At 71.7% G+C, this 55,291-nt stretch carries 53 protein-coding genes, 2 pseudogenes and 1 riboswitch (1 of these 56 cut by a window edge); of the genes and pseudogenes, 29 read left to right on the forward strand and 26 right to left on the reverse strand.

The window, feature by feature from the left end:
• Nucleotides 1–180: 180 nt before the first annotated feature.
• Nucleotides 181–1,107 (reverse strand): DUF3027 domain-containing protein, encoded by a 927-nt coding sequence (locus tag ACH45E_RS42055; protein ID WP_361455041.1) that lies wholly within the window; start codon nt 1,105–1,107, stop codon nt 181–183.
• 290 nt (nt 1,108–1,397) lie between these two features.
• On the opposite strand from ACH45E_RS42055, the gene ACH45E_RS42060 reads away from it, so the two are divergent.
• The 4 genes from ACH45E_RS42060 (at nt 1,398) to ACH45E_RS42075 (ending at nt 4,889) form a co-directional block, all read left to right on the forward strand.
• Nucleotides 1,398–2,825 (forward strand): MFS transporter, encoded by a 1,428-nt coding sequence (locus ACH45E_RS42060; RefSeq protein ID WP_361455044.1) that lies wholly within the window; start codon nt 1,398–1,400, stop codon nt 2,823–2,825.
• Between the two features lie 62 nt (nt 2,826–2,887).
• A complete protein-coding gene (locus ACH45E_RS42065) occupies nt 2,888–3,364 on the forward strand; it encodes a DUF2771 domain-containing protein (protein WP_361455047.1) in 477 nt (158 codons plus the stop codon).
• Nucleotides 3,334–4,032, forward strand: coding sequence for a futalosine hydrolase (locus tag ACH45E_RS42070; protein WP_361455050.1), 699 nt, complete (start codon nt 3,334–3,336; stop codon nt 4,030–4,032). The genes ACH45E_RS42065 and ACH45E_RS42070 overlap by 31 nt, the downstream gene beginning before the upstream one ends.
• A complete protein-coding gene (locus tag ACH45E_RS42075; protein WP_361455053.1) occupies nt 4,029–4,889 on the forward strand; it encodes a 1,4-dihydroxy-6-naphthoate synthase in 861 nt (286 codons plus the stop codon). The genes ACH45E_RS42070 and ACH45E_RS42075 overlap by 4 nt, the downstream gene beginning before the upstream one ends.
• Nucleotides 4,890–4,898: 9 nt before the next feature.
• Here ACH45E_RS42075 and ACH45E_RS42080 read toward each other — a convergent pair whose 3' ends face one another.
• Entirely contained in the window at nt 4,899–5,282 is a 384-nt protein-coding gene (locus ACH45E_RS42080; protein ID WP_361455056.1) for a cold-shock protein, read from the reverse strand.
• Nucleotides 5,283–5,878: 596 nt separating this feature from the next.
• Here ACH45E_RS42080 and ACH45E_RS42085 point away from each other — a divergent pair.
• On the forward strand, nt 5,879–7,870 hold the full coding sequence (locus ACH45E_RS42085; RefSeq protein ID WP_361455059.1) for a zinc ribbon domain-containing protein: 1,992 nt from the start codon (nt 5,879–5,881) through the stop codon (nt 7,868–7,870).
• Between the two features lie 44 nt (nt 7,871–7,914).
• Nucleotides 7,915–8,169 (forward strand): hypothetical protein, encoded by a 255-nt coding sequence (locus ACH45E_RS42090; protein WP_361455062.1) that lies wholly within the window; start codon nt 7,915–7,917, stop codon nt 8,167–8,169.
• A 29-nt stretch (nt 8,170–8,198) separates the two neighbouring features.
• Here ACH45E_RS42090 and ACH45E_RS42095 read toward each other — a convergent pair whose 3' ends face one another.
• Both ACH45E_RS42095 and ACH45E_RS42100 read right to left on the reverse strand, forming a co-directional pair.
• The gene (locus tag ACH45E_RS42095) at nt 8,199–8,828 is read right to left on the reverse strand and encodes an HAD family hydrolase (protein WP_361455065.1); all 630 of its coding nucleotides are present in this window, start codon (nt 8,826–8,828) and stop codon (nt 8,199–8,201) included.
• Nucleotides 8,829–8,883: 55 nt separating this feature from the next.
• Nucleotides 8,884–9,882, reverse strand: coding sequence for a hypothetical protein (locus tag ACH45E_RS42100; RefSeq protein WP_361455068.1), 999 nt, complete (start codon nt 9,880–9,882; stop codon nt 8,884–8,886).
• A 179-nt stretch (nt 9,883–10,061) separates the two neighbouring features.
• On the opposite strand from ACH45E_RS42100, the gene ACH45E_RS42105 reads away from it, so the two are divergent.
• Nucleotides 10,062–12,605, forward strand: a complete 2,544-nt coding sequence (locus tag ACH45E_RS42105) for a helicase-associated domain-containing protein (protein WP_361455071.1) — start codon at nt 10,062–10,064, stop codon at nt 12,603–12,605.
• Between the two features lie 18 nt (nt 12,606–12,623).
• On the opposite strand, the gene ACH45E_RS42110 is transcribed toward ACH45E_RS42105, so the two are convergent.
• Complete coding sequence (locus tag ACH45E_RS42110) at nt 12,624–13,184, reverse strand: hypothetical protein (protein ID WP_361455074.1); 561 nt, start codon at nt 13,182–13,184, stop codon at nt 12,624–12,626.
• A gap of 186 nt (nt 13,185–13,370) precedes the next feature.
• Complete coding sequence (arsM, locus tag ACH45E_RS42115) at nt 13,371–14,261, reverse strand: arsenite methyltransferase (RefSeq protein WP_361455077.1); 891 nt, start codon at nt 14,259–14,261, stop codon at nt 13,371–13,373.
• 105 nt (nt 14,262–14,366) lie between these two features.
• On the opposite strand from arsM, the gene ACH45E_RS42120 reads away from it, so the two are divergent.
• The 3 genes from ACH45E_RS42120 to ACH45E_RS42130 are packed head-to-tail and all read left to right on the forward strand — an operon-like array spanning nt 14,367 to nt 15,923.
• Nucleotides 14,367–14,738 (forward strand): metalloregulator ArsR/SmtB family transcription factor, encoded by a 372-nt coding sequence (locus ACH45E_RS42120; RefSeq protein WP_361455080.1) that lies wholly within the window; start codon nt 14,367–14,369, stop codon nt 14,736–14,738.
• A complete protein-coding gene (locus tag ACH45E_RS42125) occupies nt 14,735–15,469 on the forward strand; it encodes an MIP/aquaporin family protein (RefSeq protein ID WP_361455083.1) in 735 nt (244 codons plus the stop codon). The genes ACH45E_RS42120 and ACH45E_RS42125 overlap by 4 nt, the downstream gene beginning before the upstream one ends.
• A gap of 31 nt (nt 15,470–15,500) precedes the next feature.
• Entirely contained in the window at nt 15,501–15,923 is a 423-nt protein-coding gene (locus ACH45E_RS42130; RefSeq protein ID WP_361455086.1) for an arsenate reductase ArsC, read from the forward strand.
• Between the two features lie 60 nt (nt 15,924–15,983).
• Here the strand turns inward: ACH45E_RS42130 and ACH45E_RS42135 are convergent.
• Nucleotides 15,984–16,652, reverse strand: a pseudogene (locus ACH45E_RS42135) (recombinase family protein).
• Here ACH45E_RS42135 and ACH45E_RS42140 point away from each other — a divergent pair.
• Entirely contained in the window at nt 16,570–18,210 is a 1,641-nt protein-coding gene (locus tag ACH45E_RS42140; RefSeq protein ID WP_361455089.1) for a DNA repair helicase XPB, read from the forward strand. The pseudogene ACH45E_RS42135 and the gene ACH45E_RS42140 sit on opposite strands and share 83 nt — an antisense overlap.
• A gap of 209 nt (nt 18,211–18,419) precedes the next feature.
• Here the strand turns inward: ACH45E_RS42140 and ACH45E_RS42145 are convergent, their stop codons facing one another.
• Entirely contained in the window at nt 18,420–19,628 is a 1,209-nt protein-coding gene (locus tag ACH45E_RS42145) for a glycosyltransferase 87 family protein (protein ID WP_361455092.1), read from the reverse strand.
• A 36-nt stretch (nt 19,629–19,664) separates the two neighbouring features.
• The gene (locus ACH45E_RS42150; protein WP_361455095.1) at nt 19,665–19,844 is read right to left on the reverse strand and encodes a hypothetical protein; all 180 of its coding nucleotides are present in this window, start codon (nt 19,842–19,844) and stop codon (nt 19,665–19,667) included.
• Nucleotides 19,845–20,138: 294 nt separating this feature from the next.
• Here ACH45E_RS42150 and ACH45E_RS42155 point away from each other — a divergent pair, with 294 nt between their 5' ends.
• Nucleotides 20,139–22,187: a HelD family protein gene (locus ACH45E_RS42155; protein ID WP_399042667.1), complete on the forward strand. Its 2,049-nt coding sequence runs from the start codon at nt 20,139–20,141 to the stop codon at nt 22,185–22,187.
• Between the two features lie 7 nt (nt 22,188–22,194).
• Here ACH45E_RS42155 and ACH45E_RS42160 read toward each other — a convergent pair whose 3' ends face one another.
• Nucleotides 22,195–22,893, reverse strand: coding sequence for a copper homeostasis protein CutC (locus ACH45E_RS42160; protein WP_361455098.1), 699 nt, complete (start codon nt 22,891–22,893; stop codon nt 22,195–22,197).
• Between the two features lie 324 nt (nt 22,894–23,217).
• Here ACH45E_RS42160 and ACH45E_RS42165 point away from each other — a divergent pair, with 324 nt between their 5' ends.
• Both ACH45E_RS42165 and ACH45E_RS42170 read left to right on the forward strand, forming a co-directional pair.
• A complete protein-coding gene (locus ACH45E_RS42165) occupies nt 23,218–23,868 on the forward strand; it encodes a hypothetical protein (protein ID WP_361455101.1) in 651 nt (216 codons plus the stop codon).
• Nucleotides 23,869–23,896: 28 nt separating this feature from the next.
• The gene (locus tag ACH45E_RS42170) at nt 23,897–25,000 is read left to right on the forward strand and encodes a GNAT family N-acetyltransferase (RefSeq protein ID WP_361455104.1); all 1,104 of its coding nucleotides are present in this window, start codon (nt 23,897–23,899) and stop codon (nt 24,998–25,000) included.
• Between the two features lie 149 nt (nt 25,001–25,149).
• Here ACH45E_RS42170 and ACH45E_RS42175 read toward each other — a convergent pair whose 3' ends face one another.
• Both ACH45E_RS42175 and ACH45E_RS42180 read right to left on the reverse strand, forming a co-directional pair.
• Nucleotides 25,150–25,419, reverse strand: a complete 270-nt coding sequence (locus ACH45E_RS42175; RefSeq protein ID WP_361455107.1) for a DUF4031 domain-containing protein — start codon at nt 25,417–25,419, stop codon at nt 25,150–25,152.
• A 7-nt stretch (nt 25,420–25,426) separates the two neighbouring features.
• Nucleotides 25,427–25,810 (reverse strand): hypothetical protein, encoded by a 384-nt coding sequence (locus tag ACH45E_RS42180; RefSeq protein WP_361455110.1) that lies wholly within the window; start codon nt 25,808–25,810, stop codon nt 25,427–25,429.
• A 55-nt stretch (nt 25,811–25,865) separates the two neighbouring features.
• Here ACH45E_RS42180 and ACH45E_RS42185 point away from each other — a divergent pair, with 55 nt between their 5' ends.
• The 3 genes from ACH45E_RS42185 to ACH45E_RS42195 are packed head-to-tail and all read left to right on the forward strand — an operon-like array spanning nt 25,866 to nt 29,140.
• A complete protein-coding gene (locus ACH45E_RS42185; protein ID WP_361455113.1) occupies nt 25,866–26,762 on the forward strand; it encodes a MurR/RpiR family transcriptional regulator in 897 nt (298 codons plus the stop codon).
• Between the two features lie 50 nt (nt 26,763–26,812).
• Complete coding sequence (murQ, locus tag ACH45E_RS42190) at nt 26,813–27,748, forward strand: N-acetylmuramic acid 6-phosphate etherase (RefSeq protein ID WP_361455116.1); 936 nt, start codon at nt 26,813–26,815, stop codon at nt 27,746–27,748.
• A 15-nt stretch (nt 27,749–27,763) separates the two neighbouring features.
• Nucleotides 27,764–29,140, forward strand: a complete 1,377-nt coding sequence (locus tag ACH45E_RS42195) for a PTS transporter subunit EIIC (protein ID WP_361455119.1) — start codon at nt 27,764–27,766, stop codon at nt 29,138–29,140.
• Here the strand turns inward: ACH45E_RS42195 and ACH45E_RS42200 are convergent.
• Entirely contained in the window at nt 29,137–29,937 is an 801-nt protein-coding gene (locus ACH45E_RS42200; protein ID WP_361455122.1) for an alpha/beta hydrolase, read from the reverse strand. The two genes, ACH45E_RS42195 and ACH45E_RS42200, sit on opposite strands and share 4 nt — an antisense overlap.
• Nucleotides 29,938–30,084: 147 nt before the next feature.
• Here ACH45E_RS42200 and ACH45E_RS42205 point away from each other — a divergent pair, with 147 nt between their 5' ends.
• Nucleotides 30,085–30,726, forward strand: coding sequence for a TetR/AcrR family transcriptional regulator (locus tag ACH45E_RS42205; RefSeq protein WP_361455125.1), 642 nt, complete (start codon nt 30,085–30,087; stop codon nt 30,724–30,726).
• Nucleotides 30,723–31,298, forward strand: coding sequence for a hypothetical protein (locus tag ACH45E_RS42210; protein WP_361455128.1), 576 nt, complete (start codon nt 30,723–30,725; stop codon nt 31,296–31,298). Before ACH45E_RS42205 ends, ACH45E_RS42210 begins: the two co-directional genes overlap by 4 nt.
• An 11-nt stretch (nt 31,299–31,309) precedes the next feature.
• On the opposite strand, the gene ACH45E_RS42215 is transcribed toward ACH45E_RS42210, so the two are convergent.
• Entirely contained in the window at nt 31,310–32,845 is a 1,536-nt protein-coding gene (locus ACH45E_RS42215) for a carboxylesterase family protein (RefSeq protein ID WP_361455131.1), read from the reverse strand.
• A 56-nt stretch (nt 32,846–32,901) separates the two neighbouring features.
• Nucleotides 32,902–34,023, reverse strand: coding sequence for an NADH:flavin oxidoreductase (locus ACH45E_RS42220; RefSeq protein ID WP_361455134.1), 1,122 nt, complete (start codon nt 34,021–34,023; stop codon nt 32,902–32,904).
• A gap of 484 nt (nt 34,024–34,507) precedes the next feature.
• Here ACH45E_RS42220 and ACH45E_RS42225 point away from each other — a divergent pair, with 484 nt between their 5' ends.
• Nucleotides 34,508–35,323 carry a hypothetical protein gene (locus ACH45E_RS42225; protein ID WP_361455137.1) on the forward strand — a complete coding sequence of 272 codons (816 nt, stop codon included), beginning with the start codon at nt 34,508–34,510 and terminating at the stop codon, nt 35,321–35,323.
• A gap of 60 nt (nt 35,324–35,383) precedes the next feature.
• Entirely contained in the window at nt 35,384–36,064 is a 681-nt protein-coding gene (locus ACH45E_RS42230) for a Uma2 family endonuclease (protein ID WP_361455140.1), read from the forward strand.
• A 79-nt stretch (nt 36,065–36,143) separates the two neighbouring features.
• Here ACH45E_RS42230 and groL read toward each other — a convergent pair whose 3' ends face one another.
• From groL to thrC, 4 genes are all read right to left on the reverse strand, one after another.
• Nucleotides 36,144–37,766, reverse strand: coding sequence for a chaperonin GroEL (gene groL / locus ACH45E_RS42235; RefSeq protein ID WP_361455143.1), 1,623 nt, complete (start codon nt 37,764–37,766; stop codon nt 36,144–36,146).
• A gap of 330 nt (nt 37,767–38,096) precedes the next feature.
• A complete protein-coding gene (locus tag ACH45E_RS42240) occupies nt 38,097–38,303 on the reverse strand; it encodes a cold-shock protein (protein ID WP_019057200.1) in 207 nt (68 codons plus the stop codon).
• 470 nt (nt 38,304–38,773) lie between these two features.
• Nucleotides 38,774–39,049, reverse strand: a complete 276-nt coding sequence (locus ACH45E_RS42245) for a ubiquitin-like small modifier protein 1 (RefSeq protein WP_361455146.1) — start codon at nt 39,047–39,049, stop codon at nt 38,774–38,776.
• Nucleotides 39,046–40,329: a threonine synthase gene (thrC, locus tag ACH45E_RS42250; protein ID WP_361455149.1), complete on the reverse strand. Its 1,284-nt coding sequence runs from the start codon at nt 40,327–40,329 to the stop codon at nt 39,046–39,048. The genes ACH45E_RS42245 and thrC overlap by 4 nt, the downstream gene beginning before the upstream one ends.
• An 18-nt stretch (nt 40,330–40,347) precedes the next feature.
• Nucleotides 40,348–40,511, reverse strand: a riboswitch (SAM riboswitch).
• Between the two features lie 143 nt (nt 40,512–40,654).
• Here thrC and ACH45E_RS42255 point away from each other — a divergent pair.
• Entirely contained in the window at nt 40,655–41,599 is a 945-nt protein-coding gene (locus ACH45E_RS42255; RefSeq protein ID WP_361455152.1) for a glucosyl-3-phosphoglycerate synthase, read from the forward strand.
• A gap of 93 nt (nt 41,600–41,692) precedes the next feature.
• A complete protein-coding gene (locus tag ACH45E_RS42260; RefSeq protein WP_361455281.1) occupies nt 41,693–43,129 on the forward strand; it encodes a trehalose-6-phosphate synthase in 1,437 nt (478 codons plus the stop codon).
• Nucleotides 43,130–43,392: 263 nt separating this feature from the next.
• Here ACH45E_RS42260 and otsB read toward each other — a convergent pair whose 3' ends face one another.
• The 3 genes from otsB to ACH45E_RS42275 form a co-directional block, all read right to left on the reverse strand.
• The gene (otsB, locus tag ACH45E_RS42265; protein WP_361455155.1) at nt 43,393–44,268 is read right to left on the reverse strand and encodes a trehalose-phosphatase; all 876 of its coding nucleotides are present in this window, start codon (nt 44,266–44,268) and stop codon (nt 43,393–43,395) included.
• Between the two features lie 80 nt (nt 44,269–44,348).
• Nucleotides 44,349–44,582: a DUF3263 domain-containing protein gene (locus tag ACH45E_RS42270; protein ID WP_361455158.1), complete on the reverse strand. Its 234-nt coding sequence runs from the start codon at nt 44,580–44,582 to the stop codon at nt 44,349–44,351.
• A 34-nt stretch (nt 44,583–44,616) separates the two neighbouring features.
• Nucleotides 44,617–45,837, reverse strand: a complete 1,221-nt coding sequence (locus tag ACH45E_RS42275) for an extracellular solute-binding protein (protein ID WP_361455161.1) — start codon at nt 45,835–45,837, stop codon at nt 44,617–44,619.
• A gap of 157 nt (nt 45,838–45,994) precedes the next feature.
• Here ACH45E_RS42275 and ACH45E_RS42280 point away from each other — a divergent pair, with 157 nt between their 5' ends.
• The 3 genes from ACH45E_RS42280 (at nt 45,995) to ACH45E_RS42290 (ending at nt 49,183) form a co-directional block, all read left to right on the forward strand.
• Nucleotides 45,995–46,951, forward strand: a complete 957-nt coding sequence (locus ACH45E_RS42280) for an ROK family protein (protein WP_361455164.1) — start codon at nt 45,995–45,997, stop codon at nt 46,949–46,951.
• Nucleotides 46,951–48,093 carry an N-acetylglucosamine-6-phosphate deacetylase gene (gene nagA, locus ACH45E_RS42285; RefSeq protein ID WP_361455167.1) on the forward strand — a complete coding sequence of 381 codons (1,143 nt, stop codon included), beginning with the start codon at nt 46,951–46,953 and terminating at the stop codon, nt 48,091–48,093. Before ACH45E_RS42280 ends, nagA begins: the two co-directional genes overlap by 1 nt.
• A 124-nt stretch (nt 48,094–48,217) precedes the next feature.
• Nucleotides 48,218–49,183 (forward strand): 1-phosphofructokinase family hexose kinase, encoded by a 966-nt coding sequence (locus ACH45E_RS42290; RefSeq protein WP_361455170.1) that lies wholly within the window; start codon nt 48,218–48,220, stop codon nt 49,181–49,183.
• Here the strand turns inward: ACH45E_RS42290 and ACH45E_RS42295 are convergent.
• Nucleotides 49,137–50,078 (reverse strand): CBM35 domain-containing protein, encoded by a 942-nt coding sequence (locus tag ACH45E_RS42295; protein WP_361455173.1) that lies wholly within the window; start codon nt 50,076–50,078, stop codon nt 49,137–49,139. The genes ACH45E_RS42290 and ACH45E_RS42295 overlap by 47 nt on opposite strands.
• 117 nt (nt 50,079–50,195) lie before the next feature.
• Nucleotides 50,196–51,848, reverse strand: coding sequence for a diguanylate cyclase CdgB (cdgB, locus tag ACH45E_RS42300; protein ID WP_361455176.1), 1,653 nt, complete (start codon nt 51,846–51,848; stop codon nt 50,196–50,198).
• Nucleotides 51,849–52,202: 354 nt separating this feature from the next.
• Here cdgB and ACH45E_RS42305 point away from each other — a divergent pair, with 354 nt between their 5' ends.
• Both ACH45E_RS42305 and ACH45E_RS42310 read left to right on the forward strand, forming a co-directional pair.
• Nucleotides 52,203–52,787 (forward strand): flavin reductase family protein, encoded by a 585-nt coding sequence (locus ACH45E_RS42305; protein WP_399042677.1) that lies wholly within the window; start codon nt 52,203–52,205, stop codon nt 52,785–52,787.
• Nucleotides 52,788–52,841: 54 nt separating this feature from the next.
• Nucleotides 52,842–52,967: pseudogene (locus tag ACH45E_RS42310) on the forward strand (GNAT family N-acetyltransferase); the annotation flags it as partial.
• A 372-nt stretch (nt 52,968–53,339) separates the two neighbouring features.
• Here ACH45E_RS42310 and arfB read toward each other — a convergent pair.
• Nucleotides 53,340–53,777, reverse strand: a complete 438-nt coding sequence (gene arfB / locus ACH45E_RS42315; RefSeq protein WP_361455179.1) for an alternative ribosome rescue aminoacyl-tRNA hydrolase ArfB — start codon at nt 53,775–53,777, stop codon at nt 53,340–53,342.
• Between the two features lie 163 nt (nt 53,778–53,940).
• Here arfB and ACH45E_RS42320 point away from each other — a divergent pair, with 163 nt between their 5' ends.
• On the forward strand, nt 53,941–54,516 hold the full coding sequence (locus ACH45E_RS42320) for a TerD family protein (protein WP_361455182.1): 576 nt from the start codon (nt 53,941–53,943) through the stop codon (nt 54,514–54,516).
• A gap of 103 nt (nt 54,517–54,619) precedes the next feature.
• Here ACH45E_RS42320 and ACH45E_RS42325 read toward each other — a convergent pair whose 3' ends face one another.
• A protein-coding gene (locus tag ACH45E_RS42325) for a M1 family metallopeptidase (protein ID WP_361455185.1) crosses the window boundary here: on the reverse strand, nt 54,620–55,291 show its final stretch. Its footprint extends 735 nt past the window's final position; 672 of the gene's 1,407 nt are visible here — the last part of the coding sequence; the start codon falls outside the window, past its right edge — the gene reads right to left on this strand; the stop codon is at nt 54,620–54,622.

A 55,291-nucleotide genomic window follows, 5' to 3' on the forward strand; every position in this document is an offset into this window, starting at 1 on the left:
CCTGGGGCTCCGCCCCAGACCCCGGCGGGGACTGCGTCCCCTGCACCCCTCGCGGGGCTCCGCCCCCGCACCCCGGCGGGGGCTTCGCCCCCTGCGCCCCCTACCCCCTGGGCCTCTTCAGCCCCGGTCCGCATTACTCAGCTCGTCCGGCGTTTGGGGTCCGGGGGCGGCAGCCTCCAGTTACGAGTGGCCCAGCTCCGCCGAGGCCTCGTCGGCGGGGGCCGGGACCGAACCGGAATCCGGGGACGGGCGGAGGGGGAAGGGGTCCACCCTCGTCTCGTCGACCACCGGAGGTGCCGGCTGGGGCGGCTTCGGCATGACCGCGGCCTCGGAGTGGCCGCCGCAGCCGTAGGCGAGGGAGACGACGCGGCCGTCGGCCGGGGAGAACTCGTTGGCGCAGACGCCGAAGGCCTGGCCGAGGGAGCCGCCCACGGGGACCAGGAAGCCGCAGCTGGCGCAGGAGGCGGGGGCCGCCTGCGCCATGGGGGTCTGGGCGCCGAAGGAGTCGTCCCAGCGGTCGGCGGCGACGTGGAGGCCGTAGCGGGACAGGACGCGGGCGCGGCGCATGCCCAGCTCCTCCGCGACCGCGGCGATCGTGCCGCGGGCGGGGGTCACCGGCTGCACGGCGGGCGTGCCGGGGGTGACGTCGGCGTCCTCGGCCTCCGCGAGCTCCGCCATCTCCTCGGACACCGGGGCGTTCGGCGGCGGCTCCGCCTCGCCGGTGTAGCCGGGCTCCAGGCGGAGGTCCTCGGCGTCGGTGGGCAGCAGGTCGCCGGGGCCCATGTCGCCGGGGCGGAGGCGTTCGCTCCAGGGCACCCACTCGGGGGCGAGGAGGGCGTCGGGGCCGGGGAGGAGGACCACCTCGTCGAGCGTCACGATCTTCGCGCGGGACGCGCGGGCCACCGTGGCCGCCCAGCGCCAGCCCCGGTACCCGAGTTCCTTGCACTCGAAGAAGTGCGTGACGACGCGGTCGCCCTCGGCGACCAGGCCCACATGCTCACCGACGACGCCTGGCGCGGCCGCCTCCTCGGCTGCGGCACGGGCGAGGTCGACGGCCTCGGCGCACAGGCGGTCGGGGGTGCGGCTTCGCGTGGTCGCTGCGCTCACAGGTATCGCTTCTCTCCTACGCCGTCTCACGGGTGCGCCGGCCTGAAGGCGGTGGAACGGACGGAGCGGACCTGTGGGCCGCATCGACGTCCGCGTCCGATCGCGCTCGGGCGCACCTCTGTCATCCATTCTGCGGGATGGCTGAGATACGCACGCTACCCGGTCACCGGCGCTCGGCCTACACCGACGGAGTTGTTCGCCGGTCCATCGTGATGTTTCCGGCCCGGTCGTTCGACTCGCTTGGCTGCAAACCGCACTATCAACGCCCCTCTCGGGGCACTATGAACGACGTGGCAGCCACAAGGCCGCCCCAGGGTGTCACCGGGACCGGTGGCACCGGGGGGAGCAGTCGAGGTGGCGGTGCGGGTCCGGTGCGCGGGGCCGCCCGCGCGGTCGGTCGTGCCCTGCACTTCCCCGTGACCGGGACCGCCCGCGGTATCCGCAGGGCGACGCACGCGCACGGTGCCGGCGAGTCCGGGCTCGGCAAGCTGATCGAGCTGCACGCGGTCAACGGCGCGGGCGATGTCATGATCACCGTCGCGCTGGCCTCGACGGTGTTCTTCTCGGTGCCCACCGACGAGGCCCGGGGGCGTGTCGCGCTCTACCTGGCCATCACGATGGCCCCGTTCACGGTCCTCGCGCCGGTGATCGGCCCGCTCCTCGACAAGCTGCCGCACGGCCGCCGGGCCGCGATGGCCGGGACCATGCTCGCCCGTGCCCTGCTCGCGCTGATCATCTCGGGGGCCGCGGCCAGCGGCAGCCTGGAGCTGTATCCGGCGGCGCTGGGGGTGCTGGTCGCGTCCAAGGCGTACGGGGTGGTGCGCAGTGCCGTGGTGCCGCGGCTGCTGCCGCCCCGGTTCTCGCTGGTGAAGGCGAACTCGCGGGTGACCCTGGGCGGGTTGCTGGCCACGGGTGTGGCCGCGCCCGTCGGGGCGGGGCTGCAGTCGATCGGCTCGCCCTGGCCGCTCTACGGCGCCTTCGTGATCTTCATGGCCGGAGCGTTCCTGTCCTTCACGCTGCCCGCGAAGGTCGACTCGGCCAAGGGCGAGGACATCGCGCTGCTCGCCGCCGACGAGCGGCATCTGCACGGCCCGCACCGCAAGGAGGAGCTGAAGCGGCCGGGGCTGCGCACCGTCGGGCCGGCCGTGACGAACGCGCTCGGCGCCAACGCCGCCATCCGCTGTCTGTCCGGCTTCCTGATCTTCTTCCTCGCGTTCCTGCTGCGCGAGCACCCGCTGACCGGCGAGAGCGCGGCGGTGTCGATGGGGGTAGTGGGCGTGGCCGCCGGCGCGGGCAACGCGCTGGGTACGGCGGTCGGGGCGTGGCTCAGATCCCGCGCGCCGGAGATCATCATCGTCACGGTGTTGGCGGTGGTGCTGGGCGCGGCGATCGTCGCGGCGTTGTTCTTCGGCGCGTTCCTGGTGGCGTGCCTGGCCGCGGTCACCGGGTTCACGCAGGCGCTGGCCAAGCTGTGTCTGGACGCGCTGATCCAGCGGGACGTGCCGGAGCAGGTGCGGACGTCGGCGTTCGCCCGGTCGGAGACGTTGCTGCAGATGGCCTGGGTGTTCGGCGGGGCGGTGGGCATCGTGATGCCGCTCAACGGCACGCTGGGCCTGGCGGTGGGCGGTGCCTTCGTCGCCGTGGGCTGGCTGAGCACGGTGCGCGGTCTGCTCAGCTCGGCTCGGCACGGCGGCGGGGCGCGAGCGCGAGTGGCGTAACGAACCGGGCACGCCGTACCCCGCGTGGGGAAGGGTCGGGGCACGCCAGATAGCCTTCAGGCATGACCCTGCTGCACTCCGATGTTGTGCGACGCCGCCGCGCTGTCGCCGCCGCCGGCGCCGTTTCCGCCGGACTGCTTCTGCTGTCGGCCTGCGACAAGCCGACACCGATGTCGACGGTCACCGTCGGCACTAGCTCGGTCAACTCCGAGGCCACTTGTTACAACGACGGCGACGCCCTCGACACGGAGTCGCTGACGTCGTGCCTGAAGGACACCGACATCAAGTCCATCAAGGTGGACCCGGACGAGACCGTGCGCTTCGGGGTGGACCCGAAGATCGCGGACAACGGCTGGACGATCCTGATGAACGGCCAGCCCCTGACCGACTCCAGCAAGAAGACGTACCGGACGATCCCGGGCAGCGTGTTCTTCAACGCCCAGTACGGCGCCCAGGGCAACTCGACCCTGGTGTCCATCAAGGAGGGCGAGAAGACGGTCACGGGTCTGTGGTCCTTCAAGCTGAAGAAGGACTCCTGACCACGTCACCCCTGCCTGAACCGCGGGTCCTGGTGGCCACCGCGGTACCCGCCGAACGGGACGCGGTGGCTCGGGCGTTTCCCGGTGCCGATGTGGTCGCCGCCGGGGTGGGCCCGGCCCTCGCCGCCGCCTCCACCGCGACCGCCCTCACCACCGCCGCCCTGCGCGGCACCCCCTACGGCCTGGTCGTCTCCGCCGGGATCGCCGGCGGCTTCCTGCCCGGGGCGCCCCTCGGCTCCCTCGTCGTCGCCGACGAGATCACCGTCGCCGATCTGGGCGCCGAGACACCGAAGGGGTTCGTTCCGGTCACCGGACTGGGCTTCGGGACCGTCACCCACCGTCCGCCGGAATCACTCGTACGAGAGGTGACGACGGCGACCGGCGCGCTAGCCGGAACCGTCCTCACCGTCTCCACCGTGACCGGAACCGCGGCCCGCGCCGCCGAACTGCGTGCCCGCCATCCCCGTGCCCTCGCCGAGGCCATGGAGGGCTTCGGGGTCGCCGAGGCCGCCGCCGCGCACGGCACGCCCGTGCTGGAGATCCGCGCGGTCTCCAACCCCGTCGGCCCGCGCGACCGCGCCGCCTGGCGCATCGGCGACGCCCTCGCGGCCCTGACCGAGGGGTTCGGGAAGCTGGCGCCCGTACTGGAGAGTTGGAAACAGGTATGACTGCCATCGGTGAGCCCGAGTCGCTGCGGATCGCGTACTCGCCCTGCCCCAACGACACCTTCGTCTTCGACGCCCTGGCCCATGGCCGGGTCCCGGGCGCGCCCGCCCTCGACGTCACCTTCGCGGACATCGACATCACCAACGGCATGGCCGAGCGCGGTGAGTTCGACGTGCTGAAGGTGTCGTACGCGGTGCTGCCGTACATCCTCGGCGAGTACACGCTGCTGCCGTGCGGCGGCGCGCTGGGCCGGGGCTGCGGGCCGCTGGTGCTGACGCGGGAGCCGGGTGCGGACTTGACGGGGCGTACGGTCGCGGTGCCGAGCGAGAGGTCGACCGCCTACCTGCTGTTCCGTCTCTGGGCGGCGGACACACTGCCCGGTGGGGTCGGGGAGATCGTGGTCATGCCGTTCCACGAGATCATGCCGGCCGTGCGGGACGGGAAGGTCGACGCGGGGCTCGTCATCCACGAGGCGCGCTTCACGTACCAGAACTACGGCCTGCACAAGCTCGCCGACATGGGCGAGCACTGGGAGGACACCACCGGGCTGCCGATCCCGCTGGGCGCGATCGTCGCCAAGCGGTCACTGGGCCCGGACACGCTGCGGCTGCTCGCCGAGTCGATCCATACGTCCGTGCACGCCGCCTGGGACGACCCCGAGGCCTCCCGCCCGTACGTCATGGAACACGCCCAGGAAATGGACCCGTCCGTCGCCGACCAGCACATCGGCCTGTACGTCAACGAGTTCACCTCGGAACTCGGGGAAGACGGATACGCGGCCGTGAGGGGCCTGCTCACTCGTGCGGCGGCCGAGGGGCTGGTGCCGCCCCTCGGGCCGGGGGTGCTCGCGTTTGTCTGAGCGGGTGGGTCAGACGTCCAGCTGGTCGGCGACCGCCCGCAGCAGGCCGGCGATCTTCGCTCCGGAGGCCTTGTCCGGGTAGCGGCCCTTCTCGAGCATCGGGGTGATGTTCTCGAGGACGGTCGTCAGGTCCTGCACGATGGAGGCCAGCTCGTCCGGCTTCTTCCGCTGCGCGGCCGCGACCGAGGGTGTGGGGTCCAGTACGACGACCGACAGTGCCTGGTCACCGCGCTGACCGGCGACCACGCCGAACTCCACCCGCTGTCCCGGCTTGAGTACGTCGACTCCGGCGGGGAGGACCGAGGAATGGACGAAGACGTCACCGCCGTCGTCGCGGGAGAGAAAGCCGAAGCCCTTCTCGCTGTTGAACCACTTGACCTTGCCAGTCGGCAAAGCACACACTCCCTCGATCCGTCCTGAACATGCCAGGACGCCCTTGAACTGCCGTCGAACCACCTTACCGGGGGTCTCTCCAGGGGAACACGCCTTAAAACGGGTGTGAGCCCCTATGCGCCCTGGGTGGCGCGATAGAGCCTCAGATGAGTGAGGGAAGTGTGACCGCTTTCCGATGTGCCGGTAGAAAGTGGCTCGGGAGACTCCCAGAGCATCGGCTATGGCAGCGATGTCCTCCCTCTTCTCCTTACGAGCCGGGCCACCGTGAGTGAAGTGCTCTCCCAGCAGCCAAGGATGAGCGCGAGGCCCATCCGGTACAGGCGCACGACGTTCCGGGCTGCATTGTGGCCAACGTTGCCCGGCCAGCCGCAGTCCAGGTTCTTGCACACCAACACGGCCTGGGACTTGCGGCTGCCGAGCATGGTGAGGCCGCACGCTGAGCAGCGCCGGGAGGGGATCTGTCAAATGCGAGCGGTTAGTCGGGGTTGGAGTTACTGAGACCGGTGTCGCAGATGAGTACGTGGATCGAATGCGTGACCTTTACGCGGGGGTGTCGTTGATCGGGTGACAGCATCACGGACGGGAAGGGGGCGTTGATGGGCCGGAAACTGCCGCTCGCCGACAGCGAGGCCTCCCGTACCGCATGTGCTCGTGGTGTGCTGCGCCGCGGGGTGGAGGAGAAGACCGGCGCTCTCCTGTCCGCTGTTGTCCTGGCGGAGCGGTTGGGCTGGGCTGCTGATCTGGTGTCCGGCATGGTCGCCTCACTGCTCACGGAGCACTGGAACGCCGCTGATGTGAATCTGCTGGCGTCGGGTGAGGACGCGGGCGGCAGGAAGCTGCCCTCCCAGGCCTGGATGGCGTTGCGCCGCCTGGGCTGGTCCGCCGTCGCACCCGAGGGCGTCACGGTCAACGACCGCATCGTGCGCATGGTGCAGGAGCAGGCCGGGCGTACTCTGCGCTCGGTGCAGTGGCGGGCCGACCTCACCGGCGGGGTGCTGGTGACGTGGCCCGCCGACCCGGGCAGGCGTAATCCCCAGGAGTGGGATGCCGTGCGTGCGGCGGTGCCGGGTGGCCAGCATCTGCCGGGGAGCGTCATCAGGTCCCGCACCCGGCAGATCTCCGCCTTCGAGCGCAGGCACGGGCGGCTTCCCGCGGACGTGTTCGAGGCGGAGGCGGCGCCGCGCGCGGCGCGGATGCTGCTGCTGTCCGCGTGTGACGGGCAGCAGGCCGTCATCGAACGCGGCGACGACCCCACGCGGGCGCGCTTGCGCCTGCAGTTGCCCACCCGTCCCGACCCGCGCTCCTACCGGGACTGGACGTGGGTGTCCTGCCCGATCACATTGCCACCATCCGTCCCGGCCGGCGCGGTGCTGCACCTGCCCACCCTGCGCATCCGCCAGGGCACGGTCCGCGCCGACCTCGCCTACACCCACGCCGTTCCGAAAGCCCACCGCACCGGCCACCACATCGCACTGGGCGTGGACTGGGGCCTGAACACGCTCCTGAGCGCGGGCGCCGCCCGCCTGCACGACGACGGCCGCATCACCGCCCTCGGTTCCGGCGCCCAGTTCCGTGCGGGCGGCGTGCTGGCCAAGCAGCACCGCCTGCGCCGCCTGTCCGAACACCTACACACCAAAACCGACCACTATCAGCGACTCATCGGCGCGGACACCGATCACCCCCTGGCCGCCAGGCACGCGGTCCTGACGGGCGAGGTCCGCGCGGTGTCCGACCGCCGGTCGAACCTCAACGAGGCCCTGGCCCGGGCCGCTGCCCGCTGGACGGTGGACCAGGCCATCACCGCCGGTGCCACCGTCATCTACCTCGAAGACCTGCGCTCCGTGGAAGCCAGCGGTATGGGCCGCACCATGAACACGCGCCTGTCCCAGCAGGTGCGCGGACAGATCACCGACCGCATCCGGCACCTGGCCGCCGAGGCGGGCATCGCCGTGGTCACCGTTCCTGCCCGCGACACTTCCCGGCACTGCCCGCGGTGCCTGACCCCGCTCAGGCATCGCAAGGCACCCGACCGGCCCACCACGCCGGGCTGGAAGTGGGCGATCTGCCCCGACCGCGACGACTGCGACTGGCAGGGCGACCGCGACACAGGCGCATGGCAGCGCATCGCCGCACGCGGCCTGACCCACCAGACCAAAACCGTCACCGACCGCACCGACAACACCATGGTCATCCGCACCGTGGTGGACCCGCTCGAAGCCAACGCGGTCATCACCCCGACCGCACCACCAACCCGCCGGAAAGACCGGTCCAAGACCGGTCTCACCCGGCGCCGCGCCACACGCCCCGCGCCCAGGCGACGCAGGGCACCCTCCCCCACCAGACCTCCGGGTCCGGCGGACCAGCGTCCGGAGGGACACGCACCCACGGACCCGATGCGGCTGCCCCGCGCAGCCCACCGGCACCAGGACGTGACAACGATCAGCACACCCACCACCGGCCACCGGCCACGAGGGGCAGCACTGGGCGCGGGATTCCACCTGCACGCTCACGCCACCCGCCCACGGTGGGAATCCCGCTACCAGACACTACGTCTGGCAAAGGATCACTTAACTGATCAGAGACGCTAATGGTCTTGGGGCGGTCCCCTCGCGCTGGGAACTACCCTGGTCGGGTGCGTGACAAAACCCAAACGAATTCCGCCGCACCCGGTGACGGACTGATCCGCGCCGGTGCCGTCGTGTTCTTCATCGGCGCGGTGGCCACTCTGGTCACGGTGGCCCCGCTGTTCCTCGGCGCGAAACCATTTCCGGCGTTCATGTACGGCCTGTGCATGCTGATGGGCGTCGGCTTCCTCGTCGCGGGCGCCGGCGTGCTGCGCTCGGCCGCGGCGGGGCGGCGACATGCACGGGAGGCCGCTCCGCGTTAGGGCGGCCCCTGCGCTGAAGGTCAGTACACCTAGGCGGCCTGGCGGTACTCCGTGAGCCAGGCCGGGAGTTCGGTCAGGTCCTTGAGGACCACGTCCGCGCCCGCCGCACGCAGTTCCTCCGCGTCGCACGGGCCCGTCGCCACGGCCACGGACAGGGCGCCCGCCGTGCGTGCCCCGCGTACGTCACCCACGTGGTCGCCCACGTAGACGCCCGCGCCGTGCTCGACCAGCGCCCGCGCCTTCTGCTCGGCCCACAGGTCGCCGACGACCGCGTCGGGCTCGATGCCGAGGTGGGCGAGGTGCAGCTTGGCGTTCGGCTCGTATTTGGCGGTGACGACGAGCGCCCGCCCGCCCGCCTCCCGTACCGCGTCGATCGCCTCGCGGGCGCCCGGCAGCGCGGGCGTCGCGGCGATGGCGATCGCGGGGTACATCTCCCGGTACAGCGCGCTCATCGGCGCCACCTGCTCGGCCGGGAACCAGTTGATCAGCTCTTCGGCCAGCGGAGGTCCCAGCCGGGTCACCGCCAGGTCGGCGTCGATGTACCTCCCCGTCCGCTCCGACAGCGCCTGGTAGCAGGCCCGGATGCCGGGGCGGGAGTCGATCAGGGTCATGTCGAGGTCGAAGCCGACGGTCAGCGGGCGTGAGGTCATATGGGCCATTGTGCCCAGGGGTTACGGCACCCAGGCCCGCCGGGACTGTGAGCTGGGCAACCCGTCACCGTCTCTGCGAGCGCCACACCAGGAACAGCGCCGAGGCCACGGCCGCGCCGCGCACCACCCACGGCCAGGTCTCGGCGAGGGCCTCGTTCATGTGGCCCTGGGCGATGGGCGTGCCCCAGCGGCCGTTGTCGCGGCCCCAGAGCCAGACCAGACCGGCCGCGAGGGCCAGGCCCGGCACGCCCAGCACGGCCCACTTGCTCTCCGCCGGGGTGAGCCGGCGGGAGCCGTACGCGACGAGCCAGCCCAGGATCAGCACGAACGGGTTGCCCAGGACCGCCCCGGCCACCAGCGCGGCGGCGGCCAGCAGCAGGAGCGGGTTGGTCCAGCCGGCGGCGGGACGGGGCAGCGGGAGCCTGCGGCGCCGGGCGGGGGCGGCGGGATCCGGGACGGCCGCCGCTTCCGCGGCGGCTTCGGCGGCCGCCACCGCGGGCTCTGTCTCCTTCGCCGGTTCCTTCTCCAGGCTCGGCGGCTGCCTGAGCAGCTCGGGGATCTCCACCCCGCCGACGAACCCCGGCACGCTGTCGCCCACCCCGAAGGGGCTGCTGTCCAGCCGCCACCAGTCCGGCTGCGCGGCGCTGTCGCCGAGCTCGTCCGTGCCCGCCAGATGGGGCGGGGAGGGGGCAGAGGAGGGTGGGGCGGGGGCCGGCTCGGGCGGGCGCGGGCGCGGTACGACCCGGCGCAGGCCCTTCGGCCCCTTCGGCCGCGCGTCTTCCTCGTCGTCCCGCTGTACGGGCACCGCGGCGGGCGGCGCCTCGGGAGCCCCGGCGGTGCCGCCCGCCGCCGTGACGACCTCGTCCGGGGTGCCCAGGCGGTCCAGGATGCGGCGGACCGCGGCGGGACTGTCCACCGTCGTCTTCGCCCGGTTCCGGTCGATCTCGTTGCGCAGCTCCGTCACGAGGCGCATCCGTGCGGATGACGGCAACTGGCGTTGCTGGGCCACGTCGCCTACGCGGCTCAGGTATTCGTAGACGACCTGGTCGCTCTCGATCCCCACGAAGTCCCTCCGGGGGTTTGGCCGTTATTTCCCCGGTCGAAGGTACCGCGTGCCGGCGGGGTGCAGTGGCCGCCCACTGGGGGCTGCCGCCCCCAGACCCCCGCTTCGGCCCTTAAGGGGCCTTGTCCTCAAGCGCCGGACGGGCTGAGCAATCCAGGCCACCCGCTAACGTGGGGCAGATGAGCACCGAGGACCGCACGGCCCCCCGCTCCCTCGCGGAAGCGCTCCGTGGGCGTGACGACGCGTCGCTGGCGGGGCTGTTGCGTGCCCGGCCGGATCTCATCACGCCCGTGCCCACCGACCTGACGCAGCTGGCGACGCGGGCGGGGACGCGGGCCTCGGTGCTGCGGGCCTTGGAGCGGCTGGACCGGTTCGCGTTGCAGACGGCGGAGGCGCTGGCGGTGGCGGCGGATCCGGCGACGTATGACGAGGTGCTGGGGCTGATGGCGGGGGACGCCGGTGATCCGGTGGTCGCGGCGGCGTTGCCCCGTGCTGTGGGGACGCTGCGCGAGCAGGCGCTGGCGTGGGGCGGCGACGACCGGCTGCGGCTGGTGCGGACCGCCCGTGAGCTGCTCGCGCCGTCCGCGCAGCATCCGTCGCCGACGGGGCTGGGGCCGACCGTGCAGGAGGCGACGGCGGGGATGTCGCCGGGGCGGATCCAGGAGATCGTCACCACGGCCGGGCTGGCGTCCACCCATGACTCGGTGTCGGCGGCGGCCGCGCTGGCCGCCCAGTTCACGGACCGGGAGCGGATGGCGGCGCTGCTCGACGAGGCGCCCGCTCAGTCGCTGGAGGTGCTGGACCGGCTGGTGTGGGGGCCGCCGTACGGGCAGGTCACCGCCGATCCGGCGGCCCGGCTGCGCTGGCTGCTCGATCGCGGTCTGCTGCTGCCGACGGCGCCCGGCACGGTCGTACTGCCCCGGGAGGTCGCCCTGCATCTGCGTGCGGGCCGCGCCCACCGGGAGCCGGAGGCGGTGCCGCCCGCCGTGGAGCCGGCCTCGGCGCACCGGCCCGAGATGGTGGACGCGACGGCGGCGGGGCAGGCGTACACCGCGCTGGCCACCGTCGAGGAGCTGCTGAAGGAGTGGGACGAGGGCGGGCCCGCGGTGCTGCGGGCCGGGGGCCTGAGCGTGCGGGATCTGAAGCGGACGGCCGTCGCCCTGGACGTGGCCGAGCCGGTCGCCGCGTTCTGGGTCGAGCTGGCCTACGCGGCCGGGCTGCTGGCCTCCGACGGGGAGGCCGACGAGCGGTACGCGCCGACCCCGGCCTACGACGAGTGGCTGGAGCGGCCCGCGGCCGAGCGCTGGGCGCGGCTGGCCGGGACGTGGCTGACGGTGACGCGGACGCCGGGGGTGATCGGCGGGCGGGACGCGAAGGACCGTACGTTGTCGGCGCTGGGGCCGGGGCTCGACCGGTCCGCGGCGCCCGAGGTGCGGCACCGGGTGCTGGCACTGCTGGCGGAGATGCCGGCGGGCGGGGCGCCGTCCGCCGAGGCCGTGCTGGAGCGGCTGCGCTGGGAGCGGCCGCTCCGCGGGCCGCAGCGGGACGACGATCTGCGGTCCCGGCTGGCCTCGTGGACGCTGTCGGAGGCGGAGCTGCTCGGGGTGACGGGCCGGGGCGCGTTGTCCGGGCACGGGCGTGCCCTGATCGGGGCGCCGGCTCCGCATACGGCCGGGAAGGCGCCCGCCGGGCCGGGTGACAAGCTGCCCGTGCATCACCGTCATCACCAGCCTCCCGTCCGGGAGCCCCTTTCCGCGGCCGAGCAGGCCGTCGCCACGGCCGCCGCGGCCCGGGTGCTGGCCCCGCTGCTCCCGGAGCCCCTGGACCATGTGCTGCTCCAGGCCGATCTGACGGCGGTGGCGCCGGGCCCGCTGAATCGGCCGCTCGCCGACATGCTGGGGGTGCTCGCGGACGTGGAGTCCAAGGGCGGTGCCACCGTCTACCGGTTCACGCCCGCCTCGGTGCGGCGTGCCCTGGACGCCGGGCGTGCGGCCTCCGACCTGCATGCGTTCCTCACCGCGCACTCCCGTACGCCGGTGCCGCAGCCGCTCGCGTATCTGATCGACGACGTGGCCCGTAGGCACGGGCATCTGCGGGTGGGTGCCGCGTCGGCCTATGTGCGCTGCGACGACGACGCGCTGCTGAGCGAGATCCTCGCCGACCGGCGGGCGGCGCCCCTGCGGCTGCGCCGGCTGGCGCCCACGGTGCTGGCGGCCCAGGCCGATCCGGCGACCCTGCTGGAGGGCCTGCGCGGGATGGGGTTCGCCCCGGCCGCCGAGTCCGCCGAGGGCGATGTGCTGATCACCCGCGCCCATGCCCACCGCACCCCGCCGCGCACCGCCCCTGAGCCGGTTCCGGACGGCCCGCCGCCGCCCGACGGCACTCTGCTGGCGGCCGCGATCCGGGCGATCCGCGCGGGCGATCTCGCCGCCACCGCCCCGCGCAAGCCCGCCACCGGCACCGGCGCCGGTACCCCGGTCGCCGACGGCGATCTGCCCCGCACCAGCTCCGCCGAGACCCTCGCCACCATGCAGGCGGCCGTCCTCACCGGCGAGGCCCTCTGGATCGGCTATGTGAACGCCGAGGGCACCGCCAGCCAGCGGGTCATCGCCCCGATCCGGGTCGAGGGCGGCTTCGTGACGGCGTACGACCACACGGCGGACGAGGTGCGGACGTATCCGCTGCACCGGGTGACGGGCGTGGCGGAACTCGCCGACGGCTGACCGAACTGACCGCCGGTCTCAGCAGTCCCCGACGGGCGCGTCCGTGGGCAGGCCGAAGTGGGTGCGGGCGGCGGCCGCCAGGACGTCGGAGGGTATCCGGTCGACGAGCGCCGTGGCGGAGACACCGAGGTGTTTCCTGGTCCACCGGCCGTTCCCCTCGCCGTCGGGGGCCTGCTCCCGCGATACGACCCGGTAGCCGCCGTCCGTGTCCCGTGCCAGCCGCACCACCTGCGGGACCTCCGCGCCGCTGCACTCGACCAGGGTGTCGCCGTGCATCCCGTACTCGAGGCACAGCGTGTCGACGCCCGCCCGGACGACCTCCCCGTGCTCCTCCAGGCCGATGGGCTCCGCCCGGCAGAACCAGTGCGCGGCGAGACCGGGCACGGCCTCGCCGTAGCCGCTGCCGTGCGACTCCGCCACGAGCCGGGCCTCGATCACCGGCCGCACCTCGCCCCACAGCCGGGTGTCGACGTCCGCCGGCCGCCGCGTGTCGACGTACACCGGACGCATCGCCCAGGTGCCCGTGACGGCCAGCACCACGACGGCTCCCACCCCGGTCGCCCATCTGCGTCCCGACATCCGCGCACTCCTCCCCGCCCCGCGCCCGCGCACACCGCGCCGCCGCTCACGTGGTGAGACATCGGAACGGGGTGCGGAGTTGCGCGGGGAGCCGCCCGGGGAGCAGCGGGCCCCCGTTTCGGGCCCGGTGCGGCACACTGGACCTGTGGAGTGGCTACGGTCGGCCTGTGTGTGCTGTCGTTGCCGTCAGTTCTGGCAGCCACAGCCGCTCGCGGCCTTGGCCTCGGCGACCGTTGTCGACGGATCGGCGGCCTGCTCATCGGGGGTGCAACAGGCACTTACGCCGCAGCAGGCCGCGGTTGCGGAAGAGTCGTCCGCCTCGGCCGTGCCGGCAGGCTTGACCGCGCGGACGATGGCGGAGTGCATGCCGTCGGCAACCGGGTGGGTGGGAGTGATCTCGACGTCCGTGAAGCCTGCGGCCTCCAGCCCCTGGCGGTATTCGGAGAAGGACAGCGCGCCGGCGATGCAGCCCACGTAGTCGCCGCGCTCGGCTCGCTGTCCGGGCGCGAGGGTGTCGTCGGCGACGACGTCGGAGACGCCGATCCGGCCGCCGGGCTTGAGGACGCGGAAGGTCTCGGCGAACACGGCGGGCTTGTCGACGGACAGGTTGATCACACAGTTCGAGATCACCACGTCGATGGTGTTCGCGGGCAGCGGGATCGCCTCGATATTGCCCTTCAGGAACTCGACGTTCGTCGCGCCGGCCTTCTTGGCGTTGGCCAGAGCCAGGGCCAGCATCTCATCAGTCATGTCCACCCCGTACGCCTTGCCGGTGAGGCCGACGCGGCGGGCGGAGAGCAGGACATCGATGCCGCCGCCGGAGCCCAGGTCGAGGACTCGTTCACCCTCACGCAGTTCCGCGACGGCGGTCGGGTTGCCGCAGCCGAGTGATGCGGCAACGGCCTCGACGGGAAGCGCATCGCGCTCGGCGGCGGCGTACAGGGTCGCCCCGAAGTTCTCGTCGACCTCGACCGGCTGCGGCCCGCAACATGCGGTGTCCCCCTCGGCCACCTTCACGGCCGCTGCCGCGTAGCGCTGGCGGACGGTTTCGCGCAGGTCAGTGGACTGTTCACTCATGGCTCACTCCCAGGTGACGGGACATGGCGGTGCCCCGGATCGGCCTGTATTGACGTTCATTGATGCAACCTTGCGCCTTGAATCGAAAAACGTCAACATAGAGGCATGTCGAAACAAGAGCTTGAGGTGATCGGGCAGGATGCCGACTGCTGCGCGGGACTGTCCTCGCCGCTGCATGAGGACCAGGCGGCCGATCTGGCGAAGGTGTTCAAGGCTCTGGGCGACCCGGTCCGGCTGCGGCTGATGTCGATGATCGCCTCGCGCGGACAGGGCGGTGAGGTGTGCGTGTGTGAGCTGACCCCGGCCTTCGAGCTGTCTCAGCCGACGATCTCCCACCACCTCAAGCTGCTCCGGCAGGCCGGGCTCATCGACTGCGAGCGGCGCGGGACTTGGGTGTACTACTGGGTGGTGCCCGGCGTCATGGACAGGCTCGCCGCATTCCTGACCGCGCCGCGGACCGCCGGAGCTGCCGCGTGACCGCGCCCCTGGGCCGACGGATTGCCGCTGAAGGCGTCGGAACCGGGCTGCTGGTAGCCGTGGTGGTCGGCTCCGGCATCCAGGCCACGGAACTGTCCCATGACGTGGGCGTGCAACTGCTCGCCAACTCCCTCGCCACCGTCTTCGGCCTGGGCGTGCTGATCGCCCTGCTCGGGCCGGTCTCCGGAGCGCACTTCAACCCCGCCGTCACCCTCGCCGCCTGGTTCACCGGTCGCCGCAAGGCCGACGGCCTCACCCTGCGGGACGTGGCCGCATACGTGTTCGTACAGATTGCCGGAGCAATCGGCGGGGCAGTACTCGCCGACGCGATGTTCGCCAAACCGCTGGTCGAGTGGTCTACGCACGACCGGTCCGCCTCTCACCTGTGGCTCGGTGAGGTGGTCGCCACGGCGGGGCTGATCCTGCTGGTCTTCGGTCTCAACCGCATCGGCCGAGCGTCCCTCGCTCCGGCGGCCGTGGCCTCCTACATCGGCGCGGCCTACTGGTTCACCTCCTCCACCTCGTTCGCGAACCCAGCGGTGACCATCGGCCGGGCCTTCACCGGCACGTTCGCCGGCATCGCCCCTGCCTCCGTCAGCCCTTTCATCGCCGCCCAACTGGCCGGAGCCGTGCTCGGGCTGGGCGTCGTCATCGCGGTGTACGGCCGTCCCGCCTCCGCCGGGGACGAAATCGTCGTCCCGCACGACGAACCCGAACTCGCCTCCTCCTGACCCGCTTCGCTCTCCTGGAAAGACGCCTGCCATGACCACTTCCGCCCCGCGCCCCTCGGTCCTGTTCGTCTGCGTCCACAACGCAGGCCGCTCCCAGATGGGCGCCGCATTCCTCACTCACCTCGGCGGCGACCTAGTGGAGGTACGTTCCGCCGGTTCCGCCCCGGCCGACGCGGTCAACCCCGCCGTCGTCAAAGCCATGGCCGAGGTGAACGTCGACATCTCCGCCGAGACACCCAAGGTCCTCACCACGGAAGCGGTTCGGTCCTCGGACGTGGTGATCACGATGGGCTGCGGGGACGCCTGCCCGGTCTTTCCCGGCAAGCGGTACCTGGACTGGCAGCTGGACGATCCCGCCGGACAGGGCGTCGAGGCCGTACGGCCGATCCGCGACGAGATCGAACAGCGCGTGCGTGCACTGCTCGCCGAGCTTGGTATCCCGGCAGCGGCGTGATGGCCTGTCGCTGCGGAGAGGGCGGCGTGTCGGGCGAGAGCTCGTCTTCTTCCAAGCTGATCACTGACGCTCGTGATCATGTGCCAGACACTTCCTGACCTGTACCCGTTTGACCGCGAGGACCTTGCCCGCCCCGTTGGGGTTGGGGACGACCATGTACCCGTACGGGACCCGACCGCCGGTGTAGCGGCCCTCGCGGCGCAGGTGCTCGTGCGCGCTGGACACCCGCATGCCGATGGTGTCGGACTCCAGCTCGGCGAAGACCGCGATCACCTTCGCCATGGCCCGACCCATGGACGACGTGAGGTCGAGCGGCTCCGTCGATCACGTCCAGCTCTGCGAGCCGGGTCAGGATGTGCGTTGCAGACCCGGCCGGTCAAGGCCCCGCGAGAAGCCGGAGACATCGATGTCTTCCTCGACGACTATGACGTCCCAGCCGCGTGCCTCACACAGCGCCTCGCAAGCCGCTCTCTGGCGCTCGGGAGAAGTCGTCTCGTCCGTTTCACGCGATAGGCGAACATAGATAGCGGCGCGCATCCCCGGCGCGCTGGCCGGAACGCCCTTTCGGCGCCGGGCACGGGGCATGGCCCGAGCCGTGGCAGGTGCGGTGTCTGTCACGCTGGAAGTCCTATCCGTGGAGGTATGCGTGTCCTGCCTAATCGTCCAGTCCGACAAGACCCTGCTCCTGGAGGTCGACCACGAGCGGGCCGGCGACTGCCGTCGGGCCATCGCGCCGTTCGCCGAGCTGGAGCGTGCGCCGGAGCACATCCACACCTACCGGGTGACGCCGCTGGGGCTGTGGAACGCGCGGGCGGCGGGCCACGACGCCGAGCAGGTGGTGGACGCGCTCGTGCAGTACAGCCGGTATCCGGTGCCGCACGCGCTGCTCGTCGACATCGCCGAGACCATGGACCGGTACGGGCGGCTGACGCTGGCCAAGCACCCGGCGCACGGGCTGGTGCTCTCCACCACGGACCGGCCGGTGCTGGAGGAGGTGCTGAAGTCCAAGCGGATCGCTCCGCTGGTCGGCGCCCGGATCGACCCGGACACCGTCGTCGTGCACCCCTCCGAGCGCGGGCAGATCAAGCAGACGCTGCTGAAGCTGGGCTGGCCGGCCGAGGACCTCGCCGGGTACGTGGACGGTGAGGCGCACCCGATCGAGCTGGCCGAGGACGGGTGGGCGCTCAGGCCCTACCAGAAGCAGGCCGTGGAGAACTTCTGGCACGGCGGCAGCGGTGTCGTCGTACTGCCCTGTGGCGCGGGGAAGACGCTGGTCGGGGCCGGGGCGATGTCGGAGGCCAAGTCGACGACGCTGATCCTCGTCACGAACACGGTCTCCGCCCGGCAGTGGAAGCACGAGCTGGTGAAGCGGACCTCGCTGACCGAGGACGAGATCGGCGAGTACAGCGGTACGCGCAAGGAGATCCGGCCGGTCACCATCGCGACCTACCAGGTGCTGACCACCAAGCGGAAGGGCGTCTACCCGCACCTGGAGCTGTTCGACTCGCGGGACTGGGGGCTGATCGTCTACGACGAGGTGCACCTGCTGCCCGCGCCGGTCTTCAAGTTCACCGCCGATCTCCAGGCGCGGCGGCGGCTCGGGCTGACGGCGACGCTGGTGCGGGAGGACGGCCGGGAGTCGGACGTGTTCTCCCTGATCGGGCCGAAGCGGTTCGACGCGCCGTGGAAGGAGATCGAGGCGCAGGGGTACATCGCGCCCGCCGACTGCGTCGAGGTCCGGGTCAGTCTGACGGACTCCGAGCGGCTGGCGTACGCGACCGCCGAGACGGAGGAGAAGTACCGCTTCTGTGCGACGACGGACACCAAGCGGAAGGTGACCGAGGCGATCGTGCGGCGGTTCGCCGGGCAGCAGATCCTCGTCATCGGGCAGTACATCGACCAGCTCGACGAGCTGGGCGAGCATCTGAACGCGCCGGTGATCAAGGGGGAGACCTCGAACGCGCAGCGCGAGAAGCTCTTCGACGCCTTCCGGGAGGGCGAGATCAGCGTGCTGGTGGTGTCGAAGGTGGCGAACTTCTCCATCGACCTGCCGGAGGCGACCGTCGCCATCCAGGTGTCGGGGACGTTCGGCTCCCGGCAGGAGGAGGCCCAGCGCCTGGGCCGGGTGCTCCGCCCGAAGTCCGACGGCCACCAGGCCCACTTCTACTCCGTCGTCGCCCGCGACACCATCGACCAGGACTTCGCCGCCCACCGCCAGCGGTTCCTGGCGGAACAGGGCTACGCGTACCGGATCGTGGACGCGGACGAGCTCCTCGCGGAGAGCTGAGCATTCGGCTCCCGGCCAGGGCTTCCGGCTCGGTACCCTGAGGGCACGGCAGGAGCTGCGGCGAGGGAGGGCACATGCCTCACGAAGATGTCTACGAGGTCCTGTTCACCGAGTCCGCGGCTCGTGACCGTGACCGGCTCGACCCCGGGCGCAGGGCCGCGTTCGACAAGGCTGTCGAGATACTGGCCCGCGATCCCTACCCCGCGGTCTCACGATCGATCGGCGTCGGGGAACAGGACCGCGAGATCCGGCTCACCTCGCAGATCGTCGCCGAGTACATGGTCTCGCGGGGGCGGCTGCTGCTCATCATGCTGCGGATCTTCGACGACGCGGACATCCTGCTTCCCGAACAGGACTGACACCAGCACGGCGAGCGCCAGCACGGGATACGGCGCCGCCGCCGGCTGCTGCCACCACGGGAGCCTGAGGTCCAGGGGCCCCTCGTGCGGTACCAGCCACATCGTGCGGGCCGTGAACACCACCGTCGTCATCGCCGCGAGGCGGGTGCGGTGCTCGGCCAGGAGCACGGCGATGAGCGGCACGCACCACACCCAGTGGTGGGACCAGCTGATGGGGCAGACGAGCAGGGTGGTGAAGGCCGTCAGCAGGACTCCCCAGCGGTCCTCCGGGGCACGGGCCGCCAGCCACAGGCCGAGCATGCCGAGGGCTGCCGCCGGGAGCAGCCAGGCGGGTCCGGGGGCCGGGTCCCCGAGCATCCGGGCGATGAGGCCTTGCAGGGACTGGTTGTCGATGATCCAGGGTTTGCCGACGCGGTCGGTCTCGTAGAGGCGGCGGGTGAAGAAGTCGACGCTGGCGGCGGGCAGCGCGAGGGTGCCGAGCAGGACGGTCGCGGTCAGTGCCGCGGTCGCCGTGGCGGCCTCCCGGTGGCGCCGGCGCAGCAGCAGGTAGGCGATGAACACGGCGGGCACGAGCTTGATCCCGGCCGCGATGCCCACGGCGGCCCCCTTGGCCCGGGCGCCGGCCGGCCGGGTGAGGTCCCACAGGGTCAGGCAGATGATCGCCAGGTTGATCTGGCCGAACACGAGGGTCTGGAAGACCGGTTCGAGCCAGAGGGCGAGTGCCGTGGCGGTGCGCAGGGAGGGCGCGGACAGGGTGCGCCCCGCGAGGCGGGCGGAGAGGGTGACGAGGCAGGCGAGCAGGAGCGCGTTGCCCGCGAGGAAGGTGAGCTTGAGGGCCGGGACGGGGATCCAGGTCGTCGGGACGAACAGGACCGCCGCGAAGGGCGGATACGTCGCCGGCAGCTGCCATTCGGTGACCGTGAGGCCGTAGAGATCGCCGCCGTGGGCGACGGCCTCGCCCTCGGCCCGGTAGACCAGCGCGTCGGCCATGGGGACGCGCTGCCAGACGCAGAGGACGGCGAGGGAGGAGAGGGAGACGACGAGAATTACGTAGGACATCACCGACCGTTGGGGCACGACGATGAACTTATGCGGTCACCTGTGGTGTATGCCCGATTCCTCACCGTACTCGCCGAGGACGACGACGCTGAACGCCGCGCTCACGAAGACCTTGACGGCGCGGAGTGCGTCGCCCAGGCGGTGGTGCGGGACGCCGTCGACGGCTGTGGCTCCGGCCGGGCGGGCGGGGGCTGGATGGATGGTTGCTGCGCTCATGTCTCCATGGTGGAACTTGGACACACCGATCGCATCGGTCTCAAGGGCCAATCCCGGGCATATTTCGGTCCACCCATGGTCGGACCCCGCCACCCGTCCCCTAGGCCGCGAGTACGACCCCCCTAGGGGACGGAAAAGGATTGGCTACCGCCGCCCCTGCCTCACTACAATCTCCGCTCTTGCCCGCCTCCGCCATGGAGTGCCGCCGTCCGGCCGGCAACCGGTCGGCACCCGCCACCGCACCTCACCGCTCCCTCACCGCACGCGCCCACCAGGCCCCTCGGAGGCACTCCCTTGTCCACGCCCACCCAGGACCCCCTCGCCCGGGAACGCTCCCACCTCGCCGCCTCCCGTGCCGCCCTGCGCGCCATGCGCGAGGACGTGGAGTCGCTCGACATCAAGGACGTCACCGCGAACTGGGTGAACGCCGAGGTGCTCGCCCGCCAGATCGACGAGCGCATCAAGGCGCTGGCCGACCTCAGTGGGACCCCGCTGTTCTTCGGCCGGCTCGACTATCTGCACGCTCCGGGAGCCGAGCAGGCCGAGGGCGCCGAGGGAGAGCGGTTCTACATCGGGCGGCGGCATGTGCACGACGCCGACGGCGACCCGATGGTCATCGACTGGCGCGCGCCGGTCTCGCAGCCGTTCTACCGGGCGTCCAAGAAGGACCCGATGGACATCGGGCTGCGCCGCCGCTTCGGGTACACCGGCGGCGACCTCACGGCGTACGAGGACGAGGCCCTTTCCGACCCGGCCGATCCATCGGAGGCTGCCACGACGAGCAAGCTGCTCCAGCGCGAGATCGAGCGTCCGCGCGTCGGCCCGATGCGCGACATCGTCGCCACGATCCAGCCGGAGCAGGACGAGATCGTCCGCAGCGGGCTCGGCGGCACGGTCTGTGTGCAGGGAGGTCCGGGCACCGGGAAGACGGCCGTGGGCCTGCACCGGGTCGCCTATCTGCTGTACGCCCACCGGGAGCGGCTCGCCCGCACCGGCACCCTGGTCATCGGGCCGAACCGGTCCTTCCTGCACTACATCGAGCAAGTGCTTCCGGCGCTGGGTGAGTTGGCCGTCCGGCAGGCCACCGTCGACGACCTCGTGGGCCAGGTCGAGGTGCGCGGCACCGATGACGCGGCGGCTGCGCTCGTCAAGGGTGACGCGCGGATGGCGGAGGTGCTGAGAAGGGCCCTCTACTCGCACGTCACCATGCCCACCGAGCCCGTGGTCGTGGTGCGCGGCTCCCGGCGCTGGCGCGTCCCGGCGTACGAACTCGAGTCCCTGGTACGAGAGTTGCTGGACCGCGACATCCGCTACGGCGCCGCCCGCGAGGCCCTGCCGCAGCGCGTCGCGCACGCGGTGCTGGTACAGATGGAACGCTCGGGCGAGGCCCCGGACGACCGGGTGCAGGACGCGGTGGCCCGCAACAGCGCGGTGAAGGCGGCGGTGAAGGAGGTCTGGCCGGCCGTCGAACCGGCGAAGCTCGTCCTGCGACTGCTGACCGACGCCGAGTTCCTCGCCGCGCACGCGGACGGGATCCTCGACGAGGAGGAGCAGAAGACGATCCTGTGGGCGAAGCCGGTGCGCAGCGTGAAGTCGGCCAGGTGGTCGGCGGCGGACGCGGTACTGATCGACGAGGCGACGGACCTCGTGCAGCGCACGCACTCGCTCGGGCACGTCGTCCTCGACGAGGCGCAGGACCTGTCCCCCATGCAGTACCGGGCCGTCGGCCGCCGCTGCACCACCGGCTCCGCGACCGTCCTCGGCGACCTGGCGCAGGGCACCACCCCGTGGGCGACCCGGAGCTGGGACGAGGCCCTCGGCCACCTCGGGAAGACGGACGGGGTGGTGGAGGAGCTGACCGCCGGTTTCCGCGTCCCGACGGATGTCATCACCTACGCCTCGCGGCTGCTGCCGCACATCGCGCCGGGCCTCACCCCGGTCGCGTCGGTCCGCGAGAACCCCGGCTTCTTCGAGGTGCGCGGCACCGACGGCACCGCCGAGGTCGTCGCCGCGTGCGAGGAACTGCTGCGCAACGAGGGTTCGACCGGCCTGATCGCCGCCGACGCCCGGATCCCCGCCCTCGCCGAGGCGCTCACCGCGGCCGGGATCACGTATCTGGCCCCGGGTGAGGAGACGACGGCGGACACCCGCCTCACCCTGGTCCCCGCCTCACTCGCCAAGGGCCTGGAGTACGACTACGTGGTGCTCGACGAGCCCCGGGCCGTGGTCGACGGCGAACCGGACGAGCGCACCGGCCTGCGCCGCCTGTACGTGACCCTGACCCGAGCCGTGTCGGGCCTGATCGTCACCCACGCCGCCCCGCTGCCGGCGCAGCTGACGTGAGCCCGCGTCAGGCCCGGGGCAAGTCCAGCGCCTCCCGCCACTGAGCCACCGCCGCCGCCGACACCGGCTCGCCCCAGCCTCCCGGTCTGGCCGCCCCGCCGATGTGGAAACCGTCGATCCCGGCGGCGAACAGGGTCGGCACATGGTCGAGGCGGAGGCCGCCCCCGACGAGGAGGCGCTGCCCGTACCCGGGTTCGCCGCTCCGCCGGGCCTCGGCGAGCAGTGTGGGCAGGCCCTCGTCCACGCCGGAGGCCGAACCGGCGGTGAGGTAGCAGTCCAGGCCGGGCAGGTCGGCCAGCTGCTTGCGCAGGGCGGCACGGTCGGCGGCGCGGTCGATCGCCCGGTGGAAGGTCCAGCGGCAGCCGTCCAGTTCGCCTACGACCCGCTCCACGGCGTCAAGATCCACGCCACCGTCCGGACCGAGAAAACCGAGCACGAACTGATCGGCCCCCGCGCCCCGCAACTCCCCCGCCACACGTACGAGCCGCTCCACGTCCCCCGCCGCGAACCCGTCGGCGAGCCGCAGCATCACACGCAGGTCGAGATCGACAGCGGCACGGATCCCGGCGAAGGTCCGCGCCGCCGGGGTGAGCCCGTCGGCAGCCATGTCGGCGACCAGCTCAAGCCGGTCCGCACCTCCGGCCTGCGCGGCGACCGCGTCCTCGGGATCGAGCGCGATCACCTCCAGGACCGCACGCGTGCTCATGCTCATCGGACCCCTTCCGTCGGTGTGCCCTGGAGCGGCTACAGGTCTAGTCCAATCTCAGAGTACGTCGAAGAGCCCCCGCCCCGCGAGGGCGCCCTCGGTGAGGTGCAGGGGACGCAGTCCCCGCCGGGGTCTGGGGCGGAGCCCCAGGTGGGGCAACCTCCCGGTTGGCCGTCATGGGTGGGTGGGAAACCCCGGGGTCCAGGGGCGCCGCCCCCGGCGGGGTCGAAGGGGCGGAGCCCCTGGAGGACGGGAAGGGTAGGGGCGGCGGGGGCGAAACCCCCAGGGCGGCCCAGCGGCACGGGGACGCGGAAGAATGTGCCCATGGCCGATCTCGACGCCCTCCGCACCCGCTTCGCCCGCGCCCTGGAGGGCACCCGCGCACCCGGCGCCGGCGCCGCCCCCGCCCCGGAGCCGTACGCCGACAACCTCCTCACCCGCTGGCAGGAGCCGCAGCGCCACTACCACACGCTCACCCACCTCACCGCGGTCCTCGACCACATCGACGCACTGGAGGAGTACGCGGCAGACCCGGACGTCGTACGCCTCGCCGCCTGGTTCCACGACGCCGTCTACCTCCCCGAACGCTCCGAGAACGAGGAACGCTCGGCCCGGCTGGCCGAACGCGCGCTCCCCGAGGCCGGGGTTCCGAAGGCGAAGACAGAAGAAATCGCCCGGCTCGTAAGACTCACCGTCACCCACGACCCCGCCGACGACGACCGCGACGGCCAGGTGCTGTGCGACGCCGACCTGGCGATCCTCGCCGCGCCGCCCTCCGCGTACGCCGCGTACACCGCCGCGGTCCGCGACGAGTACCACTTCGTACCGAACGACGCCTTCCGCACGGGCCGGGCCGCGATCCTGCGTCAACTCCTCGATCTGCCCAGACTGTTCAGGACGCCGCACGGGCGGGAGAAGTGGGAGGCGACGGCCCGCTACAACCTCGCCGGTGAGCTGGAAATGCTGTCGACCTGAGCGGCCTGCCCCGCCTAGTGTGCGACCCATGCGTGCCATAGGTGGGGATCAGGTGGAAGAGGCCGTCGCGGGCTGCGTGGCGGCGCTGCGGCCGGCGGTGGAGCGGGACTGGGAGGGCGTGAAGGCCGCGGGGCTGGACTGGAGCTGCCACCAGACGGCGTTCCACATCGCCGAGGACCTCGTCGCATACGCCGCCAACCTGGCGGGACGCGCCCAGGACGACTACGTACCCTTCGAGATCACCCTCGACGACGACACCGACAACACGGGCCTGCTGCACGTCATCGAGTCGACCGGAGCCCTGCTCGCCGCCGCCGTCCGCACCGCCCCGCGCGAGGTCCGCGCCTTCCACCCCTATCCCTTCCGCAGCGCCGACCGCGAGGGCTTCGCCGCGATGGGCATCGCGGAGGTGCTGCTGCACACGCATGACATCGCCCAGGCCCTGGGGCTCGCCTACGAGCCGTCCGAGGAGCTGGCCGAGTCCGTCCTGACCTGGCTCTTCCCGCACGTCCAGCCCGGCCCGGCCGCCTGGCCGACCCTGCTGTGGGCCACCGGCCGGGGCGAGCTGCCCGGCCGCGCCCCGGTCACCGAGTGGCGCTGGCGCAACAACCTGGTCATCCCCACCGAACGCCTCACCCTGGTCGGCGTCCGGCCCGCCGCCGCCCGCGACCTGCGGCTCGGCGGCGACGGCGGCTTCGAGTGGCTGGACGGCGGACCGTTCCAGGGCACGCGGGACGCCGCCGGGATGGTGGTCAAGGCGTACGAAGGAGGCGTGCACCGCCCGGAGTTCGGGCTGTTCGCGCTGGTCCGCCGGGCGGACGGCCGCGCGGTCGGCGGCATGGGCTTCCACGGCGCCCCGGACGAGGAGGGCCGCGCGGAGGTCGGGTACGACCTCGTCGAGGCCGCCCGCGGCCAGGGCTACGCCACCGAAGCCCTGCGCGCCCTGTCGGAGTGGGCGCTCGCCCGGGACGACGTACGGCTGCTGATGGCCACCGTCGACCGGGAGAACCTCCCCTCGCAGGCCGTGGTCACCCGGTCCGGTTACGACCGGGCGACCGTGGAGGAGGAGCGGACGGCCCGCGAGCAGGACGACATGGACAGCGTGCTCCAGCTGTATCTGCGGCGGGGCTGAGGGCGCCTAGGGCCTGTCTGACACTTCCCGTCGTCCGCCCGAAGGGCGGGCCCCGCGGCGGCGATGGGGGTCCCCCCGCGCGAGCGCGTTCGAGCGTGGGGGAGTGCGTGCCAGGCGTCGCGTGGCAGGCGGGAATTGTCAGACAGGCCCTAAGGGCCCCCGCGGTACTTGCGTACCCGCAGCCCCGACTTGTGCAGCAGCCGCACCACCTCGCGGCTGCTGACCTCCACCGCCCCGGCCCGTACGGCGTCGGCGTACCGGTGGGACGGGATGTCGTAGTGGTCGCGCTCGAACGCCCGCCGGGGCACGCCCAGTTGCGCGGCGAAGCCGTGCAGCTCGTCGTACGAGACGTCGCTCACGAGGTGCGACCACATGCGCCCGTGCCCGGGCCAGGCCGGCGGGTCGATGTAGACCGTCACGGGCGCCTCACGAGGGCGGCTCCCCGCCCGTCGCCGATCCCAGCGCCCCCACCGCCGCGACCTTCACGCCCGCCTTGTGGCACACCCAGTGCGGGTCGGGCCCGAGTTCCGGCTCGACGTCCAGCGCGTGCGGGTCGCCGTGGCCGCACACCGGGCACAGCGGCCAGCGTCCGTACCGGTCCAGGAGCGCGTCCTGCACGTCCTGCGCGACCAGCCCGGCCACGAAGCCCGCCCCCTCCGGCCACTGCTCGACCCACCATCGCCGCTGCACGACGGACTCCTCGACCAGCGAGACGACGTCGGCCTCGGCCACGTCACCGGCGACCAGGTCGGCCAGCACGAGGGCGCGCGCGGCATGCAGGGCCTGCTCCAGGGGGCTGATGGGGTCCATGACCCCATTGTGCGCACTCTTGACCGGGACACCGAGCCGAAAATATCTTTCATGGGTGACCCGGGATGTGAAGGAAATTTTCGGGGGAGCCCTGGCGGCCAAGGTCCGCACGCTCGCCCCGTCGATGACCCGCTCCATGCAGCGCGTCGCCGAGGCCGTCGCGCGCGACCCGGCGGGCTGCGCGGCCCTCACGGTCACCGGCCTCGCCGAGCTCACCGGCACCAGCGAGGCCACGGTCGTACGCACCGCCCGCCTGCTGGGCTATCCGGGCTACCGCGACCTGCGCCTCGCGCTGGCCGGCCTCGCCGCCCAGCAGCAGTCCGGGCGCGCGCCCGCCATCACCACCGACATCGCGGTCGACGACCCGATCGCCGACGTCGTCGCCAAGCTCGCCTACGACGAGCAGCAGACCCTCGCCGACACCGCCGCCGGCCTCGACACCGTGCAGCTGGGCGCCGCCGTCACCGCGCTCGCCGGGGCCCGGCGGACCGACGTGTACGGGATAGGCGCGTCGGGGCTCGTCGCACAGGACCTCACCCAGAAGCTGCTGCGGATAGGGCTCATAGCCCACGCGCACAGCGACCCCCATCTCGCCGTGACCAACGCCGTGCAGCTGCGGGCGGGGGACGTGGCCATCGCGATCACGCACTCCGGTTCGACGGGCGACGTCATAGAGCCGCTGCGGGTCGCGTTCGAGCGCGGGGCGACCACCGTCGCCGTCACCGGACGCCCGGACAGCGCGGTCACCCAGTACGCCGACCACGTCCTGACCACGTCGACCGCACGCGAGAGCGAACTGCGGCCGGCGGCCATGTCGTCCCGGACCGGTCAGCTCCTCGTGGTGGACTGTCTGTTCGTCGGTGTCGCCCAGCGGACCTATGAGACGGCGGCCCCGGCGCTGGCCGCCTCGTACGAGGCACTGGCCCACCGGCACCGAAGTGGATCACGATAGAGCCGGGCCCTGGGAAGCCGCACCGCCCCGCACCGGAAAGAGCCGCCCTGATGACCTCCACCTCCCGCCCCCGTGACCTGCGTGCCCAGTTGGCGTCCCTGACCACCGAGGCCTTCCGCCCGGAGCTCGCCGAGATCGACCGGCTGCCCACCCTGGAGATCGCCCGCCTGATGAACGGCGAGGACACCGCCGTGCCCACCGCCGTCGCCGAGCAGCTCCCCCGGATCGCGGCCGCGATCGACGCCGTCGCCGAGCGCATGCGGCGTGGCGGCCGGCTGGTGTACGCGGGCGCGGGCACCGCCGGACGGCTCGGTGTGCTGGACGCCTCCGAGTGCCCGCCGACCTTCAACACCGACCCCGACCGGGTCGTCGGCCTGATCGCGGGCGGCCCCGACGCCATGGTGACCTCCGTGGAGGGCGCGGAGGACTCCAAGGAGCTCGCGCGCCGGGACCTGGACGCGCTCAAGCTGGCCCCCGAGGACACGGTGGTCGGCGTCTCCGCCTCCGGCCGCACCCCGTACGCGATCGGCGCCGTGGAACACGCCCGCGCCCAGGGCGCGCTGACCGTCGGTCTGTCCTGCAACCGGGGCAGCGCGCTCGCGGCGGCAGCCGACCACGGCATCGAGGTCGTCACCGGCCCCGAGCTGATCACCGGCTCCACGCGGCTGAAGGCGGGCACCGCGCAGAAGCTGGTCCTGAACATGCTGTCGACGATCACCATGATCCGGCTGGGCAAGACGTACGGGAACCTGATGGTCGACGTACGGGCCTCGAACGACAAGCTGCGGGCCCGCTCCCGCCGGATCGTCGCGCTGGCCACGGGGGCGGCGGACGAGGAGATCGAGAAGGCGCTCACGGCGACCGGCGGCGAGGTGAAGAACGCGATCCTGGTCCTCCTGGCCGACGTGGACGGCCCGACGGCCGCCCGCCTTCTGGAGGAGTCCGGCGGCCATCTGCGTGCCGCGCTGGCGGCGGCGGCCGGCTGACCGCACGCTCGGGGTGTGCAGACCTCGAACGAGACCGCCGTCGCCCTTCTCCCTCTGGTCGGCGGCTCCGCGAACGTCACCTCCGTCGCCCACTGCGTGACCCGGCTGCGGCTGGGTCTCGCCGACCGGTCGCTGGTGGACGAGGAGGCGCTGCGGGCGCTGCCCGGTGTCCTCGGTGTGGTGGACGACGACACGTACCAGATCGTGCTGGGCCCGGGAGCGGTGACGGAGGTCGCGGCGCGCTTCGAGGCGCTGCTGGCACCCCGCACACGGGCCGAGGAACTGGCTTTTCTGGGCGCCGAGTTCCGGGAGCGGCGACGGCAGCGCAACGCGACCCCGGTGAAGACGGCCCTGCGCCGGATCGCGAACGTCTTCGTCCCGCTCATCCCCGCGCTGATCGGCTGCGGCATCCTCGCCGGCCTGGTCGGACTGCTGACCAACGCCGGCTGGCTGCCCGGCCTGACCCCCGCCCTCGCCGGCATCGCCTCCGCGTTCATGGCGCTCATCGCGGTGTTCGTCGGCTACCAGACGGCGAAGGTGTTCGGGGGCACACCGGTGCTCGGCGGGGCGGTGGCGGCCGTGGTGGTGTACCCGGGCGTGGCGAAGGTGACGGCGTTCGGCGTACACCTGGCACCCGGTCAGGGCGGGGTGCTCGGCGCGCTGGCGGCGGCGCTGCTGGGGACGTACGTGGAGAGGTGGTGCCGGGGGCGGGTGCCGGGCGCCCTCGACGTGCTGCTGACCCCGACCGTGACCGTGCTGGTCGCCGGCCTCGTGACGCTCTACGGCCTGATGTACGCGGCCGGCGCCGTGTCGTCGGCGATCGGTACGGCGGCCGACTGGCTGCTGGCGACGACCGGCCCGTTCGCCGGGCTGGTCCTGGGTGGCCTCTTCCTGCCCCTCGTGATGCTGGGCCTCCACCAGGCGCTGATCCCCATCCACACCACCCTCATCGAACAGCAGGGCTATACGGTCCTGCTGCCCATCCTCGCCATGGCGGGCGCCGGGCAGGTCGGCGCGGCCCTGGCGGTGTACGTCCGGCTCCGCCACGACACCTCCCTGCGCACGACGATCAGGTCGGCGCTCCCGGCGGGCCTGCTGGGCGTCGGCGAACCCCTCATCTACGGCGTCTCGCTCCCCCTCGGCCGGCCGTTCCTGACCGCCTGCCTGGGCGGGGCGGCGGGCGGCGGCTTCATCGGCTTCTTCGCGATGCTGGGCGACCGGGTCGGGGCGACGGCGATCGGACCGTCGGGCTGGGCCCTGTTCCCGCTGCTCGCGGGGAACCGGAGCACGGCCCTGACGGCGGCGATCTACGCGGGGGGTCTGCTGACGGGGTACGGAGTGGGTTTCCTGGCGACATACGTGGCCGTCAGGCCCGGTGGCCGGGCTGTTTAGACCGTGGCGAGGAACGCCTTGACCGCGGCGGCGAACGCGTCCGGGGCGGTGGTGGGGATGAGGTGGTCGGCGTCGAGTTCGACCGGCCGGGTGCCGGGGCGGCGCTCGACCATGGCCTGGATCTGCTCGGGCGGGATGATGCCCTTGGTTCCGTGTATCAGCAGGGCCGGGCAGTCGGTCGCCGTCCAGTCGGCCCAGTGGTCGCCGTGCACGAGGTCTTCGGACCGGTACATGTCCTGAGGGTGGAAGGGCAGCCGCCAGGTTCCGTCCGCGTTCTTCCGCAGCCGGTCGGCGAAGTAGGGCGCGGCGGGGCCCAGGCCCGCGAGCAGCGCCTCACGGGTGGGTGCCTGGTAGGGCTGGTCGAGCAGGAAGGCGAACGGGTTGGGCCCCTCCAGGCCGAGGGACGCGGCGCCCTCGACGTCGACCAGTGCGGTGACGCGCTCGGGGTGGCGGGCGGCGAACTGGTAGGCGTTGATGGCGCCGAGGGAGTGGCCGAGCAGCACGACGCGCTCCAGCCCCAGGTGGTCCCGCAGGGCCTCGATGTCGCCGAGGTATCCGTCCCGCGAGTAGTCGGCGGCACGGTCGGACTCCCCGTGGCCGCGCTGGTCCGGGGCGATCAACCGCCAGTCGGGGCCCAGCGCCTGGGCGAGGTGGGCGAAGGAGGCGCCCTCGGACAGGTGTCCGTGCAGCGCGACGATCGGGCGGCCGGTTCCGCCGAAGTCGAGGTAGGAGAGCCGGCGCCCGTCGATGACGAGTTCGGCGCGTGTCGCGGCGGTGTTCGCGGCAGTGCTGTTCATGGTGGATCCCCCTTGTCAGTGGCGACGGGAAGACCGTAGCGAAGATTTGGGCGTACGCGCAATACGCTTGTATAAGACGCTCGATTAAGGCGTACGCCTAAGGCGTTCGTCTTGTGCGAGCGCATCATCGTTGAGTAGCTTCCGACCATGGGAAATCGCGAAGACCTGCTCGCCGGAGCCCGCCGCTGTCTGGTGGAGAAGGGCTGGGCACGCACCAGCGTCCGCGACATCACCGCGGCCTCGGGCGGCGTCAGCATGGCCGCCATCGGCTACCACTTCGGCTCCCGCGAGGCGCTGCTCAACGCCGCGCTCATCGACGCCATCGACGAATGGGGCACCCGCGTCGGCCGCACCCTGGCCGGTTTCGGCGAGGAGGGGGCCACGCCCGCGGAACGCTACGAGGCGATGTGGGACCGGATCATCGAGTCCTTCTCCACGGACCGCCCCCTGTGGCTCGCCTCGATCGAGGCGCTCACCCAGGCCGAGCACTCCGAGGACCTGCGCCGCTACCTCGCCGGGGGCCAGGCCCAGGGGCGGCGGGGCCTGGCGGCCGTACTCGGCGGGGTCGAGGAGGACGCGGTCGGCGACGACACGGCGCGCACGCTGGGCGCCGTCCAGCTGGCCCTGTTCTCCGGCCTGATGACGCAGTGGCTCACCGACCCCCACCAGGCCCCCACCGGCGCCGACATCGTCGCCGGCCTGCGCGCGCTGACTCGTATCGTCGGACAAGGCACCATGGAAGCCGGACGTGACACCGCGCCGTGGAAGGACAACGTGGACCGATCATGAACCACGCCCAACTCACCGCCTTGGGCCGCGCCCTGCGGGTGCTCGGCGAGCACGGTGACGCGCTGACCGCCGACACACCGGACGCCAAGCTGCACGAGGTGAAGGCCGACCTGCGGCGGGCGCTGGACCTGCTGGAGGAGAGCGTCACGGGCACCGCGAAGACCACGCGGTGCGCCGAGCACCCAGCGGGGCCCGTCGACGAGAGCGCCCCGGATCTGTGTCTGCTGTGCGAGACCCGGCGGCGGGCCGCCCGGCGGGCCGAGTACGGCGGGGGCGGCCGGCCGCAGGCGGCGGACGCGGCCTCCTCGACCCCCTCCCGTTACGGGGTGCGCGCCGACCGTCCCCAGCCCCAGCAGCGCTGGCTGCCGGAGCAGTGGAACGGCCGGGAGTGGCAGCTGTGCGGCACGCCGAGGCGGGACCGCCGCGAGGCGGAGCTCTACCTCGCCGCCGCGCGGCGCGGCTCGCGGCCCGCGATGGCGTACCGGCTGGTGCACGAGTTCACCGACTACGAGGTGCTGCGGGTGTGGGGCACGCCGGTACAGGTGGAGATCGAGCCCATGGGCAATCTGTAGCCCGCACCGCCTCACCCGGTCAGCGGCAGCTCGGTGAACTGGTACCCCTCCCAGATCCGGCGGCTCGCCTCCTGCGGGTACGACGTCACCGCCGCCTCCGCGTCCAGGACCTGCACCAGGCGCCGCTCGTCGTCGTACTCCGGCCAGCCCGGGTCACCCGTCCGCGCGAACGCCGTCCACGACCGGCGGATCCGGGCCGACAGGGCCAGCGCCTCGGGCGGGACGTCCGCGCCGGCGAAGAGCAGGGCACCGAGGTCGGCCTTGAAATTGCCGAACAGCAGGGGGACGTCCAGGTAGTGGCAGGCGCCCAGGGCGCCGCCGTTGGCGGGGGCGGAATAGGTGAGTTCGTAGTAGTGTGCCCGGCCGCCGCCCGTCCGCTGGGCCTCGGCCAGGCGGAGGGACGGGATGGCGAACAGCCAGTCGGTCTGGACGCGTTCGTACAGCTCGGCGGGTGTGGCCCGGGGGAAGGCCGAGCGGTAGGCGCGTTCGCCCGCCTCGCCGCCCGGTGCGTACAGGCGCAGCGCGGAGGCCGCCCCGTCGTCGGTGATCCGGTCGGTCTCGCCGCCGAGGGCGAGGAAGAGGCGGAACTCGTCGCGGTTGTGGCCGGTGACCAGGTCGACGTCCCGGGCCGCCCCGGAAGCCAGCGCCCGCCAGGGCGTCGTCGGCAGCACCTCGCCGTCGACGACCGGGGCGAAGGGGGTCGTCGTGGGTGCGGCCTGGCCCCAGCGGTCCCGGTACTGGTTCATCTTCGCGCCCAGCTCGCGTCCCGCGTACGTCAGTTCCCGCGGGTCGGCCGTCGACAGGTCGGCGGCCGTCGGGCGCAGGCCCGCCTCCGCCGCGAGGGCGGTACCGATGTCCCGGGCGAGGGCTTCGGAGAAGTACGTGCCGGGCACGCTCTGCGCGACCGCCCGCCGGAACAGGCCCTTCGCCCTCGGCATCGCCAGCAGCGCCGCCACGGAGCCGGCCCCGGCGGACTCGCCCATGACGGTGACCTGGCCGGGGTCGCCGCCGAACGCCGTGATGTTCTCCCGCACCCACTCCAGGGCCGCCACCTGGTCGAGGAGACCCCGGTTGGCGGGGGCGCCGTCCAGCAGCGCGAAGCCCTCCATCCCCAGGCGGTAGTTGAAGGTGACCACGACCACGTCGCCGTCGCGCGCGATGTGCTGGGCGTCGTAGCCGGGGCTGCCCGCGTGGCCCAGTTTGTAGGCGCCGCCGTAGATCCACACGATCACCGGGCGGGCGGCGGCCGGATCCGCTTCCGGGGTCCAGACGTTGACGGTCAGCCAGTCGTCGCCCTGCGGTGCGCCCGGGACGACCACGGGGCCCTGGAGGCCCGGCTCCTGCGGGGGCGGCGGCCCGAACGCGTAGGCCTCACGGGTGCCGTCCCAGGGCGTCGGCGGGCGCGGCGCCGCGAACCGCGCCCCGCCCACCGGGGGCTCGGCGAACGGGATGCCCCGGAAGACCGCCAGGCCCCGCTCATGGCGTCCGCGTACGGCGCCGGCGGTGGTGGGTACGACGGGGGTGTCCGGGAGATGAGGGATCTTCATCTCCCGGACGTTACAGGCGAGACGTCACAGGCGAGATGCCACAGGCGAGTTGGCGATCAGCTGAGCGTCTTCAGCGCGGCGGCCTCGTACGGCTTCAGCTCGTCGAAGCGGCCCGCCAGGACCTTCGCCGCCCACTCCGGGTCCTGGAGCAGCGCGCGGCCGACGGCGACCATGTCGAACTCCTCGGCCTCCAGACGGTCGAGGAGGTCGTCGATGCCCTTCACCGCGGAGCCCTCGCCCTGGAAGGCCTTGAGGAACTCGCCGTCGAGGCCGACCGAGCCGACGCTGATGACCTGCTTGCCGGTGAGCTTCTTCGTCCAGCCCGCGAGGTTGAGGTCCGAGCCCTCGAACTCCGGGAGCCAGTAGCGGCGGGTGGAGGCGTGGAAGGCGTCCACACCGGCCGCGGCGAGCGGGGTGAGGATGGCCTCCAGCTCCTCGGGGGTCTCCGCGAGGCGGGCGTCGTAGGCCTCCTGCTTCCACTGCGAGTAGCGGAAGATGACGGGGAAGTCGGGCGATACCTTCTCGCGGACCGCGGCGACGATCTCGGCCGCGAACTTCGTACGGGCCACCGCGTCGCCGCCGTACGCGTCGGTGCGGCGGTTGGTGCCGGCCCACAGGAACTGGTCGACGAGGTAGCCGTGGGCGCCGTGGATCTCCACACCGTCGAAGCCGATGCGCTCGGCGTCGGCGGCGGCCTGCGCGAAGGCGCCTATGACGTCGTCCAGGTCCTGCCCGGTCATCTCCGTGGCGTCGGCGGTGCCGTTGACGCGCAGGCCGGAGGGACCGTGGGACGGGGCGTCCGGGAAGGGCTGCTCACCCTGGTTGCGGACCGTGCCGATGTGCCACAGCTGCGGGACGATGGTGCCGCCCGCCTCGTGCACCGCCGCGGCCACCTTCTGCCAGCCCGCGAGCTGCTCCTCACCGTGGAACCGGGGGACGCGGTCGCTGTTGCCCGCCGACTCGTGGCCGACGTACGTGCCCTCGGTGACGATCAGGCCCACCCCGGCGGCGGCACGGCGGGCGTAGTACGACAGCACGTTCTCGCCGGGGACGCCGCCCGGAGAGAACATGCGGGTCATCGGCGCCATCGCGATGCGGTTCGGGACGGTCAGGCCGTTGATCGTCGTCGGCCGGGAGAGGATCTGGGCCGCGCGGGAGGCGGGGGGCGTGACGGTCACGTGGGGGACTCCTCGTGAGTGGCGGGGTTAACTGATCAGTATGTGCACGCGCATTGTTGCATCTACTTAAGTAAACCGCCGCTCCGTGCCACGCATTCCCCTCCCCGGCCGCGCCGCCGCGTGATCCGGCACACATCGGCACCCGGGGTCGGGCCCGAAGCTCGGGTTCCGGGCGGAGGTGGTCGGCGTTCGTCGGAAACCTCAAGGTCGCCAGGGTCTGAGCTTCGGGCGCCGAGCCTTGAGCCCTCCTTGTTTTGAATGGGTGGAGGGTTTCAACCCACCCTCCCGCCCGGCGCATTGACTTGACGCAACCGATTTGCCACGCACAGTCACGAGGGCTTAACGTCCCGCACAACGAACAGCCCCCGCTCGGTGCTCGCAACACCTGCGGGGGCTTGACCAACAAGATCGAAAGAGAGTCGATCTCATGGCTGCCGCCAAGCTTAGTGCTGCCCCCACGCCCGCGCACGCATCCCCGCACCCGATGGCCAATCCGGGTTACGGCAAACGCTCCGCGCCGGACCAACTCCCCCGCACGAATCACGACTTCGCGCACCTCCCACCTCGCGAGGCGGCCATCGCGGCGTACGTCGACCGACTTCCCGACGGCGCTGACATCTCGGTGAAGACGCTGGCCAAGGAGCTGATCTACGGCCAGTGCGCGCTGCGGACAGCCCTCAACAACCTCCATCGGGCGGGCCACTTGCGGCGGGGCCGCGAGAACATCGCCGGTTCGGGCGGCTCGCGTTGGATCACCCGATCGTGGTGGTCCCGTACGGCACGAGACGACGCCTGGTGGGCGGCGTTCACGCGCGGCGCTGTACCGGAGGACCCGGCCCCACCCGAACGGGCCCGCCCCACCCGTTCCCGAGCCCACATCCTGCTCGCCGCCCTCGGCCGTACGGCCCCCGCCCTGTCGCTCTCGGAGGCCGACTGCGCGCAGCTCGCGCCGCTGGTGGTGGAGTGGTTCGACCGCGGGGCGACCGACGAGACCGTACGCACCGCACTGACCGCCGGCCTGCCCACCCCGGTGCACCACCCGGCGGCCCTGCTCCGCCGCCGCCTGACCTCCAAACTCCCCCCGCCACCCGCCCCGCGCCCGCCGCTCCGGGTCCTGGAGTGCGCGGAATGTCGTACTCCCGGCCCCCCGGAAGCCCTGCCGGGCGGTGTCTGCGGCGCATGCCGGGGTGAACGCTCCCCCGCCCGCCGCAACACGCCCCTGTCCGCTTCCGCGGTCCAGGTCCGCGCGGGCGAGATCCGCGCTGCCATGTCCGTACGACGAGAAAGGACACACGTATGACAGCTCCTACGGTCCGCAAAGACCACTCCGGGGCACGATGGAGGAAAGGAGGCGACGCCATTGACCCCTGACACCGCTGAGCGCCCGCAGATGTCCGTGGAGGACTTCGAGGAACTCGTCCGCAGGGCTCCAAGGGAAATCCGCAACCGGCTGGAGTTCCTCGGTGGACGGCTGTGCATCCGGCACGGGCCGCTCGACGTGGACGAGTTCGAGGAGCTGGCCGCCGTCGCTCCCGAAACCGTGCGGCTTGAGTACGTCAACGGAAAAGTAGAGGTCAAGGCCGTGCCGGACGGCAAGCGCACGTCGATCTTCATGTGGCTGCTGCGTCAGTGCATGCAACAGCGCCCCGACCTGGACCTCGCGCCCGAGCGCGGCGTCAAGGCCGAGGCCTACCGCAACGGACGTGCCCGCACAGACGGCTTTCTGGCACCGGTGAATCACTTCGTCGAGGACGGCGAGTGGTCCGAATCCAACGGCGCCCTGATGGCAGTGGAGATCACCTCGCACGACCGCGACACCGACCAGCGCGACCGTGTCGACAAGCCCGTCGGGTATGCGGGGGCCGACATTCCCGTCTACCTCCTCATCGACCGCGACAGCAATACGGTCAGGGTCTACAGCGAGCCCAAGGACGGCCGTTACCAGCAGTCCCCCTCTTACCCCTGGGGAGCGGTCGTCGAGCTCCCGCCCCCGGTGAGCATCACCCTCGACACCGAGGCGCTCAAGCAGTTCGCCGACTGAAACGCCCGAGGGCGGTACCCCCTGCCAGAACAGGGGATACCGCCCTCGGTAAGGACGCAGATCAACCGGAACCGGTCGATCAGAAGTCCATGTCACCGCCCGGCATGCCGCCACCGGCGGGCGCGGCGGCCTTCTCCGGCTTGTCGGCGATGACGGCCTCGGTGGTGAGGAACAGCGCGGCGATGGAGGCGGCGTTCTGCAGGGCGGAACGGGTCACCTTCGCCGGGTCGATGATGCCCTGGGCGATCATGTCGACGTACTCGCCGGTCGCGGCGTTCAGGCCGTGGCCGACCGTCAGGTTGCGCACCTTCTCGACGACGACGCCGCCCTCGAGACCACCGTTGACGGCGATCTGCTTCAGCGGGGCCTCCAGCGCGAGCTTCACGGCGTTGGCGCCGGTCGCCTCGTCACCCTCGAGCTCCAGCTTCTCGAAGACACCGGAGGCCTGCAGCAGGGCCACGCCGCCACCGGCGACGATGCCCTCCTCGACGGCCGCCTTGGCGTTGCGGACCGCGTCCTCGATGCGGTGCTTGCGCTCCTTGAGCTCGACCTCGGTGGCGGCACCGGCCTTGATGACGGCCACGCCGCCCGCGAGCTTGGCCAGGCGCTCCTGGAGCTTCTCGCGGTCGTAGTCGGAGTCGCTGTTCTCGATCTCGGCGCGGATCTGGTTGACGCGGCCGTTGACCTGGTCGGAGGAGCCGGCACCGTCGACGATGGTGGTCTCGTCCTTGGTGATGACCACCTTGCGGGCCTTGCCCAGCAGGTCGAGGGTGGCGTTCTCCAGCTTGAGGCCGACCTCCTCGGAGATGACCTCGCCGCCCGTGAGGATGGCGATGTCGCCGAGCATGGCCTTGCGGCGGTCACCGAAGCCCGGGGCCTTGACGGCGACGGACTTGAAGGTGCCACGGATCTTGTTGACGACCAGGGTCGACAGGGCCTCGCCCTCGACGTCCTCGGCGATGATCAGCAGCGGCTTGCCCGACTGCATGACCTTCTCGAGGAGCGGGAGCAGGTCCTTGACGGAACCGATCTTGGAGTTGGCGATGAGGATGTACGGGTCGTCGAGCGACGCCTCCATCCGCTCCATGTCGGTGGCGAAGTACGCCGAGATGTAGCCCTTGTCGAAGCGCATACCCTCGGTGAGCTCCAGCTCCAGACCGAAGGTCTGGGACTCCTCGACGGTGATGACGCCTTCCTTGCCGACCTTGTCCATGGCCTCGGCGATGAGCTCGCCGATCTGGGTGTCGGCGGCGGAGATGGAGGCCGTGGAAGCGATCTGCTCCTTGGTCTCGACGTCCTTCGCCTGCTCCAGCAGGGCGGCGGAGACGGCCTCGACGGCCTTCTCGATGCCGCGCTTGAGGGCCATCGGGTTGGCGCCGGCGGCTACGTTGCGCAGGCCTTCCTTGACCAGGGCCTGGGCGAGAACGGTCGCGGTGGTCGTACCGTCACCGGCGACGTCGTCCGTCTTCTTGGCGACTTCCTTGACCAGCTCGGCGCCGATCTTCTCGTACGGGTCCTCGAGCTCGATCTCCTTGGCGATGGAGACACCATCGTTGGTGATCGTGGGGGCGCCCCACTTCTTCTCGAGGACGACGTTGCGGCCCTTGGGGCCGAGCGTCACCTTCACGGCGTCCGCGAGCTGGTTCATGCCGCGCTCGAGGCCGCGCCGCGCCTCCTCGTCGAACGCGATGATCTTGGCCATGTGAAGTGGTCCCTCCAGGACTGGGGGTGATTCCCTCGGACCGCGCCCGCGCCCGCGACGGACGGCTCGCGGACCCCGTGGTTCCTTGCCCCACTTGGCCTGCGGGCCTCACCGACCCGGTCCTTCGTTGTCACTCTCACCTTCAGAGTGCTAACGCCAATGATTAGCACTCGCCCATGCCGAGTGCAAGCGGCTCGAGCGGATCCCCAGGTGAACAGCGGGCACGCACGGCGTCGCGGGCAGGCCGAAGGGCTCGCACCCGGGAGGTACGAGCCCTTCGAAGATGTACAGAAGAACGTCGCTGTCAGTCGCTGTCAGTCGGCGCGTGCTTCAGCTGGTCGCCAGCCGGACCATGTCCGCCTGCGGCCCCTTCTGGCCCTGCGAGATCTCGAAATCGACTCGCTGACCCTCTTCCAGGGTGCGGTAACCGTCCATCTGGATCGCGCTGTAGTGGACGAATACATCCGCACCACCGTCGACCGCGATGAAGCCGTACCCCTTCTCCGCGTTGAACCACTTGACGGTGCCCTGAGCCATGCCTAACTCCCCTATTACTGGCCCTTGCACAGATCCACACTTCGCGGATCCGGGTCAGACCTCACCCCCCAAGGATTGGGGGCGTGCGCCGGAACGCGTCGACCGCGGCTGAATGTATCTGTCCAACTGCCGTCTGCAACAGGTCAATCGGACGAGAAATCTGGACGGGCGCGGTCGGGAATCTGCCAAAAATTCGGCTGAATCCGGGGCAAGTCGGACCCCATAAAAGGCGCATAAGGCGCAAAACACACGCACACTTTGGCTACATCTTGTCGGGTGTGCGGTGCGAATCCGGGGTTCTCGACCCGGGGTTCAGAAGCGCGTTCCCCAACTGTACCGCGCTCAACCACATTGAATTGCCCCCTCCGCTTCTCACGCGGAGGGGGCAATTCGATGAACGCTCGGTAACCTGAGTTACCGACGGTAATGTTCTGTCATTCGGTCAGCCGCGTCAGGGCGCGTCGGGCGCGTCAGCCGCCGGCGACGGCCGGAATGATCGAGACGCCCGCGCCGTCCGGCGTCGCCGTTTCCAGACCCTGTTCAAAACGCACGTCGTCGTCGTTGACGTACACATTGACGAAGCGGCGCAGCTTGCCCTGGTCGTCCAGGACGCGGGCGGCGATGCCGGTGTGGTTCTTCTCCAGGTCGGAGATGACGTCGGCGAGGGTCGCACCCTCGGCCTGGACCTCGGCCCGGCCGCCCGTATAGGTGCGCAGGATGGTCGGGATACGGACGGTCACGCTCATGCGAGGCCTGCCTCTCGGAACGAATCGAGGTTGGGGCGGATCGTGGCGGTCAGGCCGGTGCCTGCCACCGCGTCCAGGGTCTTGAGGCCGTCGCCCGTGTTGAGGACGACGGTCGTCTTGGTCGGGTCGAGGACGCCGTCCTTGATCAGCTTCTGGGTGACGCCGACCGTCACACCGCCCGCGGTCTCCGCGAAGATGCCCTCCGTGCGGGCCAGCAGCTTGATGGCGTCCACCACCTGCTCGTCCGTCACATCCTCCACCGCCCCGCCCGTGCGGCGCGCGATGTCGAGGACGTACGGCCCGTCCGCCGGGTTGCCGATGGCGAGGGACTTGGCGATGGTGTTCGGCTTCTGCGGGCGTACGACGTCGTGGCCGGCCTTGTACGCGGTGGACACCGGCGAGCAGCCCTCGGCCTGGGCGCCGAAGATCTTGTACGGCTTGTCCTCGACCAGGCCGAGCTTGATCAGCTCCTGGAGCCCCTTGTCGATCTTGGTGAGCTGCGAGCCGGAGGCGATCGGCACGACGATCTGGTCGGGGAGCTGCCAGCCGAGCTGCTCGCAGATCTCGTACGCCAGGGTCTTGGACCCCTCCGCGTAGTACGGCCGCAGGTTGACGTTGACGAAGCCCCAGCCCTCGCCCGCCGGGTCGCCGATCAGCTCGGAGCAGAAACGATTCACGTCGTCGTAGTTGCCCTCGATGCCGACGAGCTCGCCGCCGTAGACCGCGGCCATGACGACCTTGCCCTGCTCCAGGTCGTGCGGGATGAACACACAGGAACGGAAGCCGGCCCGCGCCGCCGCGGCACCGACCGCGCCGGCCAGGTTGCCGGTGGAGGAGCAGGAGAGGGTGGTGAAACCGAAGGCGCGCGCCGCCTCCAGCGCCTGGGCGACCACGCGGTCCTTGAAGGAGTGCGTCGGGTTGCCGGAGTCGTCCTTCACGTACAGACCGCCGGTCACGCCGAGCTCGCGGGCCAGGTTGTCGGCCTTGACGAGGGCGGTCCAGCCGGGGTTGATGTTCGGCTTGGTCGCCACGTCGGCAGGGACGGGCAGAAGAGGCGCGTAACGCCAGATGTTCGCGGGGCCCGCCTCGATGCGCCGGCGGAGTTCCTCGGTGTCGTAGGCCGAGAAGTCGTAGGCGATCTCGAGCGGGCCGAAACACTCCTCGCAGGCGAAGACCGGTCCGAGCGGCACCCGGTGGCCGCATTCGCGACAGCTCAGAGCCGCGGCGGGGCCGAGGTCTACGGTGGAGTCAGTGGTGCTTGCAACAGTCTGCGCAGCCATGTGAGGCGAGGCCCTTTCTCCTCATCTTCCTCACGACGCATCTCGCCGTGAGACGGATTTGGCACCTTCCCGAGCCGGGGAGCCTCGCGGAACGATCAGGACTGGTCACTGATCTACGAGAACCGACTGGAGGGTTGCCGGGGCTTCATCGGGCCGTGTCCCTCTGCCCCTCTGGATGAGCGGTATGCGGTTGTGTGTGCGGTTGTGAACAGCGGTGGCCTCGGACATGCGATGGTCATCCGCGTTGTCCAAGACTGTAACCGAAGGCCGGGACAGTTGAGATAGTCGTCCGAACCGCGAGACAAACAGTGAGGAGCCGCCCACCGTGCTGGAGGAAGTAGAGCGCTGGCTGAGCACCCGCTCCTGGTCCGTGACCGATCGTCCGCTCCACCAGATCCTGGCCGCGAAGCAGCGCACGGGCCAGTCGGTCAGTGTCGTGCTGCCCGCGCTCAACGAGGAGGAGACGGTCGGCGACATCGTCGCGATCATCCGTCACGACCTGATGCGGCAGGTCCCGCTCGTCGACGAGATAGTCGTCGTGGACTCGGGGTCGACCGACCGTACCTCCGAGGTGGCCGCCGCCGCGGGCGCCCGGGTCGTCCACCGCGACGCCGTCCTGCCACGGATCCCGGCCGTACCCGGCAAGGGCGAGGTCCTGTGGCGCTCGCTCCTCGTCACCGGCGGGGACATCGTCTGCTTCATCGACGCCGACCTGCGGGAGTTCTCCTCCGACTTCGTCTCGGGGATCGTCGGCCCGCTGCTGACCGACCCGGACGTGGACCTGGTCAAGGGCATGTACGACCGTCCGCTCGGCGGCGCGAGGGGACAGGGCGGCCGGGTCACCGAGCTGATGGCGCGCCCCCTGCTCAACATGCACTGGCCGCAACTGGCCGGCTTCGTGCAGCCGCTGGGCGGGGAGTACGCGGCCCGCCGCTCCCTCCTCGAACAGCTGCCCTTCCCCGTCGGGTACGGGGTGGAGCTGGGCATGCTGGTCGACGCGCTGCATCTGGTCGGCCTGGACGCCCTCGCCCAGGTGGACGTGGGGGTGCGCAAGCACCGCCACCAGGACGGGCAGGCGCTGGGCCGGATGGCGGCCGCCATCTACCGCACCGCCCAGCTCCGGCTGGCCCGCGGGCATCTGATCCGGCCCTCCCTCACCCAGTTCGAGCGGGGCGAGGACGGCTTCGAGCCGCGCACGTTCTCCGTGGACACGGAGGAGCGGCCGCCGATGGTGGAGATCGCGGAGTACGCGGCGCGACGGGTGGCCTGACTTCCGGCCGCATCCCGTCCATGTCACTCCCCATGGGAGGGAACGCACGTTTGAGCGTTTCCGGGCCGGGCTAGGTTGAGACTCATGGCTTCCATGGCTTCCACGCAGGGTGCTGAAGTGCTGGTCGCGTCCAACCGCGGCCCGGTGTCGTACGAGGTACGCGAGGATGGCTCGCTGCACGCCAAGCGGGGTGGTGGCGGGCTGGTCTCGGGGCTGTCGGCCATCGGGCCGGACGCGAACGCGATGTGGGTGTGCGCCGCGCTGAGCGACGCCGACCGGGAGGCCGTGCGCCGCTCCCACGGCGGCCGGCGGCTGTCCGTGGACGCGACCGGCGGGCAGCACGTGCGGATGCTCGACATCGACGCGACGGTCTTCTCCGACGCGTACAACGGCATCGCGAACTCGGTGCTGTGGTTCGTCCACCACATGCTGTACCAGACCCCGCTGGAGCCGGTCTTCGACGCGGAGTTCCGGCGGCAGTGGGCGTCCTACGAGGCCTACAACCGGGCGTTCGCGGAAGCCCTGGCCGAGGAGGCGGCCGAGGGCGCGGCGGTGGTCGTCCAGGACTACCACCTGGCCCTGGCCCCCCGGATGCTCCGCCACCTCCGCCCCGACCTGCGCATCGGCCACTTCTCGCACACCCCCTGGGCCCCGCCGGACTACTTCCGCCTGCTCCCCGACGACATCGCGGCCGAGCTGCTCGGCGGGATCCTGGGCGCGGACCGGGCGGCGTTCCTCACCAGGCGCTGGGCGGACGCGTTCACCGCCTGCTGTCACGAGATCCTCGGCCCCGGCATTCCCTCCGGTACGCGTATCGGGGTGCACGGTCTCGGCGCGGACGCGGACTTCCTGCGCGAGCGGGCGCACCGGGCGGACGTGGCCGAGCGGATGACGGCGCTGCGGGCGGAGATCGGTGCGGCGCCCGGCGGAAAGGCCCGGAAGACGATCGTCCGGGTCGACCGCACCGAGCTGTCGAAGAACATCGTGCGCGGGCTGCTGGCCTACCGGCAGCTCCTCGACGACCACCCGGAGTGGCGTGAGCGGGTGGTGCACGTGGCCTTCGCCTACCCCTCGCGGCAGGACCTCGCGGTGTACCGCGACTACACGGCCGAGGTGCAGCGGGTGGCGGAGGAGATCAACTCCGCGTACGGCACGCCGGACTGGACCCCGGTCGTCCTCCACGTCAAGGATGACTTCGCCCGCTCCCTGGCCGCGTACCGGCTGGCCGACGTGGCCCTGGTCAACCCCATCCGGGACGGCATGAACCTGGTCGCCAAGGAGATCCCGGTCGTCTCCGACGCGGGCTGCGTCCTGGTCCTGTCGCGGGAGGCGGGCGCGTACGAGGAACTGGGCGAGGACGCGCTCACGGTCAACCCGTACGACATCACGGGCACGGCCCACGCCCTCCACCAGGCGCTCACCCTGCCGGACGGCGAACGCGCGGAGCGTACGAAGCGCCTCACCGCCGCGGCGACGGCGCTGCCGCCGGCCCAGTGGTTCCTGGACCAGCTGCACGAACTGGACGCGTGACCCCTGCCGGGGCGGACCGCCGAGGCTGGGCGGCGGGTGACGCTGTCGTGGACGGCTGGGCGGCGGCTGCGGCCGGGCGAGACGAGCAGCGGACACCTGCGGCGCCTCGGCCCCGCCGAAGCGGGCCACCGAGCGGGCGACCGGTGACGCCGTCGCGGACGACCGGCGGCGGGCCGCTGTACGACGGCAGGCGGCCGGTTCGGGGCGAGGGGGGGCAGTGCTTGCCGCTGTCGGCCGTGCGCGGGGAGCGGTGGCGCTCTTGCTCAGTTCAGCGCCGCTGCGATCCCCCGCAGTAGTGCCATGACTCCCTCGGGGCCGTCCACCACCAGGTCCGCGCGTTCGGCGAGTTCGGTGACCTCGGTGCTGCCGCTGCAGACCAGGAGGCCGGGGACGCCGTCGGAGCGGAGTTTGTCGACGGCGGCGAAGGCGGGGAGGTCGCCGAGGTCGTCGCCGGCGTAGAGGACGGACTCGGCGCCGGCCTCGCGGACGTACTCCAGGAGGGCGACGCCCTTGTCCATGCCGGGCGGGCGGAGTTCGAGGACCATGCGGCCGGGCTCGACGATCAGGCCGTTGCGGGCGGCGAGGTCGGTGAGGGGTCCGCGCAGGGCCTCGAAGGCGGCCTGCGGGTCGTCGGCGCGGCGGGTGTGCACGGCGACGGCCCGCCCCTTCTCCTCGATCCAGGTGCCGCGCCAGGCGCCGATGCGGTCGAGGAAGCCGGGCAGTTCGGCGCGGACGGCGGTGACGCCGGGGTGTGGGGCGGGGGCGTTGACGGTGCCGGTGACGGCGTCCCAGCGTTCGGCGCCGTAGTGGCCGAGGACGACGAGGTGCTCCAGGCCGGGAACGCCCGCGAAGCCGCCGTACCGCACCGCGACGCCGGCCGGGCGGCCGGTGACCACGGCGACGGCGGCCACCTTCGGGGCGAGGGCGGCGAGCGCGGGGACGGCCTCCGGGTGGGCGCGGGCCTGGTCGGGGTCCGCGACGATCGGGGCCAGCGTCCCGTCGAAGTCGAGGCCGATCACCGCGGAGCGCGGCCGCGTGAGCAGCGCGCGCAGCCCGTCCCGCCCGGCCTGGGTGACGGGGGTCGGCAGCGAGTCCCTGGGGTTGTCCGGGTCCGTGGAGTCGGTCGTGTCGATACCCATGGATCCGACCCTATCCACGCAAGCCCGGATGCACTCCTGGGAGCGTCACGCACGCCGGGGTCTGGGGCGGAGCCCCAGGGCTACCGCTCACCCCGCCGCGACTCCCGCACACGCCGCAGGCGATTCACCGTGACCGGGTCGTAAGCCAGCGCACGCGCATCGTCGAGGAGGGCATTGAGCAGCTGGTAGTAGCGGACAGGGGCCAGCCCCAGTTCCTCCCGTATCGCCCGCTCCTTGGCACCGGGGCCCGCGAAGCCCCGGCGTTCCAGCGCGAGGATGCCCCGCTCGCGCCGGCCCAGCTGGTCCCCTTCCATGTGCTGAACGGTAGCGCGGGGCACCGACAGCGACTCAGCTCGCGGCGCTGCTGTCCGCCGAGGTGGCGGTCGCCTGGAGGCGGCTGAGGGTGGCGACGGGGCTGCCCTGGGGGGCGACCGCCTGGCCGATGTCCTTCTTGATGCCGGCGGCGACCGCCGCCCAGGAGGTCTTGCCGACGGGGTAGAGCTCGGAGGTGGGGAGCTCGGAGAGGAAGGGCCGCAGGGCCTTGTCCCGGGACGACTCGGCCATGACGTCCGACGCGGAGGTGGTGACGGGCAGCAGCCCGTAGCGGCGGGAGAAGTCGAGGACGTTCTTCTCGTCGTAGACGAAGTCGAGGAAGTCGCCCACCTGCTCGGCGTGGCCGTTCTGCTTGAAGGCCATCATCCAGTCGGCGACGCCCATGGACGCCCTGGTCTGCGAGGTCCGCCCCGGCATCGGCACCGTGCCGAACTTCACGCCCTTCTTCTCGGCCTGCTGGATCAGCGCCGGGTGCCCGTCGATCATGCCGGCCTGCCCGTCCGTGAAGGCGGTGAACGCGTCGGCCCGGTTGAGCTTGGCCGGGGCGACCGGACCGGTCAGGCCCTTGCCCACGAGGTCGTCCTTGAGCCAGGTGAGGGTGTCGACGTTCTCCGTGGAGGCGAGGGAGTAGCCGCCGATGTTGTCGGTGTAGCCGCCGCCCCCGCTGAGCAGCCACTGCATGGTCTCGGCCTGGGCCTCCTCGGGACCGAGCGGCAGCGCGTAGGGGTATTTCACGCCCATCGCCTTGAGCTTCTCGGCGTCGGCCGCGAGGTCGTTCCAGGTGGTGGGCGGGGTGAGGCCGGCCTTGCCGAAGAGGGTCTTGTTGTAGAAGAGCACGCGCGTCGACGCGGCGAAGGGCATGCCGTACTGCGTGTGCTTCCACTGGCCGGCGTCGGCGAGCTGGGAGACGAAGTCGGCCTGGACGGGGATGGAGAGCAGGTCGGAGACGTCGTACAGCTTGCCCGCGGCGGCGTAGTCGGCGTAGGCGCCGATCTGCGCGAGGTCGGGTGCCTTGCCGGCGGCGACCATCTCCTTGACCTTGCGGTCGACGTCGTTCCAGGAGTACACGCTGACGTCGATCCGCACGCCGGAGTGCTTGGCCTCGTACTCCTTGGCCAGCTCGTCCCAGTACTTCTTGGAGCTGCTGGCCGCCGAGTCGCCGTAGTCGGCGGCGACGAGTCTGAGGGTGACGTCGGACGATCCGGTGCTCCCGCAGCCACCGAGGACCGCGGTCATGCCCAGCGCGGCTACCGCCGCGATCGTTCCTGCCGTACGACGACCCACTGCCTTGCCCCAAACCCTGCTGTCTCGTCATTCAATTAAGCGGACAGCATAGGTCTACACCACGCGAGTGGACTAGACCTCTTACGGGTCCGCGGGCCACACTGTTCCCGTGAGACATGTCATCGCCCTCGACGTCGGCGGTACCGGGATGAAGGCCGCCCTGATCGGGCCGGCCGGCGAGCTGCTGCACCAGGACCGCCGGGCGACGGGCCGTGAGCGCGGGCCCGACGCGGTGGTCGAGGCCATCCTCGGCTTCGCCGCCGACCTGCGCGCCCACGGCGAGGAGCGCTTCGGCGAACCGGCCGCCGCGGCTGGCCTCGCCGTGCCCGGAATCGTCGACGAGGTCCGCGGGATCGCCGTCTACGCGGCCAACCTCGGCTGGCACGACGTGCCGCTGCGCGAGCTGCTCGCCGACCGGCTCGGCGGCGTCCCGGTCGCCCTCGGCCACGACGTGCGCACCGGCGGCCTCGCCGAGGGCCGCACCGGCGCGGGCAAGGGCGCCGACCGGTTCCTGTTCGTGGCGCTGGGCACCGGGATCGCCGGCGCCATCGGCCTCGACGGCCGGGTGGAGTCGGGCGCGCACGGCTTCGCGGGCGAGATCGGCCACATCGTCGTACGGCCCGGCGGGATCCCCTGCCCGTGCGGACAGCACGGCTGCCTGGAGCGGTACGCGTCCGCCGCCGCGGTCAGCGAGGCCTGGGCGGCGGCCTCCGGCGGCCCGGAAGCGGACGCGGCCGACTGCGCGAAGGCCGTCGTGTCCGGTGACCCGAACGCCGTCCGGATCTGGCAGGAGGCCGTGGACGCGCTGGCCGACGGCCTGGTCACCGCGCTCACCCTGCTGGACCCGCGCACGCTGATCATCGGTGGCGGGCTCGCCGAGGCCGGGGAAACCTTGTTCACACCGCTCAGGGAGGCCGTCCGGCGGCGCGTCACCTTCCAGAAACTGCCGTCCGTCGTCCCCGCGGCTCTCGGCGACACCGCCGGGTGCCTGGGCGCGGGGCTGCTCGCCCGGGATCTCCTCGACAACACCGACCACTCGACCGACCACTCGGAGGTAACCGCCTGATGCCCCCCACCAAGGTTCTCGCCGGTGCTCGGGTGGTGCTGCCCACCGGGACCGTGCCCGACGGGCGTGTGATCGTCGAGGGTACGAGGATCACGGCCGCCGCACGCCCGGACGCGGAGGTCGTCGACGTCAGCGGCCACTGGCTGGTCCCGGGCTTCGTCGACCTGCACAACCACGGCGGCGGCGGAGCGTCGTTCTCCGGCCCGGTGGACGACGTACTGAAAGCCGTCGACAGCCACCGCCGGCACGGCACGACCACGCTGGTCGCCTCCACCGTCACCGACGAGATGGACGTCCTGGCCCGGCAGGCGGGGCTGCTGAGCGAGCTGGCCGAGCAGGGCGACATCGCGGGCATCCACTTCGAGGGCCCGTTCATCTCACCGTGCCGCAAGGGCGCGCACTCCGAGGCGCTGCTGCGCGACCCGGACCCGGCGGCGGTCCGCAAGCTCCTCGACGCGGCGCGCGGGCAGGCGAAGATGGTCACCCTGGCCACCGAACTCCCGGGCGGCATCGACTCGGTACGGCTGCTGGCCGAGCACGGCGTGATCGCGGCGGCCGGGCACACGGACGCGACGTACGAACAGACCGTCGAGGCGATCGACGCGGGCGCCACGGTCGCCACCCACCTCTTCAACGCGATGCCCGTCCTCGGTCACCGCTCCCCCGGCCCGATCGCCGCCCTACTGGAGGACGAGCGGGTCACGGTCGAGCTGATCAACGACGGCACGCATCTGCACCCGGCCGCCCTGGAACTGGCGTTCCGTCATGCGGGTGCCGGGCGGGTGGCGTTCATCACGGACGCCATGGACGCGGCCGGCATCGGCGACGGCCGCTACATGCTGGGCCCGCTGGAGGTCGAGGTCCGCGAGGGCGTGGCCCGGCTGGTCGAGGGCGGCTCCATCGCGGGCTCGACGCTGACCCTGGACCGTGCCTTCAAGCGGGCGGTGACGATCGACCGGCTGCCGGTGGCGGACGCGGTGGCCGCCCTGTCCGCCAACCCGGCCCGCCTGCTGGGCCTGGCCGACCGCGTCGGCTCCCTGGAACCCGGCAGGTACGCCGACCTGGTGCTGCTGGACGAGGAGTTCGACCTCAAGGGCGTGATGCGCCGGGGTGAATGGGTGGTCGATCCCCAACTGGGCTGATCCGTCCCCACGTCGGAGGCGGTGGCCGGTTCCGCGGTCTGGCCCGGTCGCCGTCTCTTTGACATGATCCGGCTTCCGGAAACGGAAGAAGACACGTGTCAAGCCCGAGGGGAGGCCGGCCCCAGTGATCCTCACGGTCACACTGAACACCGCTCTCGACATCACCTATCGCGTACGGTCCCTGCGGCCGCACGCCTCCCACCACGTCCACGAGGTCGTCGAACGGCCGGGCGGCAAGGGCGTGAACGTGGCACGGGTGCTCGCGGCCCTCGGCCACGAGGTGACGGCCACCGGATTCGCGGGCGGCGACACGGGGCGCGCGGTCCGGGACCGGCTGGCGGACACGCCGGGCGTGGTGGACGCGCTGGTGCCGGTCGGCGGGGCCACCCGGCGCACCGTCGCCGTCGTCGACGAACTGACCGGCGACACCACCCAGCTGAACGAGCCCGGCCCGCAGATCACGGCGGCCGAATGGGCCGCCTTCCAGGACACCTACGGGCGGCTGCTGGGCTCGGCGTCGGCGGTCGCCCTGTGCGGCAGCCTGCCGCCCGGAGTGCCGGTGGGCGCGTACGCCGGGCTGATACGCACCGCCCGGACCGCCGGCGTCCCCGTCCTCCTGGACACGGGCGGCGAACCACTGCGCCGCGGGCTGGCGGCCCGCCCGGACATCGTCAAACCGAACGCCGACGAACTCGCCGAACTCACCGGCTCCCACGACCCGCAGCGCGCCACCCACGACGCCCGGCGCCGCGGCGCCCACGCGGTCGTCGCCTCCCTGGGCCCCGACGGCCTCCTCGCCCACACCCCGCAGGGCCGCTGGTGCGCCGCCCCGCCCACCCGCTTGAACGGCAACCCGACCGGCGCCGGTGACTCCGTCGTCGCCGGCCTGCTGTCGGGCCTGGTGGAGAACCTGCCCTGGCCGGACCGGCTGACCCGCGCGGTCGCGTTGTCGGCGGCGACGGTGGTGGCACCGGTGGCGGGGGAGTTCGACCGGAGGGTGTACGAGGGGCTTGCGGGGCGGGTCGCGGTGACGGGCGACGCGGCTACGACTCTCGCCACCCCGACTTCAGCCAGAGCTGGTCGAAGTTGACGTCGCAGTTGTTGCCCTGCTCGCAGGAGATCTTGATGGTGTTGGCGCCCTTGTTGAGGATGATGTTTCCCCAGGTGTTGGTCCAGCCCTTTTCGTAGTCGCCCTCCGGCGCCTTGGCGAAGTTCGCCAGGTTGAGAGGGCGGTCCTGGGCCTTGCCATTGACCGTGATGGTGGCGTTGGCGTCCTTGCCGGGCACGCCGTAGTTGACGTACAGCGTGTACTTGCCCGCCTTGGGGATGTCGCTCACGTTCCAGGTGAGGGATGCGCCGACCTGGTTGAAGTTGCCCACGTAGAAGCCACCGTCGGCCTTCGCACCCTTGACGTCCGAGGCCGTGGCAGCTCCGCCGTCCAGCCGCAGGGCCTTGGCGTCGCTCTTGGGCAGGTCCGCCGAGCTCGCCGCCGAGCCGCTGCTGGACGGGCTGGGCTTCGTGCTCTGCGACTGGGTCGGCGCGGCGGATACCTCGTTGCCGGCCTTCTTGTCGTCGTCCCCGTTGCCGTTCATCATGACCACGCTGATGCCGACGACGACCGCGGCGACCACCGCGACCGCGCCGATCAGCAGGCCCTTGGTGTTCGGGCCGCGGCCCCGGCCGTTACCGCCCCCGCCGCCGGGCATCGGCTGCTGGGTGGTCGGCGCGCCGCCCGGGAGGGTCTCCGGCGCCTGGTAGTGGGCGTTCGGCTGGCCATAGGCGGCCTGCTGCTGCGGGGCGGTGGCCTGCTGGCCGCCGTACGTGCGCTCGCCGACCGCGCGCGTCCTGCTGCTCCTGCTGACCGAGTTCGGGTAGCCGTAACCGCTGGACGGCGGCTGGGCGCCCCTCGCCTGCCCGTCGGCGTAGAGATAGCCGAACGGGTCGTCGTCCTCGGGCGTGCTCGGGCCGTTTTCGCCAGGGCTCATCCCTTGGTCTCCTCAACAGGTGCGGGTGGATGCGGTACATGGTGAGAATGGCGAGCCTACCCGCTCCGTGTGGTCCAAACAGGTGACTCCGGTCGCATCACCCCGCTGACCTGGGAGTCACCCGGCCCGTCGGTGCTGTTTGGGACGAGATCGTTTCTCGACGTACATGCGTTCGTCAGCGGATTTCAACACTTCGTCCGCCGTCATTCCACAGTGTGCCCATCCGATGCCGAAGCTCGCGCCGACCCGCACGGCCCGTCCCTCGGCCCGGATGGGCTGGATGATCTCGTTGCGCAGCCGTACGGCGAGGTCCTGGGCGTCGGCCTCGCCGAGTCCGTCGGCGAGGATCACGAACTCGTCGCCGCCGAGCCGGGCCACCGTGTCGCCGTCCCGCACACCCCTGCTGAGGCGGCGGGCGACCTCGATGAGGACGGCGTCGCCCGCGTTGTGCCCGAACCGGTCGTTGATCGACTTGAAGCCGTCGAGGTCGCAGAAGAGGACCGCGAGGCCCTTGGTGCCCTCGTCCCGCTCGCCTTCGGGGGCGATGGTGTGCACATGATGATCGAAGCCTTCGAACGCCTGAGCGCCCTGGGTGAAGTCGAAGCCGTGGCCGACCGCGTCGAAGGCGGGGTGGCCGTAGGCCGCGTCCAGGGACTCCAGCGCACCGGGCTGGGTCTGCCGCTGACAGAGGCGGGCCGACAGGCGCGAGCGCAGCTCGGCGGAGTTCGGCAGGCCGGTCAGGGAGTCGTGGGAGGCACGGTGGGCGAGCTGGAGCTCGCGGCGCTTGCGCTCCTCTATGTCCTCGACGTGGGTGAGCAGGAAGCGGGGTCCGTCGGCGGCGTCCGCGACGACGCTGTTGCGCAGGGAGACCCAGACGTACGTGCCGTCGCGGCGGCCGAGACGCAGCTCCGTGCGTCCGCCCTCCGCCGAGGTCCGCAGCAGGGTGCCGATGTCCTCGGGGTGGACGAGGTCGGAGAAGGAGTAGCGGCGCATCGCGGAGGCGGGGCGGCCGAGCAGCCGGCACAGGGCGTCGTTGGTGCGCAGGATCCGGCCGTGCTCGTCGCCGCCCATCTCGGCGATGGCCATGCCGGAGGGGGCGTACTCGAAGGCCTGCCTAAAGCTTTCCTCGCTGGCGCGCAGGGCCTGCTGGTCGCGCTCCAGGCGGACCAGGGCGCGCTGCATATTCGCACGTAGACGCGCGTTGCTGATGGCGATGGCGGCCTGGAACGCGTACATCTGGAGCGCCTCGCGCCCCCACGCGCCGGGGTGGCGGCCGTTGCGCGGCCGGTCCACGGAGATCACGCCGAGCAGTTCGCCGCAGGAGCCGCCCGGCCCGCCGGGCGTGTACATGGGCGCGAACAGCCGGTCGGAGGGGTGCCACTCGTCCTCGAAGCGCGGGGCGGGGCCGTCCGTGAACCACTGGGGGACGTCGTCGTCGTCCAGCACCCAGCCCTCGGTGTGCGGTATGAAGCGCAGGTCGCCCCAGGCCTCGCCCATGCTCAGCCGGCGGTCCCAGGAGGTGCGGGAGCCGACGCGGCCGGTGATGAGGGCCTCGGCGGCGGAGTTGCCGGCGAAGGCGGCGACCACGAGGTCGCCGTCGGGGCGTACGAGGTTCACGGCCGCCATCTCGTACCCGAGGGCGTTGACGGCGCCGTCCGCGACGGTCTGCAGTGTGTCCGCCAGGCTGCGTGCCGTGTTCATGTCGGCCATGACCTGGTGCAGCTGTCGCAGGGACGCAAGACGGACGTACGGCTCCGACTCGGTCTCCATGCTCGCCCTCCCCCCGAGACCTCGCAGCGCATCAGGGTTGTCTTCGGCGGTCGTCTCCCGCGTTTCTTTTCGGTGATGCCGTTGCGATGCTCTTGGTAGCTTCCCCGCCACTGAATCACAGCGCGCTGCCCACTCGGTACACAGGGTCAACAATTCCTGCCCCTTGTGACTCAAGTCACAGAGGAACATGAACAATTGAGTGGAGTTTCTGCGTTTTCCCTGTGCGTTTACTGAACGCAGGCTTTGCGGGTGTGGGGACATGATGCACGGCGCGGGTCCTAGGACCTTCTCCCGGGGCCCGGTCCGCCGGGGGGCCGATGCGATACGCCCGGGGCGGAGATTAGCGTTTCCGGTGTGCCGAACACTCGCCCTGCCCCCTCCCTCCCCCTCGCCCCCACCGCCTCCGGGCATGCTGTGGGGGTGAGCAACGACGAGTTCCGGGCCGCGATGTCCCGGCTGGCCGCGGGCGTGGTCCTGGTGACCGCGCAGGAACCGCCGCTCGACCCGGACGACCCCGGGGCGCCGGCCGGCGAGGACGTCGGCATGACCGCCACCTCCTTCATGTCCGTCTCCCTCGAACCGCCGCTGGTCCTGGTCAGCCTGCGGGAGGGCTCCCGCATGGACGACCTGCTCGCCGAGCAGCCGCTGTGGGCCGTGTCCGTCCTCGCCGACAAGCAGCGCCAGGCCGCCGGCCGCTTCGCCATGAAGGGCCGCATCAGCGACCGCCTCCTCTTCGCGGACCTCCCCGTCAGCCGCGGCGAGGCCACCGGCGCGCCCATGGTCGACGGCGCCCTGGCCACCCTGGAATGCCGCACCGAGCAGCGGGTGGCGGCCGGCGACCACACACTGGTGATCGGGCGGGTTCTGACCGCCCGGGTGCCGGGTGCGGTTGGCTCGCCGCTGCTGTATTTCCGGGGCCGGTACGGTCACTTGGCATAATCGCCGCCGGGAATTCCGTCGCCGCATTGTGAACTCCCCGCTTACAGTGCGGACATGACGCCCCGTCTGGAAGAAGTAACCCCCCAGAATTTCGAGACCGCCATCACTATTCGCGTCCGCGCCGACCAGGAACACGCGGTCTCCCCGGTGATGCGGTCACTGGCCGAGGCGTATGTCCATCGTCTGGCGGCCGGGTTGCGCGGGGAGGGATTTCGAGGCCCCCTCGGTGCTTGAGCCGGGTTCCGGAGGCCCCCGCAGGCGCCGGGGCCGTGGCGGCCCCCCTCGTGGGTTCAGCGCCCCCGCCGCCCCTGCCCTCCCCCACTCTCGGCTTCGCTCGAGCGGGGGGACCCCCATCGTCCCCAGGGGCTCCGCCCCTTCGACCCGTCCAGGGGGCTGCGCCCCCTGGACCCCCCTTCGGCCTGAACGGCCTCGTCCTCAAGCGCCGGACGGGCTGATAATCGAGAGCCGCGCCCTTCAGCCCACTCGCACGAGTGGTGGGTGGGCATGGGCCGGGGGTCTGGGGGCGGAGCCCCCAGCTCAGCCTGGACCACCTCAGCCCCAGTCCCGTCCCGACCTGCCCCGCTTGGTGTCCGACCGCGCCTTCTTCTCGCGGAGCCGGCGCTCGTTGATGCCCCGGGGGATGCGGGTCGGCCTGCGCGGCTTCGGCGGGGGTGCGGTGGCCTCCGCCAGCAGCGCCGCGAGGCGTACGGCGGCGGTTTCGCGGTTGCGCCACTGGGAGCGGTGCTCGGAGGCGCGGACGGTGACGACCCCGTCGACCAGCCGACCGCTCAGCCGGGCCAGCGCCCGCTCCTTCCACACCGGTGGGAACGCCTCGGTCGCCGCCAGGTCGAAGCGCAGTTCCACCTGCGAGTCACTGGTGTTCACGTGCTGCCCGCCCGGTCCCGAGGACCGCGAGAAACGCCACATGAGCTCGGCCTCGGGCAGCGAGACGGAGCCGCGGACGATGTAGGGACCGGACATGCCGTCCATGGTCCCGTCTCCGCCCCTCCACGTCACCCGGATTTCGCGTAGGTAAAAAAGGTAAAGCCATCCGGAACCATAGGGACCCCCCTCGGCGTTCTCCGGGGTGACGGTAGCTTCGTCCTCAGTGCGAAGCCCGTACTGACGCAACGAGGGAAGGGACTCCCAAACCATGGCTGTAAGCCTGTCCAAGGGCGGCAACGTCTCGCTCAGCAAGGAAGCTCCGGGCCTGACCGCCGTCACCGTGGGCCTCGGCTGGGACGTCCGCACCACCACCGGCACGGACTTCGACCTGGACGCCTCCGCGATCGCGGTCAACACGCAGGGCAAGGTCTACTCGGACGCCCACTTCGTGTTCTTCAACAACAAGCAGACCCCCGACAACACCATCGTCCACACCGGCGACAACCGCACCGGCGAGGGCGCCGGCGACGACGAGGCGATCAACGTCAACCTCGCCGCCCTCCCGGCCGACATCGACAAGATCGTCTTCCCGGTCTCCATCTACGACGCCGAGAACCGCGGCCAGAACTTCGGCCAGGTCCGCAACGCCTACATCCGCATCATCAACCAGGCCGGCGGCGCCGAGATCGCCCGCTACGACCTCTCCGAGGACGCCGCCACCGAGACGGCGATGGTCTTCGGCGAGCTCTACCGCAACGGCGCCGAGTGGAAGTTCCGCGCCGTCGGCCAGGGCTACGCCTCGGGCCTGGTGGGCATCGCGCAGGACTTCGGCGTCAACGTCTGAGCGCACCCGCTCCCTGACGGAGCCCCGGTCGCGGCTGTGCGGCGACCGGGGCTCCGCCGTACCCCGCGACAGAGCGCCAGACGCGGCGCCCGCCCGGTGTCCGTCACGGATGCTTCGGCTTGCCCTCCCCGTACAGCCAGTCGGACCAGATCCCGTCGAAGTCCTCGTCCGGGGCCTGCTTCTCCACATAGGCCGTGAAGTCGGCCGTGTCCGCGTTCGCGTGCCGGTGGGTGGCGGCCCAGCCCTGGATGATGTCGTAGAAGGTGTCGTCGCCGACCTTCTGGCGGATCTTGTGCAGGACCATCGCGCCGCGCTGGTAGACGGGCGGGTCGGAGATGTGCGCGGCGCCGCTCGGTTTCGCCGGCGGGAAGGCCCAGATCTCGTCGGGGTCGTCGACATCGTCGGAGGTGCCGTCGTAGAGCTTGGTGAAGGTCCGCTGCGCCGAGTCGCCGCCGTGGTCCTCCCGCCACAGCCACTCGGCGTACGTCGCGAAGGCCTCGTTGAGCCACATGTCCTGCCAGCTCTTGGGGGTGACGGAGTCGCCGTACCACTGGTGGGCGAGTTCGTGGACGAGGGTCTCGGTGTCCGGGGCGCCGTTGAAGACCGGGCGGGTCTGGGTCTCCAGGGCGTAGCCCGCGTCCTCGGGGCGGTCGACGATCGCGCCGGTGGTGGAGAAGGGGTACGGGCCGAAGTTGTACTCCTCCCACTCCATGATCTCGGGGATCTTCGCCAGTACCGTCCGGCTCGCCCGCTCCTGCTTCGGGTCGACGGCCAC

Origin of the sequence: Streptomyces sp. NPDC020299 (assembly GCF_044387825.1) — a bacterium.
Lineage (GTDB): Bacteria > Actinomycetota > Actinomycetes > Streptomycetales > Streptomycetaceae > Streptomyces.

Bases quoted from the DNA above. Each gene is read 5' to 3' on its own strand.
- ACH45E_RS42260 (WP_361455281.1), top strand. From the start codon at position 41,693: ATGGCTTCCACGCAGGGTGCTGAAGTGCTGGTCGCGTCCAACCGCGGC.
- murQ (WP_361455116.1), top strand. From the start codon at position 26,813: ATGACCTCCACCTCCCGCCCCCGTGACCTGCGTGCCCAGTTGGCGTCC.
- ACH45E_RS42320 (WP_361455182.1), top strand. From the start codon at position 53,941: ATGGCTGTAAGCCTGTCCAAGGGCGGCAACGTCTCGCTCAGCAAGGAA.
- ACH45E_RS42170 (WP_361455104.1), top strand. From the start codon at position 23,897: ATGCGTGCCATAGGTGGGGATCAGGTGGAAGAGGCCGTCGCGGGCTGC.
- ACH45E_RS42200 (WP_361455122.1), bottom strand. From the start codon at position 29,937: ATGAACAGCACTGCCGCGAACACCGCCGCGACACGCGCCGAACTCGTC.
- ACH45E_RS42270 (WP_361455158.1), bottom strand. From the start codon at position 44,582: ATGGAAGGGGACCAGCTGGGCCGGCGCGAGCGGGGCATCCTCGCGCTG.
- ACH45E_RS42295 (WP_361455173.1), bottom strand. From the start codon at position 50,078: ATGAGCCCTGGCGAAAACGGCCCGAGCACGCCCGAGGACGACGACCCG.
- ACH45E_RS42065 (WP_361455047.1), top strand. From the start codon at position 2,888: ATGACCCTGCTGCACTCCGATGTTGTGCGACGCCGCCGCGCTGTCGCC.
- ACH45E_RS42160 (WP_361455098.1), bottom strand. From the start codon at position 22,893: ATGAGCACGCGTGCGGTCCTGGAGGTGATCGCGCTCGATCCCGAGGAC.
- ACH45E_RS42165 (WP_361455101.1), top strand. From the start codon at position 23,218: ATGGCCGATCTCGACGCCCTCCGCACCCGCTTCGCCCGCGCCCTGGAG.
- ACH45E_RS42150 (WP_361455095.1), bottom strand. From the start codon at position 19,844: ATGAGCGCAGCAACCATCCATCCAGCCCCCGCCCGCCCGGCCGGAGCC.
- ACH45E_RS42180 (WP_361455110.1), bottom strand. From the start codon at position 25,810: ATGGACCCCATCAGCCCCCTGGAGCAGGCCCTGCATGCCGCGCGCGCC.
- cdgB (WP_361455176.1), bottom strand. From the start codon at position 51,848: ATGGAGACCGAGTCGGAGCCGTACGTCCGTCTTGCGTCCCTGCGACAG.
- arfB (WP_361455179.1), bottom strand. From the start codon at position 53,777: ATGGACGGCATGTCCGGTCCCTACATCGTCCGCGGCTCCGTCTCGCTG.
- ACH45E_RS42205 (WP_361455125.1), top strand. From the start codon at position 30,085: ATGGGAAATCGCGAAGACCTGCTCGCCGGAGCCCGCCGCTGTCTGGTG.
- ACH45E_RS42095 (WP_361455065.1), bottom strand. From the start codon at position 8,828: ATGGCCCATATGACCTCACGCCCGCTGACCGTCGGCTTCGACCTCGAC.
- ACH45E_RS42110 (WP_361455074.1), bottom strand. From the start codon at position 13,184: ATGTCGGGACGCAGATGGGCGACCGGGGTGGGAGCCGTCGTGGTGCTG.
- nagA (WP_361455167.1), top strand. From the start codon at position 46,951: ATGCCCCCCACCAAGGTTCTCGCCGGTGCTCGGGTGGTGCTGCCCACC.
- ACH45E_RS42145 (WP_361455092.1), bottom strand. From the start codon at position 19,628: ATGTCCTACGTAATTCTCGTCGTCTCCCTCTCCTCCCTCGCCGTCCTC.
- arsM (WP_361455077.1), bottom strand. From the start codon at position 14,261: ATGAGTGAACAGTCCACTGACCTGCGCGAAACCGTCCGCCAGCGCTAC.
- otsB (WP_361455155.1), bottom strand. From the start codon at position 44,268: ATGGGTATCGACACGACCGACTCCACGGACCCGGACAACCCCAGGGAC.
- ACH45E_RS42215 (WP_361455131.1), bottom strand. From the start codon at position 32,845: ATGAAGATCCCTCATCTCCCGGACACCCCCGTCGTACCCACCACCGCC.
- ACH45E_RS42275 (WP_361455161.1), bottom strand. From the start codon at position 45,837: ATGACCGCGGTCCTCGGTGGCTGCGGGAGCACCGGATCGTCCGACGTC.
- ACH45E_RS42240 (WP_019057200.1), bottom strand. From the start codon at position 38,303: ATGGCTCAGGGCACCGTCAAGTGGTTCAACGCGGAGAAGGGGTACGGC.
- ACH45E_RS42245 (WP_361455146.1), bottom strand. From the start codon at position 39,049: ATGAGCGTGACCGTCCGTATCCCGACCATCCTGCGCACCTATACGGGC.
- thrC (WP_361455149.1), bottom strand. From the start codon at position 40,329: ATGGCTGCGCAGACTGTTGCAAGCACCACTGACTCCACCGTAGACCTC.
- ACH45E_RS42075 (WP_361455053.1), top strand. From the start codon at position 4,029: ATGACTGCCATCGGTGAGCCCGAGTCGCTGCGGATCGCGTACTCGCCC.
- ACH45E_RS42130 (WP_361455086.1), top strand. From the start codon at position 15,501: ATGACCACTTCCGCCCCGCGCCCCTCGGTCCTGTTCGTCTGCGTCCAC.
- ACH45E_RS42225 (WP_361455137.1), top strand. From the start codon at position 34,508: ATGGCCAATCCGGGTTACGGCAAACGCTCCGCGCCGGACCAACTCCCC.
- groL (WP_361455143.1), bottom strand. From the start codon at position 37,766: ATGGCCAAGATCATCGCGTTCGACGAGGAGGCGCGGCGCGGCCTCGAG.
- ACH45E_RS42085 (WP_361455059.1), top strand. From the start codon at position 5,879: ATGGGCCGGAAACTGCCGCTCGCCGACAGCGAGGCCTCCCGTACCGCA.
- ACH45E_RS42105 (WP_361455071.1), top strand. From the start codon at position 10,062: ATGAGCACCGAGGACCGCACGGCCCCCCGCTCCCTCGCGGAAGCGCTC.
- ACH45E_RS42120 (WP_361455080.1), top strand. From the start codon at position 14,367: ATGTCGAAACAAGAGCTTGAGGTGATCGGGCAGGATGCCGACTGCTGC.
- ACH45E_RS42210 (WP_361455128.1), top strand. From the start codon at position 30,723: ATGAACCACGCCCAACTCACCGCCTTGGGCCGCGCCCTGCGGGTGCTC.